The following is a 57,671-nucleotide window of genomic DNA, read 5'->3' on the forward strand; positions in this document are numbered from 1 at the left end:
TTTAAAAATTGGCCATCCCGCAAGTGAAGTATGTGCAGATAGTGTTACACCTGTTGAAGCACAAACTCGAGATAATTCTTCAATAGCAATTACGTACGCTAAGTAATCGCTTCCAATTCCACCGTACTCTTCAGGCCATGGAATACCGGTTAAACCAAGCTCTGCCATTTGATCAAATAACTCTCGATCAAATCGCTCTTCCTCATCACGCTCAGCTGCTGTTGGCGCCACTTCATTCTTAGCAAAATCTCGAACCATTTTTCTTATCATTTCATGTTCTTCTGATAGTTTAAAATGCATCTCCGTCTCCCCCTCGTCCTTTTATAAAGCACGGCTAATAACAAGTTTCTGTATTTCACTCGTTCCCTCATATATTTGCGTAATTTTCGCATCACGGAAAAATCTTTCTACTGGATAGTCTTTCGTATAACCGTAACCACCAAATACTTGCACCGCCTCAATCGCGACTTCAACCGCTGTCTTAGAAGCAAATAATTTTGCAATAGATGCTTCTTTACCGCATGGTAATCCTTGTGCCCTAAGAGATGCCGCTCTATATACGAGTAACCTTGCTGCTTCGACACTCGTTGCCATATCTGCAAGTTTGAAGCCAATCCCTTGCTGCGCCGCAATCGGTTTCCCAAATTGCTCTCGTTCTTTTGCATAATCAATCGCACATGCAAGCGCCGCTTCAGCAATTCCTAACGCCTGTGCACCGATTCCAATTCGCCCAACATCTAAATTCGCCATCGCCACTTTGAATCCTTGTCCTTCTTCCCCAAGTAAATTCTCCGTTGGCACTTTCATATCTTCAAAAGTAAGTTGTACTGTACGAGAACCGAGAAGCCCCATCTTATGTTCATCTTTTCCGATGATTAAACCAGGTGTATCTTTCTCTACTATAAATGCTGAAATCCCGCTTTTCCCTGCCTCTGGATTTGTAGAAGCGAATACAATGTATGTACTTGCTTCACCACCATTTGTAATAAACACTTTCGATCCATTAATAATATAATGATCGCCTTTTTTCACAGCTCTTGATTTCAAACTCCCTGCATCTGATCCTGCATTTGGCTCTGTTAAAGCAAATGCACCTAAATATTCCCCGGTTGCAAGTTTAGAAACATATTTTTTCTTCTGTTCTTCTGTTCCGAAATATAAAATCGGATTCATTCCAACTGACGTATGTACAGCTAAAATTACACCAACTGTGGCACTTACCTTTGAGATCTCCTCAATTGCTAGAATGTAAGAAATAAAATCCATTTCTGCCCCGCCGTATTTCGCAGGCGCTGGAATACCCATTAATCCAAGCTCACCCATCTTTTGCAAAATCTCTTTTGGGAACACCCCTTGTTCCATGCTAGGAACAAAGGGAGCTATTTCCTTCTGTGCAAAATCCCGAACCATTTTCCTCATCATTTGCTGCTCTTCATTAAAACGAAAGTTCATATACTCCGCCTCCATTTGCTATATATCCTCTTAACAATTTGGTAAGACCACTATTTTGTAACAAAGGGGGAATTTATTCGTAAACGTAGAATCCACGACCTGTTTTACGACCTAACCATCCTGCATTCACATACTTACGTAATAACGGACATGGGCGATATTTACTATCTCCTAATCCTTCATGCAACACTTCCATAATGTATAAACACGTATCTAAACCGATAAAATCAGCGAGCGTCAAAGGCCCCATCGGATGGTTCATACCAAGCTTCATTACTTCATCAATTGCTTCTTTCGTCGCTACACCTTCATATAACGTATAAATTGCTTCGTTAATCATCGGTAGCAAAATGCGGTTTGATACGAAACCTGGGAAATCATTTACTTCAACTGGTACTTTCCCAATTTTTTTCGTAATATCTTCAATTGCTTCATATACCGCATCATCTGTAGCCAAACCACGAATAATCTCAACAAGCTTCATAACTGGAACTGGATTCATAAAGTGCATACCGATTACCTTTTCCGGACGCTTCGTTACTGCTGCAATTTCTGTAATTGGTAGAGATGACGTATTCGTTGCTAAAATAGCGTGTTCTGGTGCGATTTCATCTAGATTCGCAAATATTTTCTTTTTAATATCCATTTTCTCAACAGCTGCTTCAATAATAAGATCCGCTTCTTTCACACAATCTAAATCAAGCGTTACTGTAAGACGATTTAATGTTTCTTCCTTCTCTTCTTCCTTCATGCGTCCTTTTTCTACTTGGCGCGCTAAGTTTTTCGTAATGATAGCCAATCCTCTATCTAATTGCTCTTGTTTTAGATCTTGTACCTTCACGTCATACCCTGCCATTGCACATACTTGCGCAATCCCTGATCCCATTTGCCCTGCACCAATTACAACAATCTTTTGTACACCCATTTTTTCTTCCCCCTTAATTGTTAATAAATTTTATACCCTCGAACTTTGATTAGTGAACTTCAATCATCACTGCGTCCCCTTGACCGCCACCGCTACAAATCGAAGCAATTCCAATTCCGCCGCCGCGCTGCTTAAGTGCATGGATTAATGTTACGATAATGCGCGCTCCGCTTGCTCCAATCGGATGTCCCATCGCCACTGCGCCGCCATTTACATTCAATTTTTCTGGATCAATTCCTGAGATTTCTGTACTTGCAATTGCTACCGCTGCAAATGCTTCATTAATCTCGAATAAATCGATGTCTTCAATTGTCTTGCCTGTTTTTTCAAGCAATGCGTTAATTGCATAACCTGGCGTTCTTGGGAAATCTTTAGATTCCACTGCAATTGCTGTATGCGCCAAAATTGTCGCTAATGGCTTTCTTCCTTCTTGCTTCGCTCTGTCTTCGCTCATTAATACAAGTGCAGCACCACCATCGTTTAGTCCTGGCGCATTACCAGCTGTCACCGCTGCTGTCTTATCAAATACTGGTTTTAACTTTGCTAACTTTTCAATCGTTGTATCTTCACGCGGCGCCTCATCCTTTGCAACGACAATAGGATCGCCTTTTCTTTGCGGGATCGTTACTGGCACAATCTCCTCTTCAAAACGTCCTTCTTTATGCGCTGAAACCGCACGCTGATGGCTACGATATGCCCATTCATCTTGCGCTTCGCGAGAAATTCCATCTTCCTTCGCAACTTCTCCGCCATAAACACCCATGTGTGTACCTGAAAATGCGCATGTTAAACCGTCAGCAACGTTTAAATCAATAACTTCGTTGTTTCCCATTCTGTATCCCCATCTTGCTCCGCGTAAAATGTAAGGACTGTTACTCATCGACTCCATACCGCCAGCTACAATCAGTGATTGATCGCCAGTACGAATAATCTGATCCGCTAACGTAACCGCACGAAGCCCTGATGCACAAACTTTATTCACTGTTTCCGTCTGTACTTCCCAAGGGATTCCAGCAGCCCTTGCAGCTTGGCGCGATGGAATTTGTCCCTGTCCACCTTGAATAACCGTTCCAAATATAACTTCTTCAACATCACTAGCCGCAACATTCGCTCTTTCAAGCGCTGCTTTAATTGCAATTCCTCCAAGTTCCGTCGCTTTTACATCTTTTAAAGATCCTCCAAATTTTCCAACTGGTGTTCTTGCAGCACTTAAAATAACTGTTTTACTCATGTTTCTTTCCCCCATTTCATTTTTTAACACTGAGCGCTCGCTCGGTATCCCTACGTTGAGAAGAGGTGCAATCATTGCACCTCTTTCTAAAGTTGTATACATTCTTACAAACTACATCGCTTCTTTTTTCTGTCCGATAACAGATCGTTCTAAAATCTCTGTCACATCAAGAGTTTGGACTTTCTCTTCTACCTCTTTCGCTTTCGTTCCATCACTGATCATCGTTAAGCAATATGGACAACCTGTACCGATAATGGATGGCTGTACAGCTAATGCTTGTTCTGTACGAGCAACGTTAATACGAGAACCTGTTGTTTCTTCCATCCACATTAAGCCACCACCTGCGCCACAGCACATTCCAGTTTCACGGTTACGTGCCATTTCTACAAGATTCACTCCAGGAATCGCTTTCAAAATGTCACGTGGCGCTTCGTACACTTCGTTGTATCTTCCTAAATAACAGGAATCATGGTACGTAACTGTTTCTTCAATAGCGTGAACAGGCTTTAAGAGCCCTTCTTTCACCCACTGAGCTAACAATTCTGTATGATGATAGACTTCTGCTTGCAAGCCAAAGTCCGGATACTCATTTTTAAATGTGTTATAAGCATGAGGATCAATCGTAACGATTTTCTTCACTCCTGCCTTTTCAAATTCTTCGATATTCTTTGTCGCCATCTCTTGGAATACAAATTCATTCCCAAGGCGGCGTGGTGTATCCCCAGAATTCTTTTCTTTATTACCGAGAATTGCGAATGAAATGCCTGCTTCGTTCATTAACTTCGCAAATGATATTGCAATCTTCTGACTACGGTTGTCGTATGATCCCATTGAACCAACCCAGAATAAATACTCGAATTCCTCACCAGCTTTTGATTTTTCTTTTACAGTCGGAACTGTTACTTCGTCATCACCTTGGCGCCATGTTTCACGCTCTTTACGGTTCAGACCCCACGGATTCCCTTGACGCTCGATATTTGTCATCGCGCGTTGTGCTTCCGCGTCCATTTTTCCTTCTGTTAAAACGAGATATCGACGTAAATCAATAATTTTGTCAACATGCTCATTCATAACTGGACATTGATCTTCACAGTTACGACACGTTGTACATGCCCAAATCTCTTCCTCTGTAATAACATCTCCGATTAAACTCGGATCGTAAGCGAACGTTGTAGCCGCTGATTCTTGTTGTCCTTTTCCAGCTGCCATCATCGCTAACTGATTTCCTTGTGTATTATTGAAGGCAACTACTGGAACCCACGGTGCTTTTGATGTTACCGCAGCTCCTTTATCAGTTAAATGATCTCGAAGTTTTAAAATTAAGTCCATCGGCGATAACATTTTTCCTGTACCTGTTGCCGGACACATATTTGTACAACGGCCACACTCTACACAAGCGTATAAGTCAATAAGTTGATTTTGTCTAAAGTCTTCAATTTTACCAACACCAAATGTTTCTTGCGTTTCATCTTCAAAATCAATCTTTTCAAGCTTCCCTGGGTTTGAAAGACGACCGAAGAATACATTAGCTGGTCCCGCAATTAAATGCGCATGTTTTGATTGTGGAACATACACTAAAAACGTTAACAAAATTAGTAAATGCACCCACCAAGAAAAATAGAACACTGAAATGGCTACGGTTTCATTTATCCCGCTAAAAACGTAAGCGGTTGCAGAAGCGATTGGTTCACTCCATGAAAGCTCCTCGCCATGCCATATAAGTCCCATACCGTTACCAAGTAGCACAGAAATCATTAAACCACCGATAAAGATAAGAACAAGACCTGATTTGAAGTTACGTTTTAAACGAACAAGCTTTTCTACATAACGTCTATGAAAAGCCCAAAATACTGCAATTAAAATAACAAGTGTGACAATTTCCTGGAAGAATGTAAATGCAGGGTATAGTGGTCCAAGTGGAAGATGTGATCCTGGTGCGAGTCCTTTCCAAACGAAGTCAATTGCTCCAAATTGGACAAGAATAAATCCGTAAAAGAACATAACGTGAATGATGCCGCTTTTCTTATCTTTCAGCAGCTTTTTCTGACCGAAAACATTGACCTTAAGGAGATCCCAACGCTCTTTAAAACGACGGTCAAATTCAATTTTTTTTCCTAATTGTATGTAGGCCATTCTCGTCCGTATAAGATATACAAACAAATACCCTGCATAAGCAATAACAGCAATGGCAGCCAGCCAATTAATGATCAGTAAGCTATTCATTTTTATGCTACCCCTCTCTTTGTAAGCCCTCTTTCTTTTTTGAATCTTCAAAAATATATAATTTTCTGAATTATATCCCCTATCCCCATTATATAATGAGTGAGCATTCAGTCAACAGTTTTTTGTTATAGAACAACACATTTTTTCATAAAGCTGTTTATTTCGGTGAAACTATAAAGTGAAACTTTAATCAGTAGGGGTGGTTCATCCCCCACTGATTATTAGTTGAACCAATCGGGCTTTTACGGGCAGTTGATTTCCAAACTAACTTCTGCTTATTCATCAATTTCTGAAGTAGGAAGCTTACTGCCCGTTAAAGCGGGGTAAAGTGAAACTTTAATCAGCGGGGGTGGTTCATCCCCCACTGATTATTAGTTGAACCAATCGGGCTTTTACGGGCAGTTGATTTCCAAACTAACTTCTGCTTATTCATCAATTTCTGAAGTAGGAAGCTTACTGCCCGTTAAAGCGGGGTAAAGTGAAACTTTAATCAGCGGGGGTGGTTCATCCCCCACTGATTATTAGTTGAACCAATCGGGCTTTTACGGGCAGTTGATTTCCAAACTAACTTCTGCTTATTCATCAATTTTTGAAGTAGGAGGCTTACTGCCCGTTTAAGCGGGGGAAAGTGAAACTTTAATCAGCGGGGAGGGTTCATCCCCCACTGATTATTAGTTGAACCAATCGGGCTTTTACGGGCAGTTGATTTCCAAACTAACTTCTGCTTATTCATCAATTTTTGAAGTAGGAAGCTTACTGCCCGTTTAAGCGGGGGAAAGTGAAACTTTAATCAGCGGGGGTGGTTCATCCCCCACTGATTATTAGTTGAACCAATCGGGCTTTTACGGGCAGCTGATTTCCAAACTAACTTCTGCTTATTCATCAATTTTTGAAGTAGGAAGCTTACTGCCCGTTTAAGCGGGGGAAAGTGAAACTTTAATCAGTGCAACATACTATCATCTGATGAAATTTATAATAACAGCCGTGCTACCCGTATCATTTGTAACAAACTGAAGGTGAAAAGAATGCGAAGGAGGGAATTCACTGATGCTCTACTTATCTCTTTTGTTAATATCCATTGCTCTTTGGATTACAATTGACCTTTCATACGGGAGATTTCTTCATTTAAAACGGGTAAGCTCTCGCACTTTCCCTTTACGTCAAAGTGATTTTCACCTTTATACATACGGGAAAGATTTGTACGATGCCTTATTTACTGATATAAAACAAGCACAGCACCACATTCATATTTTATTCTTCATTGTAAAAAACGATAAAATCAGTCGTGAATTTTTAAAGTTGCTGATTGATAAGGCTCAGGAAGGAATTGAAGTACGACTTTTACTTGATCGATTTGGCAGCCATTATTTATCAAACGAATCTATTCGCTCCCTGCAAAAACATGGTGTATCTTTTTCATTTTGTCATAAGGTAAAGTTTCCTCTTCCTTTCTTTTCTGCCAATCAAAGAAATCATAGAAAAATTACAGTGATTGATGGGAAAACCGGTTATATCGGGGGATTTAATATCGGCGAAGAATATCTAGGGCATAATGAAAATTTAGGATTATGGCGAGACTATCATTTACGTCTTACAGGAGAAGGGGTTCAAGATTTACAAAAGCAATTTTTGCATGACTGGTTTGATGATACGAAACAGAATTTATTGAATGCTTCTCTCTATTTTCCAAAACAACACAAAGGTACCATCCTACATCAATTTATTCCGACTGATGGTGCTTATTTACAGCATACTTTTTTACATTTAATTAGAGAGGCGAAAAAAGAAATCTTTATCGGTACACCATATTTCATTCCAGGGAAAAAAATTATGGATGCCTTATTAAAAGCAAGAGAAAGAGGGGTTCAAATCACAATTCTCGTTCCAGAAAAAGCTGATCACCCTCTCGTTCGAGAAGCAAAATTCCCGTACTGCCGAAAATTAATACAGGCTGGTTGCAATATTTACGCATTTCAACAAGGTTTTTTTCACGCCAAAATTATTATAGTGGATGATGATATTTGTGATATCGGAACAGCAAACTTTGATATGAGAAGTTTATATATTAACCATGAAATAAACTGCCTGTTATATAATAAACATTTCATTCAAACAGTAAAAAATAAATTCCATGAAGATCTAGAGAATGCATCCGTACTTTCCTATAGCGATGTAAACCCACCTTCTCTTATCGATAGAGGAAAGGAATGGATTGGAACAATGTTTGCTTTCTTTTTATAGGAAAGACAATGAATAAAAGAGGTGTATCTCATATGATTATGCGATTTGGATATGTCTCACATGCAATGGCACTCTGGGACTGTTCTCCTGCCAAAACAATGACGTTTACAAGCTTTAAAAAACTCAGTAAACAAGAGCGAGAAGACAAACTGTACCATGTTATAAGGCAAAATTTAGAGCACACAATACGTATCCTTCATTACAATATAGCGCATGAAATCCCGCTATATCGCCTATCGTCTTCCATCGTTCCACTTGCAACACATCCCGAAGTCGAATTTGACTATATTGGGGTATTCACACCACTTTGGCGTAAAATAGGCGCTTTAATTAAAGAACACAATTTACGAATAAGTTTTCATCCAAATCAATTTACGTTATTTACAAGCGACAAGCCACATATTACTACTAACGCTATTACGGATATGACTTATCATTATAAAATATTGGATGCTATAGGCATTGCAGATTCTTCTTACATTAATATTCATGTAGGTGGAGCCTATGGAAATAAAGAAAAGGCAATTGAGCGCTTCCATGAAAACATAAAAAAACTTCCTGCACATATAAAAAAACAAATGACTCTTGAAAACGATGATAAAACATATACAACTTCTGAAACTTTATCAATTTGCCAAAAAGAAAATATCCCATTTGTATTTGATTATCATCATCATATGGCCAATCTTTGCGAGGAACCACTAGAAGGGTTGCTTCCTGCAATTTTTGAAACTTGGTCACATACAAATATCTCTCCTAAAGTTCACATTTCCTCCCCGAGATCGGAAAAAGAATTTAGGGCTCATGCTGAATATATCGATTTAGAGTTTATTAAGCCCTTCTTACACGTTGCAAAAAAAAACAATCATAATTTCGATATTATGATTGAAAGTAAACAAAAAGACTTAGCACTATTCCAATTAATAGATGAACTTTCTGCTATAAGAGGAATTAAAAGAATAGGTGGTGCAAAGTTACAGTGGTAAATTGTAACTTTGCACCATTATTTCAAAAAAGTAATTTTTATAGTAAAAAATATTCTATTTTATATGCTATTATTTAAATTAGCATTTTCTCCCCGAGATTCAACTTTATTGAAACGGAGTCATAATATGATTAATCAAAAAAAGTATATACAATCTGTCATAATATACATATTTATATTTGCTCTTTGGATATTCCTTATACCAAATGAGTTGAATATAAAAGAAATCGGGATTCTTTTCTTATTCTGTTTCGCTGCACTTTTTTCTTGCTATTGCTTATGTAAAGCGATTAGAAAAATGACGCATGGTGATAAATTATTTTGGATTTTATTATTATGTACTTGTCTATGCGGGTTAGCTATGGAGATAACTTTATTCCTTCATTCACTTTCTATTCATGAGCAAGTTATATTCTCATATAAAGCATTACCTTTTTTTATCATACAATATGTTTTACTCTTTGTTGGATTTGCTATAAAGTTTATAAAAATTTACTCTATTAAGGGTCTTGCTCAATTTTCATTCGATAGCATCTTTATTGTTATTATGAACATTTATTTCACTTTAACTTTTATCTTGGACCTTTCAAGCTTCCGTATGCTAACAAAGGAAACTTGGATTTTAATTGGCTATTTTATTGCACAATCATTAGTAATTTACGCAGTTATTAGTCTATATAGAAGAGAACAATATTCTTCTAGTAGAATCGCATTAATTATCGGTTTCACTATTATACTCGTATATGGTTACATTCATCTGTTTCAATTAAATTTTGGGATGAAAACTTCTCCTGAATTTAATTATTTAATACACACTGCTTCTATTTTATTAATTGGACTTTCTTCCATACTATATATCTTGGATAAACCAATGCAACATGAAACGAAAGCAAAATATTATCGATTCGATTATGTACGTTTCATACTACCTTATTTTAGTATAATTATTACTTTTTCCTTTATTATCATTCAACCTTGGGATGATAAATTTATGTTAATTGGTCTCGTATTATCACTTATTTTGTTATTCTTGAGACAACTTTACATATGGAAAGATAATCAAGCACTAATCCTTACATACGAACAGTTGACTACACAACTAGAGGACGAAGTTGAAGAAGGTGCATTTGCATTATCAAAAAGTGAACAACGCTATAAATCTTTATTCGAAGATCATCCCGATGCCGTTTTCTCTTTAAATATGAATGGTATTTTTCAACAATCTAATAAGGCGTGCGAAAGCTTATTTACTGCCTATTATTGCGAAGTAGCAAGCTATACTCTGGTACACTTCATTGATTCAAAAGACCACGAACTACTAAAGAAGGCTTTACAAATTACAAAGGAAGGCAGGCCACAAACGTTAGAAGTTCGTACAAAAGAACAAGAAGGCTATTATTATTATCTCCATATTACACTTATCCCTATTTTTATAAACAAAGAAGTGGTCGGAATGTTTGGGATAGCGCGTGATATTACCACTTTATATGAAAAACAAAAACAAGTAGAGCATTTAGCCTTTCACGATGCACTTACTGGATTACCAAATCGCCGAAAATTCGAAAAGGATTTAAAAGCCATGTTAAATACAGCACAAACTAACGCAAATGATGTTGCTGTCATATTCCTTGATTTAGATCGATTTAAAAAAATTAACGATAGACTTGGTCATGACGTCGGAGATTTATTATTAATTGAAGTAGCAAAAAGACTACGCGGTTGCTTGCGTTCAAAAGATGTCGTCGCTCGCCAAGGTGGAGATGAGTTTACAATTCTATTACCAGAAATGTATTCAGAAAAAAGTGCAATTTTTATAGCTGAACAGATTTTAACTATTTTAAACAAACCATTCTTCATTCAAGGCGAAGAACTCTCTATTACACCAAGTATCGGAATTGCGATGTATCCTGATTATGGAACTGATGTAAATGAGTTAATGAAAAATGCTGATATGGCTATGTACCGTGCGAAGGCAAATGGAAAAAACAGATTTGTTTTCTTCTCAAAAGAAATGAGTATTGCTCAAAATGAAATTCAATTCTTAGAAGGTGAACTTTCAAAAGCATTACAACAAAATGAATTTTTCCTTGAATATCAGCCACAAGTAAGCACAAAAACAAAACAAATTATCGGTTTTGAAGCATTAATACGTTGGAAGCATCCAAAACTCGGTATCGTATCTCCTGCCCAATTTATCCCTCTAGCAGAGGAAACCGGTTTTATTATTGAACTTGGCAATTGGATTTTACGTACTGCCTGTTTAGAGGCAAAAAGATGGCATAATCAAGGGTTTTCTCACTTAAAAGTTGGTGTGAATTTATCTGTTGTTCAATTTAACCATGCAGATTTAATCCCAACTATTTCAAAGGTGTTGGAAGAAACAGAACTGAAACCAGAAGCACTAGATATTGAAATTACGGAAAGCATCGCAATTAATCAAAATCAATCTGTAGTTGCAAAACTAGAACAACTTCAAAATCTCGGTATTCAAATTTCAATCGATGACTTTGGAACTGGTTATAGTTCTTTAGCTTATTTAACAAAATATCCAATTAACATATTAAAAATTGCTCGAGAGTTTATTTGTGGAATTACAACTAGCCCTTTAGAAGAAGCAATTGTCTCTTCCATTATTACACTATCAAAAGAACTAAATTTAGAAGTGATTGCAGAAGGTGTAGAAACAGAAGAAGAATGGGACTTTTTACATAGACAAAATTGTGATCACATTCAAGGGTTCTTTATTAGCAAACCTGTTTCTAGTAAAGACGTTTGGATGTTACTCCATAAAAAAACAACCGTCTAAATAAGGCGGTTGTTTTTTAAAACTCAAAAGGTAAATCTGCAGCTACTTGTACCTCTTGATCATTATGAGAAATTATTTGACTTTTCTCTAATGCTGTATCACCTAATGAAATACCCCATGCCATTGCTAACGTTAATAAACTACCAATAAGTAATTTCTTCATATTCCATCACCCACATTTTTTACTTTTAATATATCATGAAAATTTATTCACATTGTATGCAATTATGCATATCCACTTTTTAGGTTGTTTATCTGCTGATTTTATTTACAAGCGCTTCTTTATATGCATGCATTTCTAATATATCAAAAAAGAAACTTGCCTTCTTATATGCATCTTCAATCTCTGCCTCTTCATACTCCAACTTCCTTAGGCATTCACCTCTTTGATAATATAGCTGTCCAATTAATGCCATACTATTAATTCGGCATGATATTTCAATCGCTTTATTTACTTGATAAAGTGATTCTTCATATCGACTATCTAAGTATAATGCTTTTGCATGATTATACCTTACCTTCACGTCAAATTCTTCATTATCATGCAATGCCTCTAATTGTTTTAATATTTGTTCAAATAAATCAATACCCTTCTTCAAATAGCCATTTTCAGCATAAATGTTTGCAATTGCGTTTTCAATATAAAGATTCTGATATACATCTATTCCTGTCAATTGTTGATTGAGCAATTTCTTTAATTCTAAAATACAATATTCGTAATCGACTTTTTTCAATACGTAAGCAGCTACATAATATTGCCATTGAAGAAATTGCTGGAATTCAGGATGATATTCTTCCTTTTTCAGCTCATTCCATACTTTATTATAAATTTCTTTATATCTTTTTTGCTTACAAAGCATAATGACTTGATCTTTAAACTGTTTTTTTCTTTCAATATCCGAATAAATGAGTACCTCATAAAAATGAATAATGGGAATTTGTAATTTTGCTGCAATACCTTGCAATATATCCATACTTGGGTATACTGCACCCGATTCAATTCTGCTTACTTCCGATTGATGACATATGTTCTCGGATAACTGTTTTTGTGTTAATCCTCTCAACACTCTAATTTTCTTAATTTCACTTCCTAATTTCTCTGCGTGCATACTTACTCACCATCCCATTATAACAATCTAATTTTTTAAGTTGTCATACCACTACAATAATGTGAATTCGACAATTTTTGATATGAAATAATGCATAATATATATAAAATTCGGCAAATTTTTCATACAATTCATCTCACATACAATAATAGATTAGGAGTGTTATAGATGAATTATAGAAAACTTGCCAGTGCTTTCGTTACATTCGGTCTTCTTTATCCTTTATCAACAGAAGCTATTCATGCTCAAGAATTGGACAAAAGTGAAGTAAAAGTTGAAATTGCTCAGCCTGGTTTAACCATCGGGAAATTAACACAACCTCAAAATGATACGAAAGAAAATATTGCTAAAAAATATTTAAAAGGTGAGGTAAATGGGGCTAAAGCTCAACAAGAACAAGTCACTACTGAAAAAAATGTAGATTTCCAACCTACAAATAAAGAAAACAAAGAAAATCAAACCGAAGTTCGCCTTGCACAAACATATAAAAACTATAAAGTATATGGCCAAGATCTCATTGTAAAAGTAGATAAAAATGGAGTGATCACAACTGTTAGTGGTAAAGTTGTTCAAAATTTAAATCAACAACCTAATCTTACTATAACAAATTTTTTGTCGAAAAATGAAGTAAAATCTAAATTACGCGATATAGTTCAAATTCCAAGTGATGCAGTTGAGACAGAATTCTCTAGCGAAACCGTTGTTTATAAGAAGAAAGACGGCTATTATACATTCGCAACTGTTATTACATTTACTTATGAAAACAATGAACAAATTATAAACGGCAATGCTATCGTTGATCTAAAAACTGGCGAAGTACTTTTCCAAGAAAAATTCATTAAAAACAAAGAGAATAAGACTATAAATCAAGTAACATCACCTAGATTATCCTCTGCAAGTGAGCAAGGAACTGGGAAAAATGCACTTCAAGAAAACATCTCTTTCAATATTGCCAAAGGAACTGATGGAAAATTTTATTTAGCCGATTTATCACGCGGAAATGGTATTTATATTTATAATGCAAACTACGCCGATTCCCTCGGGGGATATAGTCAAGCTGGTTATCCAGGGACACTAATTTCAAGTAGCACTCCTAATTTTGTAGATAAAGAAGCCGCGGGCGCTATGAAGAACATGAGTGATATTTATGATTACTTTAAGAAAGAACATAATCTAAAAAGTTACGACAATAAAGATTCAAAAGTTGTTGCTAGTGTACACGGTTTTGATTCTACTGAAGTTAGTGATGGTGTAAAAGAAGACTATGTAAATGCATTTTGGCATCCTGCTTGGAACCAAATGGTATTTGGTGATGGTTTAGACGGAAAACTAACATCAGCTCTTGATGTAACAGCTCATGAATTTGGACATGCTGTATTCAGTGGCACGACGAAAAATAAAGTCGTGAGATATCCAAGCACTGAAACATCCGCACTAAACGAAGGGTTAGCGGATTTCTGGGGTACACAAATCGAATATTACGTAAAGAAAGATAAAGGAAACTGGATTATGGGCGATACATTAGGTGGCCTAACAATTCGTGATATCCCAAGGGAAATTGGTGACGGCGGTCATAAACTATATACAAATTTACAAGATTTCTATAACGATGGTAATAATCAAGAATCACACGTGAATTCTGGTATTATTAGTCACGTATTATATCAATTAGCTGAAGGTAAAACATATAACGGTGTTGCTGTTCAAAAACAGGGCAATGAAAAAGTAAGCAAAGTTGTTATGCGTGCATTGCAAAATTACGCAACTTCCGCTGAAGACTTTGAATCACTTCAATCTCACATCGTACAAGCTGCAAAAGATTTATATGGCACTGACGTATCAAATGAATTTGCAAAGGCATTTGAAGCGCATGGTTACAAGTCGTTACAAAAAGTAAATCAAGTAATAGAAGTACAATAATTATAAAAAGAAGGTTACCTCTCATAGGTAACCTTCTTTTTATATCCAACCCTTTTCTTCCGCAATTGTAATTGCCTCAATTCTATTTTTCGCATCGAGCTTCGTTAATACTTCAGAAATATAATTACGTACTGTACCCGGTGAAAGATAAAGTGCCTTCGCAATTTCGTTTGCGGTCTTTCCTTCTTTCGCAAGCAACAATACTTCCTTTTCTCGATCTGATAACGGATTTTGCTCCTGCCATAAGCCAAACATTAAATCTTGGGAGACCTCTCGTTTCCCCTTCATTACATTACGAATTGCTGCCGCTAAATCTTCACTTGGGCTATCCTTTAATAAATAGCCGTGCACACCAGCTTTCATTGCTCTTTCAAAATATCCCGGCCGTGCAAATGTGGTTAAAATCATTACTTTGCATGATGATTTTTCTTTCTTTAACGTTTCAGCAACATCTAATCCACTTTGAATCGGCATTTCAATATCCATAATACTTATATCTGGTTTTAACGACTCAATTAATTTTAGGGCCTCTTCCCCATTTGCCGCTTGTCCAATTACTTCGATATCATCTTCTAGATCAAGTAGAGCTCCTAATGCACCACGAAGCATCCGTTGATCTTCTGCAATAATAATTCGAATCATGCCCTCACCTCATCTTTTCCTGTTCTAATAACAACTGGAACTTTTACTGTTAATAGCGTCCCTGGATTGATTGCACCTAGTTCAACAAATCCATCAATAAGAGCAATTCGTTCTTTCATGCCGCGGATACCATTTCCATCATGATTTTGATCCATTAAACCGATTCCGTTATCTTCTACTTTCAAAATCAGCTCACCTTGCGATTCTAATATAGAAACCGTGCACCTCGTTGCCTTGCTATGTTTTACAACATTTGTAACGGCCTCACGTAAACACATCCCGACAATATTTTGTTCAATTGGTGATAACGAGCTTGAGCTGGCTTCTTGCCTCACTTCTAATTCAATATTAGCTGCTTGTAAGATCGCTTTTATTTGCTCCAACTCTTCTTCTACCGTAATCATGCGCATATCAGAAATTAATTCTCTCAGCTGTTTTAAGGCTGTACGAGATGTCTGTGTAATTTCCTTCGCTTCCGCACTTGCACGCTCTGGATTTTTCACAATTAACTTCTCAACGAGCTGACTTTTCAAAGTAATAAGAGATAACGTATGCCCTAATGTATCATGAAGATCTCTTGCAATCCGCTGCCGTTCTTCACGTTTTACTAAGTCTTTAATTTGCTCGTTTGCTTCATTCAGCTGGTTCTTTAACATCTTTTTCTGATTAAAATTGCGCATACCAAATGGCGTAAGAAGCATTAAAATAAACATCGGAACGATATTTACTAAACTTGTAGTTGTTAGTTGACTCATATTTACAAATAAAAATGCTCCAAGCATTATAACTAACGAACATAACAGCACTCGAAATACTTTCTTATTTGGCGCAAATCCCATCGCACTTGCTGTGAAAAAGCCAAAAAATATCATAAAAGGATTATAAAATAAAGCAAATAAAAAGATGAGTACCATTTGAATACACGCCCAAAAAACAAACGTCCTCTGAACAAAATAAAGCTGACGGTATGTGACGATAAAAATTATCAACATACCGCTTCCTATTACAAGCTTCCATCCTGATGCCTGCGCTAAGTGATAAATTGGAAATAATAGATAAACAAACCACATATACGGGAAGAATCCCATATGTTTCGGAAAAATCTCAATCCTCTTCTTCTCTATCATTTATACCGCTTCCTGTCTTTTTCTTATATATATTGATACTACAACAAATATAAGGAAATAACCTCCTAATACCGCGATATTTTCCCATCCAATTGATTTTCCAGCTACAATATCCCACGCACCACTTCCGAAATGGTATGTCGGTGTCCATTCACCTATCGTTCTTAATATTTTTGGGAATACTTCAATCGGCATCCATAACCCACCAACTATAGCTAAACTCATATTTAAGATATTTGCTAAGCCAGCAGCTGCGTCCGCTTTCTTAATGGAACCTATTACTGTTCCTAACGCTAAAAATGGTGTTACCCCTAACAATAACCATAACCCCGCACCAATCCATTGCCCTACTGTTAACTCAACATGATTAATCAATATCCCTGCTATAAAAATAACTAAGATTGAAAAAGCATTCACCACTGTTTGGGCAATAATTTTAGCAGTTATATACGCACCCTCTGGAAGTGGTGTGATTTTCAAAAGATGTGTCCATCCTTGCCCTCTTTCCTGAGAAAGTCTCACACCAAAACTAAAGAGTGCAGTCCCTACAATACTGAAAGTTGCCATCGAAATTAAATAGTGTGCTTTCCACGCATCTCCGTTTTGTGGTACTTGAACAACATTTGTGAAAATGTAGTAAAACATAACAGGCATTAATAATGAGAAAAAGATAAATAATTTATTGCGAAATGTACGTAAAATTTCTATTTTACACTGCATCCATAACGCTCTCATGCGATTTCCCCCTTCTGATTTGCGACGAACTGTTCAAATGCTTCATCAAGGCTTCCACGTTCAACTGAAACATCTGTTACAGGTAAACTCCTTTGATAAATGGCTTTTAAAGTTGCATCCGTATCCTCTGTTGTTAAAATGAAGCGTCCTTCGTTTGACTTTACTTCTGTTACATTTGGTAATTCCTTTAGTAACTTTGTAGGAATGCTTTCCTTCGAGTAAAATGTGATTGTTTTTCGCGAAATCGTTGCTTTCATTTCGTCTGGTGTACCATCTGCGATAATCTTTCCATTCGCAAATAATAAGATACGATTCGCTAAAGCATCTGCTTCTTCTAAATAATGCGTCGTTAAAATAATCGTTTTCCCTTCACTTGCTAACTTTCGAATCGTTTCCCAAAACGTTCTTCGAGACGTAATATCCATTCCAACTGTCGGTTCATCTAAAAATAGCAAATCTGGATTTCCTGCAAGTGCGAGTGCAAAGTTTAACCTTCTTTTTTGCCCACCTGATAATTTCTCACATCTTTGCTTTCGCTCCGATTCTAAATTTGATAGCTGTAATAACGTTGCTTTCTCTACCGGACTCGTATAATAACTACGGAACAACTCAATTGCCTCTTCGACTGTAATACTATCAATGACACTTACTTCTTGTAACATCGCACCGAGGCTATTACGAACATCTCTATGCTTTGGACTCTTTCCAAATATAGAAACAGTTCCTTCCGTTGGATCCTTTAATCCAAGCATCATTGACATCGTCGTTGTTTTACCCGCACCATTCGGTCCAAGCAATGCTACGATTTCTCCTTTATTTACATGAAATGAAACGTTATTTACTGCGTTTTTATGTTTAAATGTTTTAGAAACACCATTTACTTCAATAATCTTTTCCATCTCTCCACCCCCGCTGTTTCTTATATTTACATTGTATTACTTGGAAAACTTAGGAAACAGTATGATGCGTCATGACATCGATATGACAATTGTCATGTATTCTTTATGAGAGGAATCAATCCGCATACTGCAAGCGAGTAGCAGGACGAAAATAAACATGATACAATCGGGTAAGATATATATTCGAGGAAGGACAGTGGTTTTCATGATTATTCGTAATGAACAAGATTTAGAAGGCTTACGAAAAATCGGCCGCATCGTTGCGCTTGCACGTGAAGAAATGAAAAAAGAAGCGAAGCCAGGTATGACAACGAAAGAGCTTGATTTGATCGGTAAAAAAGTATTAGATGAGCATGGTGCTATTTCTGCACCTGAAAAAGAATATGATTTTCCAGGTGTAACTTGCATTAGTGTAAATGAAGAAGTTGCTCATGGTATTCCAGGAGATCGTGTATTAAAAGAAGGCGACTTAGTAAACGTCGACGTATCTGCTGCACTTGATGGCTATTATGCAGATACAGGTATTTCCTTTGTACTTGGAGAAGACGAAGCAAAAGAGAAGCTTTGCCAAGCAGCAGTTGATGCATTTTGGGCAGCAATGAAAAAGGTTAAAGCTGGCTCAAAACAAAATCAAATTGGTCGTGCTGTTTCAAACTTCGCACATAAAAGTGGATACAATGTTATTCAAAACTTAACTGGTCACGGCATTGGTCTTAGCTTACATGAAGCACCAAATCATATTTTAAGCTACTATGATCCAATGGATAATGCGCTTCTAAAAGACGGTCTTGTTATCGCTGTTGAACCGTTCATCTCTATGAAAGCTGATCATATTATTGAGCGCGGTGACGACGGTTGGACATTCGTTACACCTGATAAAAGCCTTGTTGCACAATGTGAACATACCGTTGTCGTAACACGTGGTGAACCAATAATCTTAACAGAAATCTAATATAAAAAACGGCTGTTTTGTAGATTTATTCCACATAGAACAGCCGTTTTTTAATTTTGGGAAAATATGTGAACTATTGTTGAACTCTTTATCATTTAAGTATATAATCTTTAGCGGAGGTTACTTAAGCTTATCTTTACTAAAAAGATATTGTAACTAAGGAGGAAAACACCTTCTTTTTTACTGCTTAAACAGTCTCAAAAATGACCGTAGTAACGGGTTAGTCGAATATTCTGTAATCCTTATATTCCTCTAACAATGTAAGAAACTATCATCTTTCAACTTCGGTCCACTAATCGCACAACTCTCTTTAGACAAAATAAACAACTATTTTCAAAGTACATATTGTCTTCATTCTGACCAAAACCAACCCTATCTAGATTTTTATTTCCACATAACTTTAAGGCAAAATAAGCCTTCACAAAGGGATACACTACCTTGGTTAGTATGTATCGTAAAACTTACCTTTATAACCATTCTTTTTTACTAGATATACATGAAAACTATCTCACATATAAAGGTCTGATATCATTCTTTATATCAGTATTTTTTTCGACATTTTTTGTCGAATTGTGTATATTTCCACAGAACTGTGTAAATATACATTTTGTTTTACGTTAAACAATACTACTTTGAACATAATCCTGTTTGTCTGAGAACGCGTATCGAAACGGAGGGATAGCAAAAAATAAATAGCTTATAACAAATACTTTTAATATTCCATTTGTTCATATGGAATAAGTCCCCAATGGACAAATGAATGTTCAGAGGAGGAAACATGAAAAAACTTTTCAATGTATGTTTAATTGTATTCGTACTATTTTCGCAACTTGCTAGTTTTCCATACAATCAAGTAAAAGCGGAAACCTTAACAGGAGATTCCTTATTTGACACTGTTGAAATGAAAGATGCAACGAATCATATTATTGACGAAGCATTAAATCCTAACAACTTAGTAAAGATAGGATCAACCATTCAAGTAGAATACGCTTGGTCAATAAAGGATCAACAAGTTGCACACGCAAATGATACAGCAGTAGTTCAAATACCACTTGCATTAAAAGTATCTAAAGATTTGCAAGGGAATTTAGTAACAGATCAAAAAAATATTGGTCAATATTTTATAACAGCTAAAGATAATAAATTAAAATTAATATTTAATGATCAAGTAGAAAATTTGAAAGACGCTAAAGGAAAAATTAAAGTTGATACCGTGTTTAACTCAACTTTAAAAACTGGGGAAAAATCAGTTCAAATCGCTTTTCCTTTAGGAACAATGGTTCAGCCTATATCAGTTCCTGTTCAGGTAGAAGACTCTAAAGAAGCTGGCACCAAACAGGATACTAATAAACCAGTGCAAGATCCAGTGGCTAAACCTGTTACTGATAATCCGGAGCAAGATCCAGCAACTAAACCTGTTACTGATAATCCGGAACAAAACCCAGCAACTAAACCTGTTACTGATAATCTGGAACAAAACCCAGCAACTAAACCTGTTACTGATAATCCGGAACAAAACCCAGCAACTAAACCTGTTACTGATAATCCGGAACAAAACCCAGCAACTAAACCTGTTACTGATAATCCGGAACAAAACCCAGCAACTAAACCTGTTACTGATAATCCGGAACAAAACCCAGCAGCTAAAATTGCTACTGACAATCCAGAACGAAAGCTAGCAAGCGACCCTGCTGAGAATACAAATTCAGGTCCAAAGCAAATAACAACAAACATTTTAACCGGTGTAAAGCTGACGGATAAAGACGGAAAACCATTTACAGAGGATAACCGTCCAAGTACAGATTCTCCTGCCAATATTGAGTTTACATGGGAACTTTTAAAATCAATGAATGTGAAAAGTGGAGATTACTATATTTTTGATCTTCCTAAACATTTTAAAATTTACAATACAATTAACAGTCCTTTATATGATAGTGAAAACAATCAAATTGGTAATTTTACTGTTACAAAAGATGGAAAAGTCACGATGACATTCAACGATTATGTTGAAGAGCATCCAGATGTCGCTGGTAACCTACAATTAAAGACAGAATTTAATAAAGCTGAAATTAAAGGTACAACAACACAAGAAATTCCTTTCCCGATTAAAGATAAGGATGTTTCTATTACAGTTGACTTTAAGCCTAATGTACAAACAGCTACGAATAAAAAAGGGTTACCTGATAGACCAATTAATACAAATGAAATTAATTGGAAAGTAGAAATGAACAAAACGAAAGACACCCTTAAAAACGCTGTTTTTAAAGATAACATTCCACAAGGTACAAGCTTAAATAAAGATTCTATTAAAGTTTATTATTTAGAAGTTGATGTTAATGGGAATGTAACGCGTGGTGCAGAAGCTGAGCCAACAGATTACAATATTATTTCATCAGATGGCTCAAAATTGGAGATTGCTTTCAAAGATTCTATCAATAAAGCATATCAAATCGAATATGCCACAAAAATTACCGATGAAAATATTAAAAGCTTCCGAAATAACGTTACGATAACGAGTGATAATCAAAAGCAACAAAACGCAAGCTCTACTGTAACGGTTTCTCGTGGTACACACTTAAATAAAACAAGTAAATATGATCCAAAGACGCAAACAATTGAGTGGACAATTACTTACAATGGTGATCAAAGAGAGATCAAAAAAGCTGATGCGATTTTAAAAGATATTTTTGACGATACACACGAACTAGATGCAAATTCTATTGTTGTGAAAAACGCTTCATATAATGAAAAAGGAACGCTTGTAACAGGAGACGCTGTTAATAATTACACTGTAAGTAACAAGAAGAATGGATTCGATTTACAGTTTAACGATGATATTAATAGTGCTTATGTGATTACCTATAAAACCAAGCCAACTAATAAAGTTATAGAAGATGGAAAAGTAAAAAATACAGTTACAGCTGATAATGATTCAAGTAAAGAAAATGAAGCTAGCTTCAAGCAGCAAAATATTATGAAATCTAATAATAAAGCTGAAACAAATTATAAAGACAAAACAACAACTTGGACAATTATAGTAAATAATAACAACTATCCATTAAACAACGCGATCATTACGGACACCTTTGATCATGGTGGATTACAATTAAAAGATAAGAAACTAGAAATTAAAGACGGAAATTATACCCTTCAAGCTGGGACTGACTATGTTTTAGATGCAACAGATAAAGGCTTCAAAATTACTCTTATAGGTGCGTATCAGTCTAATATGACAAAGACATTAGTCGTAAAATATACGACAGACTTTGATTATACAAAGCTAGAAAGTGGTAAAACTTCATTTAAAAACACAGGTAACCTATCTTGGATAGATACGGATTCTAATCCACAATCAAATAAAGTTGAAGCTAATTTCGATCCTGATACTTTCACAAAAGCAAATGGTTATAAATACGGTTCTTATAACGCCCAAACGAAGGAAATTACTTGGATAATAGGCTTTAACTATAATAATGTTGAGATTAAAGATCCTTATGTTATAGACGTAATACAAGATAAACAAAAGTTAGTGCCTGGATCCATTGAAGTGCGCGATATGATTTTAAATGGAAATCCTGATAATGCACAACCTGGTAATGCTGTACCAACTGAGAAATATGAACTTGAAGAACCTACAGAGAAAAATAAAAACACCCTAAAGGTTCATTTCAAACAATCAATTAATTCACCTTACTATATTATCTTTAAAACAAGCCTTGATGGTGAACTTATCCAAGGCACCTACAAAAACGAGGCAGATTTAAAAGATGGCTCTAAAATTGTAAACACCCTTACAGGTGACACTCAAGTAAATAAAGGTGGCAGCTTCGTTACTAAAAAAGCTGTGCAAGACGACAACTATATTAATTGGAGTATCGCAATTAACGAAAGCCAATCAACCATTGCAGATGCGGTTGTAACAGATGACCCCACCGAAAATCAGGTAATTGTGGAAGATTCATTCCACTTATATCCTACAACTGTTGATCCATATGGAAATTTAACAAAAGATACAGTAAACGAATTAAAAGAAGGAACAGACTATAAACTCAAAATAACAACAGACAATAATACCGGAAAGCAACATTTCGAAATTGCCTTCTTGAAAAAAATTGATCGAGCTTATATTTTAGAATATCGCTCACTTATTAATGCAGACGATAAAGAAAAAGTAAGTAATAAAGCGAAAATCACAGGCAATAAGTTGACAGTTAAAAACACAGAAACTACTGAAACGATTGAAGTGAGAATGTCTTCTGGTTCAGGCGGAGGATCTGCTACCAAAGGTCGTGGAAACCTTGAAATTATAAAGGTAGATAACGACAATAAGAACGTACTATTAGCTGGGGCAGAATTTACTTTATACGATCGTACAGGTAAAACTGTTATCCGTAAAATTGCAACAGACAAAGACGGTATCGCTAAATTTAATAATTTAAAACGCGATAAATATTTATTGAAAGAAACAAAGGCTCCTGAAGGCTATGTAATTAGCTGGGATTTAAAACAAGGGAAAATTGTTGAACTTGGTACACAAGAGACTACAACATATAAACTTGCAAATAAGAAGTTTATCGGGAAAGTAGTTTTAACAAAATCTGATGACCTGAACAAAAACGCAACACTACAAGGCGCCGTTTTCACACTACTAGATAAAGACAAAAAAATAATTCCAGAACATGAAAAATTAACAACAAATAATAACGGACAAATTATTATAGATAAACTAAAACCAGGAACTTACTACTTACAAGAAACGAAGGCTCCTGAGCATTATCAATTAGATAGCAAACTTATTCCGTTTACTATCTCTGAAGATCAAACAACAGTAGTAAACCGAACTGCGACAAATAGTTTAACTAAAGGATCTGCTCTTTTAACAAAAGTGGATAATTATAATAAAACTTTAGCAGGGGCAGAGTTTACTGTTCAGGATCGCAACGGAAAAAATATTCCTGGATATGAGAAATTAACAACAAATGAGCATGGACAAATAGAAGCAAAAGATTTACGCCCTGGTAAATACCAATTTGTCGAAACAAAAGCTCCTGAGCACTATGAATTAGACAAAACGCCTATTCTATTTGAAATAGAAAAAAGCCAAACTACAGCCGCTTCTATTACAGCAAAAAATGCTTTAATTAAAGGTGGCGTTACGTTAACAAAAGTGGATGATATTGATGGCACTACCCTTGAAGGTGCGATATTCAAAATTGTTAACGACAAAAATGAAGATGTCCGTACAAACTTAAAAACAGAAAAAGATGGAACTTTGAACGTTAAAGATTTAGATCCTGGTGATTATCAATTTATTGAAACAACACCACCTAAATACTATGACTTAAATAAAGAACCAATTCCGTTTACAATCGAGAAAAGTCAAACAAGCATTATCTCAATTACTGCAAAAAACAGTTTAACAACAGGTGCTGTTGAGCTATTAAAAGTCGACGAATTTGATAAAAAGACTCCCCTTGCTGGAGCTATGTTCAAAATCGTGAATGATAAGAACGAAGACGTTCGTACAGAATTAACTACCGATACAAACGGAACTGTTAAAGCTTCTGACTTACGTCCAGGCAAATACAAATTTATTGAAACAAAAGCTCCTGAACATTATGAACTGCGATCAACACCAATTGAATTTACAATTGAGAAAGGTCAAAAAACACCGATTGTTATTACAGCTGAAAATGGTCTACTACCAGGCGATGTTGAACTAACAAAAATCGATGATACTGATGGCACTGTACTTACAGGTGCCGTATTCAAAATTGTTAATAACAAAAATGAAGATGTCCGTACAGAATTAGTTACGAATCAGGAAGGTAAAATTATTGCTACTGGTTTACGTCCAGGTAACTATAAATTTATCGAAATGAAAGCTCCTGAGCATTATACCTTAAATAAAACACCGATTGAATTTACAATTAAGGAGAGCCAAGCGACTGCTATTAACGTTACAGCTACTAATAGCTTAATAAAAGGCGGTATTGAATTAACAAAAGTTGATTCTGTAAATGCTAAGGAAACCCTTGAAGGTGCAGTATTTAAAATTGTTAATGACAAAGGTGAGGATGTTCGTACGGAACTTACTACTGATAAAGATGGTAAATTAGTAGCACAAGACTTACGCCCGGGTAATTATAAGCTAATCGAGACGAAGGCTCCAACTTATTACGATGTAAATGTAGAACCTATTGAATTTACAATCGAAAAAGGACAACAAAAACTCCTTCCACTTACATTTAAAAATAGTTTAACGAAAGGAAAAGTTAAACTTATTAAAGAAGATGATGTGGAAAGTAGTAAAGCTCTTGCCGGCGCTGTATTCACATTGCAAGACGCAACTGGAAAAGAAATTATGAAAGATTTAACAACAGATGATTACGGAGTATTAGTTATTCCTGATTTAGCACCAGGGGATTATCAATTTATCGAGACAAAAGCCCCTGAACATTATAAATTAGACAAAACACCTATTAAGTTCACAATTAAAAAAGGTAGTAAGGAAGATCTTCCTATCCCTGTTACTGTAAAAAATAGTTTACTTACAGGTGGCGTCACTTTAACAAAAGTTGATGATGTTGATGGCACTACTCTTGAAGGTGCAGAATTTATAATTGTTGACGCTCATGATACTAAAAAAGTAATTCGAAAAGGTTTAACGACTGATAAAAACGGTAAAATTACTGCTTCTGATTTACGTCCTGGAGACTATCAATTTGTTGAAGTAAAAGCTCCAAAAGACTATACCTTAAGCAAAGACCCTATTCCGTTCACTATCGAAAAAAGTCAAAAAGAGAATATTACTGTTACCGCTACTAATAGTTTAAAGAAAGGTGCAGTAACATTAACAAAAATCGATGACATCGATCGTACGATGCTCGAAGGTGCAATCTTTAAAATTGTTGATATGAACGGTAAGGAAGTTCATACGAATCTTGTTACAGATAAAAACGGAAAAGTTTCTGTTTCTGATTTACGCCCTGGGGACTATCAGTTCATTGAAACAAAAGCTCCTGAGCACTATGTATTAGATGAAACAACGATTCCATTTACAATTGAAAGAAGTCAAACGAAAGAGATCAATGTTACAGGCAAAAATGCTTTGAAAAACGGTAGCGTTGAACTAACAAAGATTGACGATATTGATATAACTACAAAACTTGCTAACGCCGTATTTAATTTATTAGATGCAGACGGAGAGCTAGTTAAAGAAGGCTTAAAAACAAATGATGAAGGTAAAATTGTTGTTGAAAACCTACGTCCTGGTACGTATCAATTCGTTGAAACAATTGCTCCTGAACATTACGTTTTAGATAAAAAACCTATCCTATTTACAATTAAAAAGAGCCAAACTGAAACTCTTCATATCACTGCTACAAATGCTTTAACAAAGGGTGCAGTTAAACTTTCTAAAGTAGACGATGTTGATGGCACTGTTCTTAAAGATGCAGTATTTAAAATTGTTAATATGAACGGTGATGTAGTTCATAAAGACCTTGTTACAAATGAACAAGGAATAATCGAAATTAACGACCTACGTCCTGGTGATTACCAATTTATCGAAACGAAAGCTCCTAAGCATTACGTTTTAGATGAAACACCAATCAAATTCACTATTGAAAAAGGACAGAAGAAAGCTATTTCTTTAACTGCTACAAATAGCTTAAAACAAGGTAGTATCGAATTACTTAAAGTTGATGATTTAAACACTCAAACAAAACTTGCTGATGCGGTATTTAATTTACTGGATCAAGATGGCAAAGTACTTAAAACAGATTTAAAAACAAACAGTGAAGGTAAAATCGTTATCGAAAACTTACGTCCTGGTACGTATCAATTCGTTGAAATAACGGCTCCTGAACACTATGATTTAGACAAAAAACCAATTATATTTACAATTGAAAAAAGCCAAAAAGATATTGCTACCGTTACTATGAAAAATAGTTTAACAAAAGGCGGCGTGGAACTTTCTAAAGTGGATAGCGTCGATGGCACTACTCTTGAAGGCGCAGTATTTAAAATTGTTGATATGAATGGTACTGTAATTCGCAAAGATCTTGTTACGAATCAACAAGGTAAAATTAGCGTTTCTGACCTACGTCCTGGTGATTATCAATTCATCGAGACAACGGCTCCGAAACACTACGATTTAAACAAAGAGCCAATTCCATTCACAATCACAAAGAGCCAAGCTGATCCTATCTCCGTTACAGCTACAAATAGCTTAACGAAAGGCGCTGTGGAACTTTCTAAAGTGGATGATGTAGATGGTACTGCTCTTAAAGATGCGGTATTTAAAATTACCGATATGAATGGTAACGACATTCGTACTGAGCTTACAACAGATGTACATGGAAAAATTTCTGTTTCTGATTTACGTCCTGGGGACTATCAGTTTGTTGAAACGAAAGCTCCTGAACACTATAAATTAAATAGTACACCTATTAAGTTTACAATTAAGAAAAGCCAAAAAGAAAAGCTCCAAGTTACTGCTACAAATAGCTTAACTGAGGGTGCTGTAGAATTAATAAAAGTGGATGATATAAATCCAGATACAAAACTTTCTGATGCAGTGTTTAACATCATCGATGCGAAAGGTAAAATTGTTCGCACTGATTTAACTACTGATAAAGATGGTAAGATTACTGCTACGAACTTACGCCCAGGAGACTATCAATTCATTGAAACGAAAGCTCCTAAGCATTACGATTTAAATAAAAAACCTATTAGCTTCACTATCGAGAGAAGTCAACCAACTCACGTTTCTGTTACTGCTAAGAATGGCCTAACAAAAGGTGGCGTAGAATTAACGAAAGTTGACTCTATAGATAAGAAAGAAATGCTAGAAGGTGCGGTATTTAAAATTACTGATCTGAACGGTAACGACATTCGTACGAATTTAGTTACCAATAAAGACGGAAAAATCATCGCTAAAGACTTACAACCAGGAGACTATCAATTTATTGAAACAAAAGCTCCTAAACATTACGACTTAAATGAAGAACCAATTAAGTTCACAATCGAAAGAAGTCAAACAAAGCATGTCTTTGTTACAGCTATTAATAGCTTAACGAAAGGTAGTGTTGAATTAATTAAAGTTGATGATGCCAAGCAAAACACAACACTTGAAGGTGCAGTATTTAAAATTGTTAATAAGGATGGACACGATGTTCGTACCGATTTAACTACTGATAAAAACGGCCGTTTAGTTGTGGATGAATTACCGCCAGGAGACTATGAGTTTATCGAAACAAAGGCTCCTGAACACTATGACTTAAACGAAACACCTATTAAGTTCACAGTTAAAAAAGGCCAAGAAAAAATCGCCTCTGTTACTGCTACGAATAGCTTAACTAAAGGCGCAGTTGAATTAACTAAAGTTGATGACATCGACGGTACTACTCTTGAAGGGGCTATCTTTAAAATTGTAGATATGGGCGGTAAGGATGTTCGTTCTGATTTAACTACTGATAAAGATGGTAAGATTTCTGTTTCTGATTTACGTCCAGGAGATTATCAGTTCATTGAAACGAAAGCTCCTAAGCATTATGACTTAAATCAAAATCCTATCAAGTTTACTGTTGAAAAGAGTCAAACTGCTAAAGCTTCTGTTACTGCTACTAACAGCTTAACTAAAGGCGCAGTTGAATTAACTAAAGTTGATGACATCGATGGTACTACTCTTGAAGGGGCTATCTTTAAAATTGTAGATATGAACGGTAAGGATGTTCGTTCTGATTTAACTACTGATAAAGATGGTAAGATTTCTGTTTCTGATTTACGTCCGGGAGATTATCAGTTCATTGAAACGAAAGCTCCAACTGGCTATGATTTAAACATTAAACCAATTCCTTTCACAATTACGAAAGGACAATCTCAGGTTACCTCTGTTACAGCTTTAAATAGTTTAACAACAGGTTCAATTGAGTTAACTAAAGTTGATATTGATCACCATGGAACACTTGAAGGTGCCATTTTCAATATTTTAGACCAAGATGGAAAAATCATCCGAGAAGGTTTAAAAACAGACCAACACGGAAAAGTAATCGTAAATGATTTGAAACCTGGTAATTATCAATTAGTAGAAACACAGGCTCCTAAAGGCTATCAATTAGATGCATCACCAATAAACTTTACAATTGATAAAGCCCAAGCTACGCCACTACAAATTACAGTTTCAAATAAAAAGATTGAATCTTCGTCAGGTGGAGATGACAAGCCGGTTACTCCTCCAAATAAAGAAGAAAACAAAGGCAATGAAACATCTGAGAAACACAAAAACGGAATTTCCGAAGAAACATCAAATGAAACAGATAACAAACAGCAAGATGATCGAAATACGGATAAACACCTTCCGAATACAGGTCATAAAGAAGATCCTACACAAACAGTAGGTATCATTCTTCTACTAGCTGGATTATTAAGTATTTTAGCTACAAAACGCAAAAAACATTATTAATAATGTTTTCACATCCAATCAATCTCTCAATTGATTGGATGTTTTTTTATACAAAAAGGACGATACATAAAGTATCGTCCTTTTAACGGGGTGAGGCTGCCCAAAAGTACGGAAAACCTTTGAACAGCCTCTTATTTTCATATGGATGCCTTACATATATCACTGATAATAATTATGAAATGCGGAAACATAATTACCATCAACTGATTCAAACATGAGAAATGAAACCCTACAGTGGTTCCATTCCTCTACATAATCTAAAGTTTGGGTACACTAGATTCATGCAATGTAGGAGCTTTCAGAGTAGAAAGCGAACCTTCGTTTAAAATGATAGCATACATATCTCCCTCAAAAATATGCAAATATGCATATATCGTTTTTATTTCTCAATGTCAGAATATTGAAAAATAAAAGATACGAAGGTAAAATAAGGTCATTATCCGTCTTCTTTTGTCAGTCAGAGAGAATAGAAGAATAGGAGAGGAAAAAATGAGAAAATCATTGAAACAAAAAATAGTAAGCTCTTTGCTTGCTGTATCACTCGCTGTTAGCTTAGCTCCAATTGGGCAAGCAAAAGCGGATTCCACGTCAGAGGTTACACAAACTCCATCTATTACAAAACAGATTGATCCAAACCGCGCAATTGAACATGTTCGTTTCTTATCTGAAACAATTGGTCCTCGCCCTGGTGGAACAAAATCCGAAGAATGGGCTTCTCGTTACATTGGTATGCAGCTTAAATCAATGGGCTATGAAGTAGAATATCAGCCATTTCAGGTACCCGATCAGTACGTTGGATTCATTGAATCACCACTATCAATAAAACGTAATTGGCAAGCTGGTGCTGCTCCTAATTCACTAATTTCTACAGAAGCTGTTACAGCTCCCCTTATCTTTGTTCAAGGTGGGACAAAATTAGAAGATATTCCAAATGAAGTAAACGGTAAAATTGTTTTATTTGAAAGAGGAACAACTGTCGCTGATTATAATAAACAAGTTGAAAATGCCGTTAGCAAAGGTGCAAAAGGCGTTCTTTTATACAGTTTAATTGGAGGACGCGGAAACTATGGGCAAACTTTCAATCCTCGTTTAACGAAAAAACAATCTGTACCTGTATTTGGCCTTGCTTATGCGCAAGGAAATGCATTTAAAGAAGAAATTGCGAAAAAAGGAACTACAATCCTTTCTCTAAAGGCAAGACATGAATCTAAATTAACATCTCTAAATGTTATCGCAAAAAAGAAACCAAAAAAGAGTACAGGTAATGAAAAAGCAGTTGTTGTAAGCTCGCACTATGATAGTGTTGTCGGAGCACCTGGCGCAAATGATAATGCTTCTGGAACTGGATTAGTATTAGAACTAGCTCGTGCTTTTCAAAATGTAGAAACTGATAAAGAAATTCGTTTTATTACCTTTGGTTCTGAAGAGACTGGCTTACTTGGTTCGGATTATTATGTGAATAGTTTATCTCAAAAAGAACGTGACCGTATTTTAGGCGTCTTTAATGCTGATATGGTTGCAACAAATTATGATAAAGCAAAGAATTTATATGCTATGACACCTGATGGCTCTACAAACTTTGTAACAGACGCTGCCTTGCAAGCAGGTAAACAACTAAATAATGACCTCGTCCTACAAGGTAAATTCGGTTCTAGTGATCATGTTCCATTTACTGAAGCTGGTATTCCTGCTGCTCTATTTATTTGGATGGGTGTCGATAATTGGAATCCATTAATCTATCATATCGAGAAGGTATACCATACACCTCAAGATAACGTATTAGAAAACATTTCACCTGAACGAATGAAAATGGCATTAGACGTTATCGGAACATGGGTTTATAACTCGCTTCAAAAACCTGTTACTCAAACTGAACAGAAAGCTGCCTAATCATTTAAAGACCACTGATTTTTATCAGTGGTCTTTTATTGAGAAAAAATATATATGCATAAAAGCATATTTTATCCTACTCATTATCGTATACAATATTAACTGTAACAATACCGATTACAACTTATAAGGAGGCTTTTTCTATTATGAAAAAAATGATTTTAGTAGGTGCGTTAACTTTAGCAGGAATTACCGGCGCTACCGCGTTTATTCCTGAAACAAAAGTCGCTGCTGCCGCTCAAGAACAAAGCTTTACAAAATTTTATTCTTTGCAAACTGGAGGTAGTTCTGAACAAGAACCTATTTTCCTTCAAAAGGGACAAGAGTTAACAATTCAACCTAACAGCAAAACTCCTAGTTACAGTGTTTATGACTCAAATCATAACCTTATTGGACGTTATTCTGATGGTTACGGCCGAATTTTCACTGCAAAAACAGATGGAAATATGTACGTTCAATTTCATGCACCTTACGTTTACTATAGTCCTGTTAGCTTTTCTGTCACTTATACAATCCAATAAAATAAAGGGCCTTTCTCAGGGGCCCTTTATTTTGCTTCCCAATTCACTTTTACAAAACCATCTTTCACCATTAAACCACTTATACTAAATACATACTTTTCATTTGCTTTTAATGTAGCTTTAAAAGTACCTTTTTTCGATTCACAGATTTCTTTTAACTCTCTTATACCTTCTCCTTTTCCTTTCCTTTCATACAAGCTAAAGCATAAATTCCCACGTTTTGCATCTGTTTCATAAGAAAATGTTACTTCTGTATCTTTTGCATACTCAAGTTCAATATCTTTCCCAGCAATATCCCATGATGAAAATTTTGCCTCATAACTTGTCTCCCCTTGCTTCTCCTTTTCTAAATATATATCACCAGCTCTCCACATATCATCTAACGTTTGAACAAAAGCAAAGCCGCTAAGTAATACAAACATCGCACTTGCAAATATAACAACTAATGTTACCTTTTGCTTTTTCATACTCTTCATCGTATATTCTCCTTCTATTTTCTTGTTACTTCTTCGTATCATATATAACAAAACTCCAATAAAAAATGGCAATACAATCGCTATAATACTCCACCACTTACTTATTCCACGCGTTTTCGCATCTGTATACACCCATGATGCTACACATACTAAAAGTGCTATAAAAGCCAAAAACATTGTAATCCCAGCTATCTCAAATACTACAAATGGATTAGCGAACTCTATCATGTAATTTATACTCCTTCTTTAAAAATGACTGTATGACAACATATATAGGAATGTATAGGTGCATCATAATAACTATCGTTATAATGACAGATATTTTATGATCCAAATGACTAACAAACTGCTCTAGGGTGACTGTTAATACAATCATCCAAATAGCATGAATGAAAATAACCCATTTCTTCTCTAATTTCCGAGCATTTCGCACGCTCTGTTTCGTATGATTTATCAGCTCTTCACTAGGAATCATCTCTCCCGCTAAACTACTTTTTATCTTTTGATTAAATTTATCTTCCTTCATAAACGAACCCCTCCAAATGTTCTCGCATTTGCTTCTTCGCATAATTAAGGCGGTATTTTACTGTACCAATTGGTATATTTAATATTTCACTCATTTCTTTATAAGAATATTGTTCATAATAGTAGAGTACGAGCACAGTTTTATACTTTTCATTCAATAACTGTATAACTTCCCGTATCATTTCCGCTTCCACTTTTTGAATAATTTCTTCTGATATATTCACTTCATCTGCGAAATCTATTTCTCCACCATCTTCTTTATGAAACAAATCCAATATTCGATCTTTCCATCTTTTTTTCTTACGATAAAAATCATAAAACGTACGAACACAAATTGTAGTAATCCACTTTTTATAATTATCCACGCAAGAAAGTTGGTGCCTAGAGGAAAAAACTTTTATCCAAGTCTCTTGAAAAATATCTTCCGCATCTTCTTTCGTTTTCGCTAACTTATAGCATAAGGAATATATTTGCTGCTTATATATATCAATTAATTCTTCTACCTTTTCTTCCATCATAAGCCTCCTGTCATTTATATAAGACGACGCAAATTCTCCTTTTGTTTGATAAAATTTTATTTTATTATTCTTTCCATACAAAAAGGCAATCACAACATCGTGTGATTGCCTTTTATTTAAAAACGAAAGTCCGCTTCCGCTTTTCTTTATTGTCCAGCTCCAGCGGCTAGAATACTCGGTGGCTTCGCGCCTTCCTCCGAGGCAAAGTACGCCTCTCTGTCAGGAGCTCCATCCCCCCTCCTATTTTGAGCGAGCCGCTTCCACTTTTCTTTATTACATTTTTTCCGGTGCAGATACTCCTACGATTGCTAATGCATTTTGAAGTGTAGTGCGTACTGCTTTCATTAACTCGTAACGAGCTTTACTTAATTCTAAGTTATCTTGGTTCAATACTTTTTCTGCATTGTAGAAGCTGTGTAATGCTGCTGCTAATTCAAATGCATAGCTTGTAATGCGGTGTGGCAGACGTTTTTGTGCTGCATCCGCAACTACAGCTGGGAATTCACCAAGTTTTTTCAGTAACTCTACTTCTTTCTCAGAAGTAACAAGTTTGTAATTCACGTCTCCATCTCCAGCTAGTCCTAACTCTTCACCTTGACGAAGGATACTGCATACACGAGCATGAGCATATTGTGCATAGTATACTGGGTTTTCATTAGATTTTGATACAGCTAAGTCCATATCGAAGTCTAAATGAGAATCACCGCTACGCATCGCGAAGAAGTATCTCATTGCGTCCACGCCTACTTCTTCCATAAGCTCACGAAGTGTAACTGCTTTACCTGTACGCTTACTCATTTTCATTTTTTCACCATTTTGGTACAGTTGTACCATTTGGATGATTTCTACTTCAAGTGTTTCTTTATCGTAACCTAGCGCTTGAATAGCAGCTTTCATACGAGGAATGTAACCGTGGTGGTCAGCACCCCAAATGTTGATTAGCTTATCGAAACCACGCTCTAATTTATCGCGATGGTAAGCAATATCTGGCGTTAAGTATGTGTAAGAACCGTCATTTTTAATTAATACACGGTTTTTGTCGTCACCGTAAGTCATTGAACGGAACCAAGTTGCTCCGCCTTCTTCGAAGATTTCGTCACGCTCTTTTAATACAGCAAGTGCAGCATCAATTTTTCCGTTTTTGTATAATGATGTTTCTGAGAACCATACATCAAATTTAACACGGAAGCTCTCTAAATCTTTTTGAAGTTTTGCTAACTCATATTTCAAACCATATTCACGGTAGAATTCATAGCTTTCTTTTTCATCAGCTTTTGCGTAACGATCGCCAAACTCTTCAGCTAAACGTTTACCGATTCCAATGATATCCGCACCATGGTAACCGTCTTCTGGCATTTCTTTCTCTAAACCTAAAGCTTGCATGTAACGAGCTTCAACAGAAAGAGCTAAGTTATGAATTTGGTTACCAGCATCATTAATATAGTACTCACGAGATACATCGTATCCTGCTTTTGCTAATACGTTACATAAAGTGTCACCTACTGCCGCACCACGTGCATGTCCTAAGTGAAGGTCACCTGTTGGATTCGCAGATACGAACTCAACTTGTACTTTTTCACCTTTACCAGTATTCGTTTCACCGTAAGCTTCACCAGCGTTTACGATTGTTGGAATTAAATCTGTTAAGTAGCTATTATCCATATAGAAGTTAATAAAACCAGGACCAGCGATTTCGATTTTTTCAATAGAAGCTTTTGCTTTATCGAAGTTTGCAACTAGTTCTTCTGCAATCATACGAGGTGCTTTTTTCGCAACGCGTGCAAGTTGCATTGCCATGTTTGTAGAGAAGTCACCATTTGTTTTATCTTTTGGAGATTCTAATACAACGTTTGGAATCTGTTCTTCTGTCGCTAATTCTGCCTTTAATACAGCAGCTTGAATTTCTTCTTTAATCAATCCTTTTACCTGTTCTAAGGAATTCATTATTTTGCCTCCTTCAAATTAATTGTAATTGTATATCTGCCAGCTTCTTGTTCACTTAGAAGCAATGCGTACGTTAAGAAGAGTTGTCCTTTTTTCTTTTCATCCGACCATTTAAAAAGAACGTTATCAGTTTTCGTTTGCAGTGCAAACGTACCAAGTTCACTCGTATACGTACCCGTTGTCCATTCACCTTTCACATGCGTCTGACGCATAGAAATAGCACCTGAACGCATAATGAGAACTTGTTCATCTTGAATTTTAATAATTGTTTTCACTTCGCCTTGTTCGTTCGGCTCCTGGAATGTTACATATGTACCTTGACCTTTTACATAGTATTGACCATTTGCTTCAAAAGCAACGGTTTCCTTCCTCGCCCCTTCACGGATTTCTGTTACGAAATGAACGTGTACCGGCAAGCCTGCAAGTTGTTTCTTCACGTCTTGCACACCTTTCAAATGTTATAGATATTAAATATTACTTATAATAAATCACTTTTCCTATCATATCAAAAAAAGACGCTGTCTGTCTGCTGAAAAATCAGGAAAACTCCATTTCAAAAAATAATTCACTTCTACTTTATTTCATGTGATAAAATATTTTTTAAATCTAAATATTCTTTTAATTCGAGAGGTGAATTCAGTGATACCAACAAAGTTAAAAAAGGGTGATGAAATACGCGTGATTTCACCATCCTGTAGTTTAAGTATTGTTTCAAATGAAAATAGAAAACTTGCTATAAAAAGATTAACTGACATGGGCTTTCAAGTGACATTCTCAAAATATGCCGATGAGATAGATCGATTTGCTTCCTCTTCTATTTCTTCCCGCGTCCAAGACCTCCATGAAGCATTTAGAGACCCTAATGTAAAAGCTATTTTAACTACACTTGGCGGATACAACTCGAATGGTTTATTGAAACATCTCAATTATGATTTAATTCGTGAAAACCCAAAATTTTTCTGTGGTTATTCTGATATTACTGCCTTAAATAATGCAATTTACGCAAAAACGGGTCTCGTTACATATTCAGGTCCCCACTTCTCTTCATTTGGAATGGAAAAAGGACTCCATTACACGGCTGATTACTTTTTACAATGCTTAACCACTAATGAGCCTATTGAAATCATTCCGGCGGAAACGTGGAGCGATGATTCTTGGTATATGGATCAGGAAAATCGAGAATTTATTAAAAATGAAGGGTATGTTCCAATTCAAGATGGGGAAGTGACAGGAGAAATTATCGGTGGCAATATGAGCACACTTAATTTACTACAAGGCACACCATATATGCCAAACTTAAAGGGCAAAATTTTATTCCTTGAAGAAGACAGTTTAACAGGAAAATCGACGCTTAAAACTTTTGATCGCTATCTACATTCCCTTATGCAGCAACCTAATTTTGAACATATAACAGGTATTGTAATAGGAAGAATGCAAAAAGAAGCAGAATGTACGATAGCGGATATTCAAGAAATGATTTCTTCAAAACCTGAACTTGCACATATTCCTATCATTGCAAATGCAAATTTTGGACATACAACTCCAATTTTTACTTTTCCAATTGGTGGACATGCCAAAATCATTTCTAACAAAGAAAATACATCTATCACTATTTTAACGCACTAAAAAAGGAGCGAACGATTCGCTCCTTTTATGGTTTTTCTATTTTTTGCAATGCTTTTTGCGGGATTGACTCTTTCGGTATTTCAGCCCATCCTTTTCCTTGCATACCTTTTGCATAAATTTTTATAAAAGCACCTGCATGCAATTCACGATTTACCATTCTTTTAATAATTTGTTGATTTCCGTCCTCTGTATACCCTTTAAATGTATACAAATACTCACCGTCTTTTTTCTCACCTTTATCTACAACCGCATAATAATCTTGTATTTCTTTATTTGAAAAGAAGTTGTCTACAAAAGCATGTACACCTTCTGTTTTTGTGTTTAAATAATACGCTGTTCCCCCTAAAATGATGGCGAATACAGCTAAAACTTTAATTACCAATTTCATACATGCGCCTCCTGTTTGCACTTCTTTCTCACTAGTATTATATCTATACTTTTATTATACGGAAAAGAGCATACTATACTCTATCTAAAAGTCTTACACTTTCCTTACATTATTGTAAGGGATTTTTTCTTACAGCAAGTTCCCAAGAAAAAATTTTTCCGTTTCATACACTTTTATATTATTATTGAATGATACGAATTTTTATCCCGCATTAACGGGCAGTAAGACTCCCACCCCCAAATGCGGTGAATACGGGAAAAGTCGGTGGGAAACAACTGCCCGTAAATGCCCGATTGGTTCAACTAATAATCAGTGGGAAGGGACAAAACACCCACTGATTAAAGTTTCACTTTATTACAAAAATCAAAGGAGACAATTTTCAAATGGCTATCTTGCAAGGTTTAGCACTATTACTTGTTGTACTTTGTCTATTTACACTTTTCAGTTACCGTGCACCTTACGGAATGAAGGCGATGGGCGCTTTAGCTAATGCAGCAATCGCAAGTTTTCTTATTGAAGCATTTCACCGTTATATAGGTGGAGAAATGTTTCATAATGACTTTTTACAATCAGTAGGAGAAGCTTCTGGTAGTATGAGCGGTGTCGCAGCAGCGATTTTAGTCGCATTAGCAATCGGCGTTTCCCCCGTATACGCTGTTTTAATTGGTATCGCTACTAGTGGATTCGGTATTTTACCAGGATTTTTCGCTGGATACGTTTGTGCCTTCGTCGTGAAATTTCTCGAAAAGAAATTACCAGCTGGTGTAGAGTTTTTGGCAATCCTATTTATCGCTGCACCAATCTCACGTGGAATGGCAATGCTTATGGATCCGCTCGTTAACGCAACACTTGGTAAAATCGGTTCTATGATATCAGTTGCAACTACAGAAAGTCCTATCATTATGGGTATTATGCTTGGTGGATTAATAACAGTTATTTCTACCTCTCCACTGAGTTCTATGGCACTAACTGCAATGCTTGGATTAACAGGTTTACCAATGGCAATTGGTAGTCTTGCCGTAGCAGCCTCAGCCCCGATGAACTTTATTTTCTTTAAGCGACTAAAAATTTGCTCAAAGAAAGACACAATCGCTGTAGCGATCGAGCCTTTAACACAAGCCGATGTTGTTTCAGCAAATCCAATTCCAATTTATGCAACAAACTTCGTTGGCGGTGCACTTGCCGGTATTATTACATCGCTATTCCAGCTTGTTAATAATGCACCAGGAACAGCATCACCAATTCCAGGTCTTCTTGTCCTATTCGGATTTAATGACGTTATAAAAGTAACGATTGCTGCTGTACTATGTGGAATCGTTACCACTATTGTCGGATACATCGGATCTATTGTGTTCCGCAAATATCCGATCCGCTCTGCTGATGAAATTCGCGGCATTAATTCGGAAGAGAAAGTTGCATAAGAAAAAGAGTTGTTCTCAAATGATGAGAATAACTCTTTTTTTGTCCAGCTGCAGCGGCTAGAATGATCGGTGGCTTCGCTTCTTCCTTTGAGGCAAAAAGCGCCTCTACGTCTGAAGCTCCATCCCCCTCACATTCTGAGCGAGCCGCTTCCGCTTTTACTTCTATCCAGTTACACCTCCTAGACCCTTGCGTCTAAGAACCTTCCCTGCCAAAAGGTAAAAAGCACCTTTTACAGGAAAGAACCTTAGTCACCGGGTCTAAACAGTCGGCTTCACTTTTATTTCACCCAACCGAGCAGCATTTCCCGCACGAATTTGCTTGCTGCGACTGGTGTTTGATCACTATGGTCGTAGACTGGAGCTACTTCTACTAAGTCTGCTCCAACTACATTTATATTTGAATTTGCAATTGCTACGATGGAATCTAATAATTCTTTAGATGTGATACCGCCAGCTTCTAACGTTCCTGTTCCTGGAGCGTGAGCTGGGTCTAATACATCAATGTCGATTGTGACATAGACTGGGCGTCCTGCAAGTTTCGGTAATACTTCTTTTAACGGTTCTAATACGTCAAATTTGTATAAGTTCATACCTACTTCTTTCGCCCATTCAAATTCTTCCTTCATTCCAGAACGAATTCCGAAAGAATATACGTTTTCCGGACCAATTAAATCACACACTTTACGAATTGGTGTAGAGTGGGATAAAGGCTCCCCTTCATACGATTCACGTAAATCAGTATGAGCATCCATGTGGATAATTGCTAAATCCGGATATTTTTTTGCCATTGCCTTAAAAATTGGCCAAGACACTAGGTGCTCACCGCCGAGACCTAGTGGAAACTTATCGGCATCTAAAAGTTTTGATACATACTCTTCAATCATGTCTAAGCTGCGTTGTGCGTTTCCGAATGGTAATGGGATATCACCCGCATCAAAATATTTTACCTCTTCTAGTTCACGATCTAAATACGGACTATATTCTTCAAGACCGATTGATACTTCACGAATACGTGCAGGGCCAAAACGAGATCCTGGACGGTAACTTACTGTCCAATCCATAGGCATCCCATAAATAACTACCTTTGACTCTTCAAAACTTGGATGACTTTTAATAAATACTTTACCTGAATAAGCTTCATCAAAACGCATATTCTTTTCCTCCTTATGTGGAACTTAAGGTATCCCAACCTTTCACTATTTCTCAAATTTGGAGCGAATTGCTCCTCTTTCTCGATTTACCGGGGTCTTCTTTTTAACAACAAGAAGACAATTTTCTTTACAGAAGTGTAAGTAGCTAGCATGTTCAAGTCTTCTGGACAAACACCTTAAATGAGCTACTCACACTTTATTTGTTCAAGCTCGATTTTCTTACTTAATTAAATCGCCAACAAATTTCGGTAATGCGAATGCTGCGTTGTGTAATTCTTTTGTGTAGTATTTCGTTTCGATTTCGTGGAAACGCTCTTCACTTACTTCTAGTGGATCATGTTTTTTAGATCCGATTGTGAACGTCCAAAGACCACTTGGGTATGTTGGAATATTAGCTGTGTATAAACGAGTAATTGGGAAAATCTCTTTTACATCTTTAAACACAGTCGTAATTAACTCTGGTGTGAACCAAGGGTTGTCCGTTTGCGCAACGAAAATACCGTCTTCTTTTAATGCTTTAGAGATTCCAGCGTAGAAACCTTTCGTAAATAAGTTTACTGCTGGTCCTACTGGCTCAGTAGAATCTACCATAATTACGTCGTATTCATTTTCGCTTTCTGCGATGTGTAGGAAACCGTCTCCTACTTTTACTTCTACACGCTCATTATCTAATGCGCCTGCGATTGATGGTAAGTATTGTTTAGAGTACTCAATTACTTTTCCATCAATTTCAACAAGAGTTGCTTTCTTTACACTTGGGTGTTTTAACACTTCGCGAATAACACCGCCATCGCCGCCACCAACAACTAATACGTTCTCAGGGTTTGGATGTGTAAATAAAGGTACGTGTGCTACCATTTCGTGATAAACGAACTCGTCCTTTTCTGTTGTCATAACCATGCCGTCTAAAATAAGCATGTTTCCGAACTCTTCCGTTTCAACCATATCAAGTTTTTGGAATTCTGTTTGCTCCGTATGTAATGTGCGGTTAATACGCGCCGTAATCCCAAAATGTTTTGTTTGTTTCTCAGTGAACCATAGTTCCATCGTACAATCACGCCTTTCAATGCAAATTTATAATGAGGACATCATTAATGTCCCCTAACAAAAATAAAACAAAACATCCAAAAAGTATAGTTAAAAGTACAAAAATACCGAAAATATATTTTAGTCAGAGGGTTCTAACATATATGTATAAAGAAAACCCTTTCTTAAGAAAGGGTTTTTGTCTCTAGTTCTACTGGTTTACGAATTGGAATTAGGATCATAATACAACCAACTAACACGACAATTCCCCCAACTAAAAATGGGCTTTGTGGTGAAACTGTGTGCCCGATAACTCCTGATAAAATTGGAGCAATCGCACCACCTAACCAACGAACAAAGTTATAAACACCTGACGTAACAGATCTTTCATAAGGTGAAATATCCATTACATAACTTGTATATAATGCATTGTTTAAACCAGATGCCAATCCTGATAAAACGATAAGAGTAATTTGTAACCACATAATTTTCACAAAGAATAGTGCAATTAAGAAAATCGCAAATACGAGTAAACTACCCTTCAATAATGTTTTTGGTTCATATTTCCCTTCTAGCTTATGTGCTAAAATTGCAGAACCGTAAGCTAACGCTAATCCCCATCCGCAAAATACAAAGCCTAATTGAATAGCTGATAAATGCATAATAAGTGGTGAATATGCTAACACGACAAAAAATCCGTAGTAGTATAGCATCCCTGAAATGGCACCTTGCATAAATGGCTTATACTTCACCAGGTTAAGTAATTCCCCCACGCCAGCAGCCTTACGCTTCACTTTTCGCTCTGGTTCTTTTACAAAAAAGAATACTAAAATAAATGCTAAGAAAATTAAAATACTCGTCGCGAAAAACGGATAACGCCAAGAATGTCCACCTAGTATTCCACCCAATAACGGCCCCCCAGCCATACCTAAACCGATCGCTGCTTCGTATAATCCTACTGCTTCATGAACTTCTTTACTTAATGCTATTAACAGCGTCATTGCTGTCGCAAAAAACATCGCATTTCCTAATCCCCATCCAGCGCGGAAAAGAGATAATTGAGCAATCGTTTGCGATATACCGCATATAAACGCAAATACAGTCACAATCGCAAGACCGATTGTCATCATTCGTTTATCACCAAATCTCGATGCAAATATACCGGCTGGTAACATCATGATTGCCATCGTTAAAATATAAGCGGTAAATAACATTTCAACTTGCCAATGCGTTGCACCAATTTTCTCAGCAATAATCGGCAAGATTGGGTCAACTACCCCTATACCCGAAAAGGCAAGAAAGGTAGCTACCACTGTAATCAATCTCCCTAGTTTTTGTTTGCTCTCCATTTTGATTACTCTCCTTTTGTACTCTCTAAAAATGTTACTGCACGATGTAAACTATCTTCAAGTTCTGCCTTTACACGTTGCATTTGCTCCATTTTTTCGTCTAACGTTTGCACTTGTTTTTCAAGCATATCTTTAATTTCTTGAATCACTTCGCGGTCGCGAGGGTTCTCGCTATTTCTTCTTTGTTCCATTCTTTCTTTTAATGATAAGAAATGTTGCATTTCTTGAAGTGTGATTCCTAGCACTTCTTTCGCTTCTACAATTCTTTTAATTCTTGCAATATCCTCATCCGTATACAGACGAATATTCCCCTCACTACGTTCCGGGGGATGAATTAAACCAATTTCCTCATAATAACGAAGTGTACGTTTTGTTAAACCAACTTGTTTTGTTACTTCATCAATTTTATACATGTTTATTCCTCCCTTCACTCAATTATTACATTTTACGTTAACGTTAACTTTTGTGCAACTGTTAGACTTTTGTAAATGTTTGTCATATTCAATTGTATTTTTCCTAAAGCAGTTTCATAATGAAAGAAAAGAGATAATAAGGAGATTTTCACATGAGTAAACCACTTATTTTCGCTCATCGCGGAGTAAAAGGAACACATCCCGAAAATACGATGATTGCCTTCCAAGAAGCTGAACGCATTGGCGCTCACGGAATTGAACTCGATGTCCATCTATCAAAAGATGGTGAACTTGTCGTAATTCACGATGAAACCGTCGATCGTACAACAACTGGCGTTGGACTTGTTTCGGAAAAAACGGTAGAGGAACTACAATCATTAGACGCCGGTAGCTATAAAGACCCTTCTTTCCATGAAGCAAAAATCCCAACGTTGCGCGAGGTTTTCATTTGGCTTTCCACAACGAACTTACAACTAAATATTGAATTAAAGACAGATGTTATTCATTACCCAAATATTGAGGAAAAAGCTGTTGCACTTGTGCGTGAATATCATCTTTCTAATCAAATTGTATTTTCATCATTTAACCATGACTCTGTTTCATTATTAGCAGAAATTGCTCCTGAAATCCCAAGAGCAATTTTATATGATACACCGATTACTGATCCAATTGCCGAAGCAAAACAGAGAAAAGCAAGTGGGTTACATCCAAACTTCCAGCTATTAACGAAAGAATTTGTGCATTTAGCACAAGAGCAAGGATATGTTTTCCGTCCATATACAATTAACGAATACAAAGATTTACAAACTATGATTGATTATGGTGTAGATGTCATCATTACCGATTGGCCAGCACGTGCCTTTGAGCTCCTTTCTTAATGGAAGGGGCTTTTTATTTTCGAAATTTCATTGTTTAAAATAAACGAAAACCCTCAATACTAATACAATAACGCTTGTATTAATGAGGGGCTGAAAAAAGATGGATCAAACTATGAATCCAAAACTTAAAAAATATAAACGTCTTTTCTTCACCGCAATGTTTTCTTGCGTCCTTTTCTTCGTTTTTTCTTTTTTTGTTATTATTATAGTTGCAAAAATTATGGGACCTCCTCCTGTTGCGGTCCCGCAAACAAGCGTCTTTTACGCAAACGATGATACTGTTATTGGACAAAGTAACGAAATTCAAAAACGTTACAATGTCTCTCTTAATGAAATTTCACCTTATGTAAAAGAAGCGACTCTTTCTATTGAAGATCAAAGATTTTATAAGCATCACGGCTTCGATGTGAAACGGATTGCAGGTGCAATTGTTGCTGATTTAAAAGCGATGGCAAAGGTACAAGGAGCTAGTACAATTACACAACAATACGCGCGTAATCTGTATTTAGATCATGATAAAACGTGGAAACGGAAATTATTAGAGGCAATGTACACTGTCCGCCTTGAAGTAAACTATAATAAAAATCATATTTTAGAAGGATATTTAAATACAATTTATTACGGACATGGCGCTTATGGAATCGAAGCTGCGTCCCGTCTATATTTCGATAAAACAGCAAAAGATTTAACATTAGCAGAAGCTAGTATGCTCGCAGGTATCCCGAAAGGGCCAAGTGTCTATTCTCCCTTTTTGAAAGAAGATCGTGCTAAAGGGCGACAAGCTCTCATATTAGATGAAATGGTAGAACAAGGATATATTACGAAGCAACAAGCAGCCTTAGCGAAGAAAGAGCCACTAACTTTTGCCTCATTAGATACGAAAAAAGTAGCAGAAGTCGCACCATATTTCCAAGATGCTGTACAAGCTTCGCTTCTTCGTGATGTTGGATTAGACGAACAAGCTTTACAACGAGGTGGCTTGCGAATTTATACAACGCTAGACCCTAAACTACAAGCTGTAGCAGAGCAAGCTGTAAAAGATCATATACCTGACACAACAAACATACAAACGGCTCTCGTCTCTATGAATCCAACGACAGGTGAAGTGGCTGCTCTTGTTGGCGGAACTGATTATACTACGAGTCAATTTAACAGGGCTACACAAGCCATTCGTCAGCCTGGTTCTACATTTAAGCCATTTCTATATTATGCGGCATTAGAACGAGGATTCACGCCTGCTACGCGCTTAAAAAGCGAATATACTGTATTTACTTTAGGTGACGGCGTTTCAAAGTATAAACCGAAGAACTATAAAGATTATTATGCAGATGATTTCGTAACGATGGCACAAGCTCTCGCAGTCTCTGATAACATATATGCTGTAAAAACGAATTTGTTTTTAGGAGATGACGCACTCGCAAAAACAGCGAAACAATTTGGAATTACAAGTGCATTAAAAGATGTGCCTTCTCTAGCTCTCGGTACATCACCAGTAAAACCAATTGAAATGGTTAACGCTTATAGCATGTTCGCAAACGGTGGAAAAGAAGTAAAACCTACTTTCATTCGCCGCATTATGGATCATGAAGGAAATATATTATATGATGCTCATTTAGAGAGTAAACAAGTTCTCGACAAGAGCAAAGCGTTTGTAATGCAAGAAATGATGACTGGTATGTTTAATAAGAAACTAAGCAGTTATGCCGCTGTAACTGGCCAATCGATGTTATCAAAATTATCAAGAACATATGCCGGAAAATCTGGTTCTACTGAAACGGATAGTTGGATGATCGGATTTACTCCGCAAATCGTAACAGGCGTATGGGTCGGATATGACCAACCTAAATCTATTTCAAACGTAGCAGAACAAGGGTATGCGAAGAAAATATGGACTGATACGATGGAGAAAGGCTTAGATGGACAGCCCAAAAAAGAATTTAAACAACCAGGTGACGTCGTAGCGATTAATATCAACCCAGAGAACGGTAAAATTGCTACAAAAAATTGTCCTATTTCTGTAAAAATGTACTTCGCTAAAGGTACCGAACCGACTGAATATTGTATGGATCACGTCGATGATAAAGAAGAATTTGAAAAAACGACTGAAGAAAAGAAAAAAACAAGTTGGTGGAAAAAATATCTTCCTTGGTAATAAAAATAGCTGACGGGCATCCGTCAGCTATTTTTTATTCGCTTAATAATGCACGGCGCAATTCTTCACTAGATTCGTTCCAAATCGCTTCATTATGTTCTTTCAAGAACGTACCAAGTACTTTTTTAGATGATTCATCCATATGTTCAACCATAATGTGACGCTTCATTGATTTATCCATTTTGTTTACGTGTTCTGGAAGTGATTTATATCCGCGGCGAATTTCACGGTCTACTGTCATTTCACAAGCTGTTACACCTGCGTAATAAGCACCAGTTGCAGTTCTTTCAATCGTTACCCAAACAAGCCAAAATGGTTTTCCGTTTGGAACTTCATCTTTATTTGTTAAAAACTTAATACCTTTTTCTACTGTACTACGCGCATGCATCGCACCGATATCAACGAATGCAGTTTTCTCTAGTACATCAACAAATACAGGTGAAATGTTTTCTAGGCTTAATGCCCCAACACCAAATCCACCATGTCCATCTGTTGAATCATTTTTCACGATATTAAAACCGATTTTTTTCTTTTTCTCTGTCATATGTAAAATCCTCCTCACTTAAAAATTATAAAAGGCCAAAAATAGGCGCAATGATACTTTGTAAAAACATTAATACATGCGGAATAACTACCTGGAAAATAGGTTGAATTGTGTAATTACTAAGCGGTGTAATAACGAGAATTAATAACGCAATCGCTCCATATTTTTCATACTGTGTCATTTTCGCGCGAATATTTGCTGGCGCTAAATCTTCCACTACACGATACCCATCAAGTGGCGGGATCGGTAATAAATTAAATACAAGTAAAACAATATTTAACATAATAAAGAGCTCAAAAAACTTTCCTAATGTTTCAGCTACTGCAACTGGAACTGCATCTAACACTCCAAATACTGCTAAGCTATACAAAATAATTAAACCAATTGCACTTAAAATTAAGTTACTAATCGGCCCTGCAATTGAAACTAATATGCCTGCAAGACGCGGTCTTTTAAAGTTATATGGGTTAACAGGAACCGGTCTTGCCCAACCGAATCCAAGAATTAATACTGCAATCAAACCAATAGGGTCTAAATGAGCCATCGGCGATAACGTTAAACGCCCTTGTCTCTTTGCTGTATCGTCCCCAAATTTATATGCAACATATGCATGTGCAAATTCATGAACGGATAATGCAATAATAATCGCCATTGCTACCAACGGAATTTCGTGCAATGGATATCTAAATAACTGATCCATACTTCATCTCCTCTTCCATATGTCAAAAAAAGAAATTATTTGTTTTTTCGATTGTTCTTCCCCATAATCCGCTATAATAAGAGTGTAACTTACATAAAAGGAGCGATTGTACATGCCATACGTAACAGTGAAAATGCTAGAAGGACGCACAGAGGAACAAAAGAAAGCTCTTGCTGAGAAAGTAACAGCAGCAGTAAGCGAAACAACTGGTGCTCCTGAAGAAAACATCGTTGTCTTCATCGAAGAAATGTCTAAAAACCATTATGCAGTTGGCGGAAAACGCTTAAGCGACAAATAATTTCAAGTTTTTTCATAAGAAGCAGCCATTAGCTGCTTCTTATTTTTTTCCTTCTAACAACTCGATAATTCTCTCTTTATATTTTCCTTTTCTTCCATCTTCATAGATTAAATCATGCGGATAGAATAATTTTTGATCCGTTCTCTTCTTACCTGTAATCGCCTCAACAATATCTGATTCACGTGAAAGCTCTCTAAGCTCTCCATTTGGCATAAGCAGTAAGATTGGCAGACGTTCTTCTTCTTCTCCTGCACGATAAAAGTCGTACGGTAAGTCTGATGTTGAATCAACTATTAAATAGTACTCCGGATCAAGTCCAATTTTTTTAAATAAGCTACTTAATTCCATCCAATTATCTAAGCCATGCTTATCTGTAAACTCTACATATTTAAATAGATTTCGATTCATAAAACGTCGGCATAAATCGCTTAAAATTAGATCTTCTTCGTCTTGCCATACTTGGAAGTAATAATACATAACGTTCTCGTCTAACTTTAAATAATCCTCTACTGTTACTTCTTCTTCAAATAAAGAATAGAAATGAACCGGATGATTTTTAAATGTATAATACTTCTCATGCAATGCTTTAGCACGGTGTAAAATCTTCGTTAAAATAACTTCAGCACTTCGCGTTACCGGATGGAAATATACTTGCCAGTACATTTGATAACGACTCATAATATAATGCTCAACAGCATGCATACCACTATTTTTAATAACTACTTGATTCCCGTACGGACGCATTACACGTAATATACGTTCCATATCGAAGTTTCCGTACTTTACGCCTGTGAAATAAGCATCTCTTAATAAATAATCCATACGATCCGCATCAATTTGGCTTGAAATCATACTAATCGCTAATTTATTAGTAGACGTTTTTGCAATTACATCTGCTACCTTTTGTGGAAACTCCTTATCAACACGACTTAATACATCATTAATCTCCGTATCGCCCACAATAATCTTTTGCGTAAATTTCTCATGATCTAATGAAAATACTTTTTCAAACGAGTGAGAAAATGGGCCGTGGCCGACATCATGAAGTAATGCCGCACATAAACATAACAATCTATCTTCAGCATTCCAATTTGGTCTGCCATCAAACACATCATCAATCATACGACGAATAATTTCGTATACACCTAACGAATGAGTAAAGCGACTATGCTCTGCACCGTGAAATGTAAAAAATGTCGTTCCAAGCTGCTTAATACGGCGCAAACGTTGAAATTCTTTCGTTCCGATTAAATCCCAAATAACACGATCACGCACGTGCACATATTTATGTACTGGGTCTTTAAACACTTTTGTTTCGCTGAGTTTGTCGTTTAAATATACCACTTTCCGACATCCCCCTTTCTTTACTACATTCTTACTTTATATTATAAACGAAATGAGAAACAGAAAGAAATGAAAGACTGTATTAATTCCCTTTATAAAAAGAAAAAATCACCTTTACCGAAGTAAAAGTGATTTCTTTTATACATTATTTCCCTAAAACGAACTCAGCAACTTCGTCTAAGATCATATCTTTCCCTAATGGGAAGTAACCTTTGTTTAAGTCTTCATTTTTAATTGTAAATACATGGTTGTTTTTAACAGCGTTCATGTTTTTCCAAATTGATTCTTCTTGGAATTCTTTTAAGCGCTGAGAACCGTCACCAGTTGTAAATACGAATAAGTAATCTGGGTTGTAATCGATTAAAGCTTCTTTTTGTACTTGCACTAACGGTTTATCAGTTGGTGTACCTTTAACTGCTGGTAGTTTTAAATCATTAAAGATTACGCTACCGTAACCGTAGTCACCGTATACGCGGAAAGCATTTGGATATGCAGCCATTTTCATAAATGTGGCTTCACCAGTTTTAGCGACGATTTTGTCATGTAATTTGCTTGCTTTTTCATCATACTTTTTGAACCATTCTTTTGTTTCTTTTTCTTTACCGAAGATTTGACCTACTTCTTCGAATTTTGGACGCCATTGATCTAACGGAGTGTTTAACATAACTGTTGGTGCAATTTTAGATAATTGATCATAAATCTTTTCTTGACGATTATTTACAAGAATTAAATCTGGTTTTGCAGCAGCTACTGCTTCGATGTTAATTTTATCGCCCCAAGCAGAACCAACTGGTTTAACGTCTTTTAGTTTCTTTTCAATATGTGCATCAATTTTTTCTTGAGATGTATTAGCAGTAATAACCGGTTTCATACCGAAAATTAATAATTCTTCTGTTGAACCACTAAGGTCAGCAATTTTTTTGGGGTTTGCAGGAATTTTAATTTCCCCTTTTGCATGTTTTACAGTGCGCTCTTCAGTCTTTGCATCTGCTTTCTTTTCTTCTTCTTTGTTAGAACAAGCTGCAAATAGTACAGAAGTTACAACTAATACCATTGCTAATAGTGCCATTTTAAAATTCTTCATGTTCCCACTCCTTCTAGCTGTATTTATCTTATAAGTTGCAATGAACTATAAGAAACGAAGATAACAATTAATCAATATATTTTTATTAATTGTTGTTAATAACCCATTCTAAAGGGCGTTCAACTTCCCATTCTTATACAAGAAGCTCAACGTCCATTAGAAGTCCCCCCTCTTCAGGAGGGGGTTCTACTTATGCTTTTTTACGCAATTGATTACTAATCATCGCTAAATCATATGTTAAACAAATTGGCTTACAGTTTACTGGACATGGAACGATTTGAGCTTCAATCTCAAATACGTTACGAAGTGTTTCACTTGTCATAACTTCATCTGGTGTTCCTTGTTTCATTAACTTACCTGCTTTTAATGCAATCATATGATCTGAGAAACGAGAAGCGTGGTTTAAGTCATGGATAACCATAACGATCGTTCTACCTTCTTCTTCATTTAATTTTTTCAATAAGTTTAATACTTCTAATTGATGAGCCATATCTAAGTACGTTGTTGGTTCATCTAATACAAGTAATTCTGTTCCTTGCGCAAGAGCCATTGCGATCCACACACGTTGACGTTGACCACCTGATAGTGCTTCTGCTGGACGATTCGCAAATTCTTTCATTCCTGTCACTTCAAGTGCCCAGTTAATGTAGCGATAATCCTCTTCTTTCAACGTGCCAAACCCTTTTTGATGAGGGAATCTTCCGTATGACACAAGCTCAAATACAGTAAGACCCGTTGGTACTTCTGCAGTTTGTGGTAAAATCGCCATTTTCTTTGCAATTTCTTTCGTTGGCTGTTTCTCAATTGCTTTTCCGTCAAGATAAACAGTACCTTGCTTTGCCTTCAAAATACGAGACGCCGTTTTTAATAATGTGGACTTCCCACAACCATTTGGTCCAATAATTGTTGTAATTTTCCCTTCCGGAATTTCAACTGTTAATCCATCAATAATTAAACCTTCATTATAGCCAACAGATACCGCATCTACCGCTAAAGTTGCCATACGAAAAGCCTCCCTTTATTTTGTCCTCATAAGTAAATAAATGAAATACGGTGCACCAATTACAGAAATAACAAGACCGACTGGTATTTCTGAAGTTGTTAGTACACTTCTTGAAATTACGTCTGCGAATAAAAGTAAAAACGTTCCTATTAGCGCAGCTGTGGGCAACATAATTTGATGCTTACCACCAACAAGGCGCCTTGCTAAATGCGGGGCCATTAAACCGATAAAGCCAATTCCGCCGGCAACAGCAACAGATGCACCTGCTAAACAAACTGCGATAAATAATAATTTACGTCTTTCTTTTTCTACGTTTACACCAAGGCCAACTGCTGTAGAATCGCCTAGGTTCATTACATTTAATATGTGTGCTTTACTTATAGCAAGAGGTAAGAAAATAACCATCCATGGAAGTACACTTAATACAAATTTCCAATCTGTACCCCACAGACTTCCCGCCAGCCAAATCGTAGCAAAACGAAAATCGTTAGATGTCATCTTCATAGAGAAAATTAAACTAACAGCTCCAAATCCAGCTGCAACGGCAATACCGACAAGTATTAATCGAGTCGATGAAACGCCGTCTTTCCATGCTAGTAAATAAATAATTACCGCTGCTAATATCGCTCCAACTAGTGCGAAAAATGGAAGAATGAATACAGATAAAAATGTACCAGTCCCTACTTTCCCGAAGAAGAAGTAGACGAATATAACAACTGTTAATCCCGCTCCAGCATTAATCCCTATAATACCTGGATCAGCAAGCGGATTTCTTGATAAACCTTGCAAAATCGCACCTGACATAGCTAAAGCAGATCCGACTAGTATAGCAATTACCATACGCGGCATACGGAATTCAAATAAAATAACAGACTGATCTTCAGCCCCTAGTCCAACCAATGACTTTAATACGTCCATTGGGGGTATTTTAAAAGTTCCTGTATTTAAACTAATAAGAAATATAGAAACGATTAGTCCTACTAAAATCGTTAATATAGAAATGTTCTTTTTTGTTAAGACACTCGTCCTCACATCTTTCCTCTCCCTTCATTACGTGCTAAGTAGAGGAAGAATGGAACCCCAATTAGCGCTGTAATTGCTCCAATTGGCGTTTCAAATGGCGGGTTAATAACGCGAGATAACATATCTGCACATTCAATTAACAGCCCGCCTAAGACCGCAGAACATGGAATAACCCATCTATAGTCCGAGCCTACAAGGAAACGAGTCATATGCGGGATTACAAGACCAACAAACCCTACTGATCCTGCCATGGAAACTGCGGAACCCGTTAAAACAAGAACAAGTACTGTTCCGATAAATTTAATTAATGTCGTATTTTGACCAAGTCCAATTGCAATTTCTTCACCGAAGCTCAAAATTGTAATATATCTCGACATCATAATTGCGATAAAAAGACAAACAAGGCCAATTGGCACTAACATATTAATGCTTTGCCATTTCACTCCAGCAACTCCGCCTGCATTCCACATGCTCACCTCTTGGGCAAGATTGAAATACAATGCGATTCCAGATGAAATTGCCCCTAATAAAGCACTAATAGCTGCACCTGCTAAAGCTAATTTCACAGGTGTTAATCCACCTGGTGAAGAAGACCCAATTCCATATACAATGCTTGCACCAAACGCAGCTCCAATAAAAGATGCGATAACAAACAGTAAATAAGGTGAATTAGGGAAAAATGCATACATAATTGCAATTCCAAATACAGCCCCATCTGTAATCCCCATTAACGATGGTGAAGCAAGTGGATTTCTCGTCATACCTTGCATAATTGCTCCTGATACCGCTAAAAAGGCACCTGCAACTACGCCCCCTATTGCTCTAGGCATGCGAAGCTCTTGAATTACATTATGATGTGTAATAGATCCATCAAACTGAAATACAGCTTGCCATACAGTCTTTAAACTAATATCTGCAGCCCCAAAAGAAATAGAAACTGCCATGCTTAAAGCTAACAAAATTGTACCCGCTACTAAAATAATAGAAGCGATGAGCGGTCTGCTCTTAATCTCTTTAACATTCTCTTCTTGCTGTTCTATACTGCTTGCGCTCGCTTCCATCCCTCAACCATCCTAACCAACAACATATATTTATTAAAATGAAATTTATTCTCAAATAGTAATAAAAAAATTAGGTGAATTGTTATTTTCCTGATAATGATTCTCAGAATCAGACACTTCTATTCTACCTATCGCTTTAAAAGACTGTCAACCATTATTTTGAAATATAAATTTATATAAATTGGAACTTTAATACAAAAGTTATGTCCATCCTTTAGAAAACGTTCGGCCACACAATAGTACTTTCGCAGAATAAATCGTTCCTCTTATGGGCATAAAAAAAGAAGAGTAATCTTTTCACTCTTCTTTTTCTTACTTATTTAACTTTGCTTCAATTTTTACGATTAACTCATCTTCCGTTGGAGCCGCAACTGGACGGTTATTTACAAATGCGAATGATTTTTTACGACCAGGACCACAGTAAGACTGACATCCAACTTCAATCGTTGCACATGAATCTACTTTTTTTAACTTCGGAACTAACGTTTTAACGTTCGTTGCCTGACAGTCATCGCACACGCGAAATTCGTTTCCCATTATATAACACTTCCTCTATTTTAAACTTTTCTCAAGTACGTTTAAAAATAAACACTAAATGGTATTTTACCGCTCTTTGAAGCTCGTTGCAAGTTTCCCTACAAAGCCTATTCTCTACATAATGCTACATATTTATATGCTCTCCTACAGAAGCGCTCACCATTCATGGGAAAATTTTTACCTTTCATCGAAATCTACCATATTTTTAAAAGCTTTGTATAAAAGTTTATTTTTTTGCCCATTATAAAAATAGGAAGTTCATAAAAAGAAAGGGAGTTGAATCTATGAAAGTTAGACAAGATGCTTGGACAGATGAGGATGATTTATTACTTGCTGAAACAGTACTTCGTCATGTTCGAGAAGGAAGTACGCAATTAAATGCATTTGAGGAAGTAGGAGATCAGTTAAATCGTACATCTGCTGCTTGTGGTTTCCGCTGGAATGCTGTCGTTCGCTATAGCTATGAACAAGCTCTTCAACTAGCAAAAAAACATCGTAAAGATAAAATGCGTGCTGCCAGCGGTGAACAAGCAAAAAAACGTTTACTTTATACACCACCAGCTTCAGATTCGGTAACTGATTATGAAGAATTAATACAAGAAGAATCAATCGTACAATATAAAGAAGCTATTCCATATCAAGAATCTACTGCTCCTGCTGCAAGAAGCTCTATGACAATGCAAGATGTTATTTATTTTTTACAAACAGTCGGATCTTCAAATATAAAGGTGACAGCTCTTGAAAACGAGAATACGAGATTGAAACAAGAAGTTAAAGCACAAATCCTTCGGAATGAGGAACTAGAAAAGAAACTAGAAAAGTTAGAAAAGCAATCTCATACTGTACAAGAAGATTACGAAACACTTATGAACATTATGAACCGAGCTCGTAAATTGGCAGTCATGGATGACGAAGAACGTTCTCAAACATCTTTCCGAATGGACCGAAACGGTAATTTAGAAAAAATTGCAGAATAAAAAGGATGCATGTAATGCATCCTTTTTATTATTTCACCTCTAAGCTCCCCCTTTATATGTGAGAAAACTCCATTCTTCATTTTTTGCTATAATAGAGATTGTCATTTTAAAGATAAGGGGTTAGTTATATGAGCAATTCCCGTTCCATTTTATCTCAGCCAGAGTGGCGCATTGTAGATCAGTCTAGTTTGGGACCAACATTCCATGCACTTCAGTCATTCGCAATGGATGACACATTATGCACAAGCATTGGAAATGGCAAGTCAGCCGCAACAATGCGTTCTTGGGTTCATCACAATACAATTGTCCTTGGCATTCAAGATTCACGCCTTCCGCATTTAGAAGAAGGTATTTCTTTTTTAAAACAACACAATTTCAATGTTATTGTTCGTAATTCTGGCGGGCTTGCAGTCGTGCTTGATGAAGGTGTTTTAAACGTATCACTTTTATTCCAAGAAACAGAAAAAGGTATCGATATTGATCTTGGATACGATACGATGTGGCATTTAATTAAGGAAATGTTAAAGGATTACAACGTTACTATCGAGGCAAAAGAAATTGTTGGCTCTTACTGTCCTGGTAGTTATGACTTAAGTATTCGCGATCAAAAATTCGCTGGTATTTCACAACGTCGTATTCGCGGCGGTGTCGCTGTCCAAATTTATCTCTGTGCTACCGGAAGTGGCTCTGAGCGTGCCGCACTCGTTCGTGATTTCTACAACCTAGCAATTCAAGGAGAAGAAACACGCTTTACGTACCCTGAAATTGTACCAAGTACGATGGCCTCACTCTCAGAATTACTTGGCGAAACCATTACAGTACAAGATTTAATGATGCGTCTTTTAAAAACATTACAGCAATTCGCTCCGAAGTTAACACCATCTCAATTAACAATAGATGAGATTCCTTTATATGAGACGAATTTACAACGTATTATTGATCGTAATAATAAAGCACTTGGCTTAGAAAAATAAAAATGACCACCCTAAGGGTGGTCATTTTCCATACTAATTCATTTTAGAATTAAAGTGCTTGAGCTGCTGTAATTAAAGCTAACTTGTACACTTCTTCTTCGTTACATCCACGAGACAGATCATTTACAGGCATGTTTAAGCCTTGTAAGATTGGTCCTACTGCTTCGAAGTTACCTAAACGTTGAGCGATTTTGTAGCCGATATTACCAGCTTCTAAGCTTGGGAATACGAATACGTTAGCATCACCTTTAATTGTAGAACCTGGAGCTTTTTTCTCAGCTACAGATGGTACGAATGCAGCATCGAATTGGAATTCTCCATCTAAAGTTAACTCAGGAGCCATTTCTTTTGCAATGCGAGTTGCTTCTACAACTTTTTCTGTTTCTGGAGATTTCGCAGAACCTTTTGTAGAGAAGCTTAACATAGCAACGCGTGGATCAATGCCGAATAACTCAGCAGTTTTCGCACTTTCGATACCGATTTCAGCTAAATCTTGGCTGTTTGGTGCAATGTTAATTGCGCAATCAGCAAATACATATTTCTCTTCTTCACGTACCATGATGAATACGCCAGAAGTTTTTGTAACGCCTGGTTTTGTTTTAATAATTTGAAGTGCTGGACGAACTGTATCAGCTGTAGAGTGAGCTGCACCACTTACTAAACCGTGTGCTTTGCCCATGTATACAAGCATTGTACCAAAATAGTTTTCGTCTTTAAGAATTTTGCGAGCGTCTTCTTCTGTTGCTTTACCTTTACGGCGTTCAACGAAAGATGCTACCATTGCATCCATTTCTTCGTATGTAGCTGGGTCGTAAATATCAACGCCTGCTAATGTTAAATTCATGCTAGCAGCTTTTGCGCTAATTTCTTCCTTATTACCAACTAAGATTGGTTTTACTAACTCTTCTTTCGCTAAACGCTCTGCAGCGCCTAAAATTCTTTCATCAGTTCCTTCAGGAAGTACGATAGAAATGCCTTTTCCTTGAACTTTTTCTTTTACTGTTGTAAATAAGTTGCTCACGAATAAACCCTCCTACATATGTTAAAAAAACTCTATCTTTAAGAATACTGCTTTTCTTCTATATTTTAAACTTATAGCTCCCAAAAAATAGATAAAATAAAAATGATTATATTTTCATAAAATTCAGCCGTTAAATTCACCTTACTTAAACCCTTAAATGTGACAATTTTATGCGCCAAGGTTTTATATAGATGATTTTAAAACTATATATGCTATAGTTAACGTGTAAAACTATCATTAACTGAGGTGAATAGAATGAGTGAAGCAACAACAACGTTAGATGGCTGGTATTGTTTACATGATTTACGTTCTATTGATTGGGCTGCATGGAAAACATTATCTAGCGACGAACGCGGACAAGCAGTGTCTGAATTTTTAAATGTCGTTGAAAAATGGAACGAAGTAGCTACTGCGAAAAAAGGTAGTCACGCAATGTATACAGTTGTTGGTCAAAAAGCTGATATTATGCTTATGATTTTACGTCCAACAATGGAAGAGTTAAATGAAATTGAGACAGAATTGAATAAAACAACTTTAGCTGAATATATGGTTCCTGCATATTCTTACGTATCTGTTGTTGAATTAAGCAACTATCTTCCAGCTGATGAGGATCCATACCAAAACCCACAAATTTTAGCTCGCTTATATCCTGAATTGCCGAAAGCAAATCATATTTGCTTCTATCCAATGGATAAGCGTCGCCAAGGTAATGACAACTGGTACATGCTTCCTATGGAAGAGCGTAAAAAAATGATGTACAGTCATAGTAAAATTGGTCGTCAATACGCAGGTAAAGTACGCCAAGTGATTTCAGGATCTGTTGGATTCGACGATTTCGAATGGGGCGTAACATTATTTGCTGACGATGTTCTTCAATTTAAAAAACTTATATATGAAATGCGCTTCGATGAAGTAAGTGCTCGTTATGGTGAATTTGGAACATTCTTCGTTGGAAACATTTTACCGGACGAAAAAGTAGAGAAATTTTTACACATATAAATGGTGAAAAGGGACGAAATTCGTTCCTTTTTTTATTTCCCTCTATATTTCTCCTCAAAAAACTCCTTTTTCCCGCAAATTCGAACAAAAATCGACAAATTCCTTACAAAATT

46 protein-coding genes (1 of these 46 only partly in view) are annotated in these 57,671 nt (G+C 36.3%); 16 read left to right on the forward strand and 30 right to left on the reverse strand.

The window, feature by feature from the left end; genetic code table 11:
• The 5 genes from acdA to AC241_RS26540 form a co-directional block, all read right to left on the reverse strand.
• A protein-coding gene (acdA, locus tag AC241_RS26520) for an acyl-CoA dehydrogenase AcdA (protein WP_050844752.1) crosses the window boundary here: on the reverse strand, nt 1–300 show its start. 840 nt of this gene lie to the left of the window's left edge; 300 of the gene's 1,140 nt are visible here — the first part of the coding sequence; its start codon is at nt 298–300; the stop codon falls past the left edge of the window.
• Nucleotides 301–321: 21 nt separating this feature from the next.
• A complete protein-coding gene (locus tag AC241_RS26525) occupies nt 322–1,452 on the reverse strand; it encodes an acyl-CoA dehydrogenase (protein WP_029443666.1) in 1,131 nt (376 codons plus the stop codon).
• Between the two features lie 73 nt (nt 1,453–1,525).
• Nucleotides 1,526–2,377: a 3-hydroxybutyryl-CoA dehydrogenase gene (locus tag AC241_RS26530; RefSeq protein ID WP_029443667.1), complete on the reverse strand. Its 852-nt coding sequence runs from the start codon at nt 2,375–2,377 to the stop codon at nt 1,526–1,528.
• 49 nt (nt 2,378–2,426) lie between these two features.
• Nucleotides 2,427–3,710, reverse strand: a complete 1,284-nt coding sequence (locus AC241_RS26535) for an acetyl-CoA C-acetyltransferase (protein WP_140163834.1) — start codon at nt 3,708–3,710, stop codon at nt 2,427–2,429.
• A 9-nt stretch (nt 3,711–3,719) separates the two neighbouring features.
• A complete protein-coding gene (locus AC241_RS26540; RefSeq protein WP_050844753.1) occupies nt 3,720–5,831 on the reverse strand; it encodes a (Fe-S)-binding protein in 2,112 nt (703 codons plus the stop codon).
• A gap of 1,047 nt (nt 5,832–6,878) precedes the next feature.
• Here AC241_RS26540 and cls point away from each other — a divergent pair.
• From cls to AC241_RS26555, 3 genes are all read left to right on the forward strand, one after another.
• The gene (gene cls, locus AC241_RS26545; protein WP_016079634.1) at nt 6,879–8,072 is read left to right on the forward strand and encodes a cardiolipin synthase; all 1,194 of its coding nucleotides are present in this window, start codon (nt 6,879–6,881) and stop codon (nt 8,070–8,072) included.
• Nucleotides 8,073–8,104: 32 nt separating this feature from the next.
• Nucleotides 8,105–9,058 carry a UV DNA damage repair endonuclease UvsE gene (gene uvsE / locus AC241_RS26550; protein ID WP_016079633.1) on the forward strand — a complete coding sequence of 318 codons (954 nt, stop codon included), beginning with the start codon at nt 8,105–8,107 and terminating at the stop codon, nt 9,056–9,058.
• 126 nt (nt 9,059–9,184) lie between these two features.
• A complete protein-coding gene (locus AC241_RS26555; RefSeq protein WP_050844754.1) occupies nt 9,185–11,863 on the forward strand; it encodes a DUF4084 domain-containing protein in 2,679 nt (892 codons plus the stop codon).
• Between the two features lie 16 nt (nt 11,864–11,879).
• Here AC241_RS26555 and AC241_RS26560 read toward each other — a convergent pair whose 3' ends face one another.
• Both AC241_RS26560 and AC241_RS26565 read right to left on the reverse strand, forming a co-directional pair.
• On the reverse strand, nt 11,880–12,026 hold the full coding sequence (locus AC241_RS26560; RefSeq protein ID WP_016079631.1) for a quorum-sensing peptide PapR: 147 nt from the start codon (nt 12,024–12,026) through the stop codon (nt 11,880–11,882).
• A gap of 88 nt (nt 12,027–12,114) precedes the next feature.
• Complete coding sequence (locus AC241_RS26565; protein ID WP_016079630.1) at nt 12,115–12,972, reverse strand: helix-turn-helix domain-containing protein; 858 nt, start codon at nt 12,970–12,972, stop codon at nt 12,115–12,117.
• A gap of 168 nt (nt 12,973–13,140) precedes the next feature.
• Between AC241_RS26565 and AC241_RS26570 the strand changes: the two genes are divergently transcribed.
• Nucleotides 13,141–14,892, forward strand: a complete 1,752-nt coding sequence (locus AC241_RS26570; protein WP_050844755.1) for a M4 family metallopeptidase — start codon at nt 13,141–13,143, stop codon at nt 14,890–14,892.
• Between the two features lie 39 nt (nt 14,893–14,931).
• Here AC241_RS26570 and AC241_RS26575 read toward each other — a convergent pair whose 3' ends face one another.
• Genes AC241_RS26575 through AC241_RS26590 form a run of 4 tightly spaced genes read right to left on the reverse strand, consistent with a single transcriptional unit; the run spans nt 14,932 to nt 18,295 of the window.
• Entirely contained in the window at nt 14,932–15,534 is a 603-nt protein-coding gene (locus tag AC241_RS26575; protein ID WP_016079628.1) for a response regulator transcription factor, read from the reverse strand.
• The gene (locus AC241_RS26580; RefSeq protein ID WP_016079627.1) at nt 15,531–16,661 is read right to left on the reverse strand and encodes a sensor histidine kinase; all 1,131 of its coding nucleotides are present in this window, start codon (nt 16,659–16,661) and stop codon (nt 15,531–15,533) included. The genes AC241_RS26575 and AC241_RS26580 overlap by 4 nt, the downstream gene beginning before the upstream one ends.
• Nucleotides 16,662–17,396, reverse strand: a complete 735-nt coding sequence (locus AC241_RS26585; RefSeq protein ID WP_001202428.1) for an ABC transporter permease — start codon at nt 17,394–17,396, stop codon at nt 16,662–16,664.
• The gene (locus AC241_RS26590) at nt 17,393–18,295 is read right to left on the reverse strand and encodes an ABC transporter ATP-binding protein (protein ID WP_016079626.1); all 903 of its coding nucleotides are present in this window, start codon (nt 18,293–18,295) and stop codon (nt 17,393–17,395) included. Before AC241_RS26590 ends, AC241_RS26585 begins: the two co-directional genes overlap by 4 nt.
• 157 nt (nt 18,296–18,452) lie before the next feature.
• On the opposite strand from AC241_RS26590, the gene map reads away from it, so the two are divergent.
• From map to AC241_RS26610, 4 genes are all read left to right on the forward strand, one after another.
• A complete protein-coding gene (map, locus tag AC241_RS26595) occupies nt 18,453–19,247 on the forward strand; it encodes a type I methionyl aminopeptidase (protein WP_016079625.1) in 795 nt (264 codons plus the stop codon).
• Between the two features lie 778 nt (nt 19,248–20,025).
• Entirely contained in the window at nt 20,026–29,715 is a 9,690-nt protein-coding gene (locus AC241_RS26600; RefSeq protein ID WP_050844756.1) for a SpaA isopeptide-forming pilin-related protein, read from the forward strand.
• A gap of 489 nt (nt 29,716–30,204) precedes the next feature.
• Complete coding sequence (locus tag AC241_RS26605) at nt 30,205–31,605, forward strand: M28 family metallopeptidase (protein ID WP_050844757.1); 1,401 nt, start codon at nt 30,205–30,207, stop codon at nt 31,603–31,605.
• A gap of 146 nt (nt 31,606–31,751) precedes the next feature.
• Complete coding sequence (locus AC241_RS26610) at nt 31,752–32,126, forward strand: hypothetical protein (RefSeq protein WP_029443678.1); 375 nt, start codon at nt 31,752–31,754, stop codon at nt 32,124–32,126.
• A 26-nt stretch (nt 32,127–32,152) separates the two neighbouring features.
• Here AC241_RS26610 and AC241_RS26615 read toward each other — a convergent pair whose 3' ends face one another.
• The 5 genes from AC241_RS26615 to AC241_RS26635 all read right to left on the reverse strand — a co-directional run bounded on the left by AC241_RS26615 (nt 32,153) and on the right by AC241_RS26635 (nt 36,026).
• Nucleotides 32,153–32,830 (reverse strand): ABA4-like family protein, encoded by a 678-nt coding sequence (locus tag AC241_RS26615; RefSeq protein WP_050844758.1) that lies wholly within the window; start codon nt 32,828–32,830, stop codon nt 32,153–32,155.
• Entirely contained in the window at nt 32,814–33,128 is a 315-nt protein-coding gene (locus tag AC241_RS26620) for a hypothetical protein (protein ID WP_029443680.1), read from the reverse strand. Before AC241_RS26620 ends, AC241_RS26615 begins: the two co-directional genes overlap by 17 nt.
• Complete coding sequence (locus AC241_RS26625) at nt 33,115–33,642, reverse strand: RNA polymerase sigma factor (protein WP_029443681.1); 528 nt, start codon at nt 33,640–33,642, stop codon at nt 33,115–33,117. Before AC241_RS26625 ends, AC241_RS26620 begins: the two co-directional genes overlap by 14 nt.
• Before the next feature lie 276 nt (nt 33,643–33,918).
• Complete coding sequence (gene argS, locus AC241_RS26630) at nt 33,919–35,589, reverse strand: arginine--tRNA ligase (RefSeq protein WP_050844759.1); 1,671 nt, start codon at nt 35,587–35,589, stop codon at nt 33,919–33,921.
• On the reverse strand, nt 35,589–36,026 hold the full coding sequence (locus AC241_RS26635) for a YwiB family protein (protein WP_000744343.1): 438 nt from the start codon (nt 36,024–36,026) through the stop codon (nt 35,589–35,591). Before AC241_RS26635 ends, argS begins: the two co-directional genes overlap by 1 nt.
• A gap of 202 nt (nt 36,027–36,228) precedes the next feature.
• Between AC241_RS26635 and AC241_RS26640 the strand changes: the two genes are divergently transcribed.
• Nucleotides 36,229–37,215 carry a S66 family peptidase gene (locus tag AC241_RS26640; protein ID WP_050844760.1) on the forward strand — a complete coding sequence of 329 codons (987 nt, stop codon included), beginning with the start codon at nt 36,229–36,231 and terminating at the stop codon, nt 37,213–37,215.
• Between the two features lie 25 nt (nt 37,216–37,240).
• Here the strand turns inward: AC241_RS26640 and AC241_RS26645 are convergent, their stop codons facing one another.
• Nucleotides 37,241–37,603 (reverse strand): YxeA family protein, encoded by a 363-nt coding sequence (locus tag AC241_RS26645; RefSeq protein ID WP_016079615.1) that lies wholly within the window; start codon nt 37,601–37,603, stop codon nt 37,241–37,243.
• A 383-nt stretch (nt 37,604–37,986) separates the two neighbouring features.
• On the opposite strand from AC241_RS26645, the gene AC241_RS26650 reads away from it, so the two are divergent.
• Nucleotides 37,987–39,024 (forward strand): PTS sugar transporter subunit IIC, encoded by a 1,038-nt coding sequence (locus tag AC241_RS26650; protein WP_048564302.1) that lies wholly within the window; start codon nt 37,987–37,989, stop codon nt 39,022–39,024.
• Between the two features lie 278 nt (nt 39,025–39,302).
• Here the strand turns inward: AC241_RS26650 and speB are convergent, their stop codons facing one another.
• The 4 genes from speB to AC241_RS26675 all read right to left on the reverse strand — a co-directional run bounded on the left by speB (nt 39,303) and on the right by AC241_RS26675 (nt 42,963).
• A complete protein-coding gene (gene speB / locus AC241_RS26660) occupies nt 39,303–40,175 on the reverse strand; it encodes an agmatinase (protein WP_001209831.1) in 873 nt (290 codons plus the stop codon).
• Between the two features lie 219 nt (nt 40,176–40,394).
• Nucleotides 40,395–41,222, reverse strand: a complete 828-nt coding sequence (gene speE, locus AC241_RS26665; protein WP_000424696.1) for a polyamine aminopropyltransferase — start codon at nt 41,220–41,222, stop codon at nt 40,395–40,397.
• 164 nt (nt 41,223–41,386) lie between these two features.
• Nucleotides 41,387–42,550, reverse strand: coding sequence for an MFS transporter (locus tag AC241_RS26670; RefSeq protein ID WP_000444236.1), 1,164 nt, complete (start codon nt 42,548–42,550; stop codon nt 41,387–41,389).
• A gap of 5 nt (nt 42,551–42,555) precedes the next feature.
• On the reverse strand, nt 42,556–42,963 hold the full coding sequence (locus tag AC241_RS26675; protein ID WP_000276560.1) for a MerR family transcriptional regulator: 408 nt from the start codon (nt 42,961–42,963) through the stop codon (nt 42,556–42,558).
• A gap of 152 nt (nt 42,964–43,115) precedes the next feature.
• Here AC241_RS26675 and AC241_RS26680 point away from each other — a divergent pair, with 152 nt between their 5' ends.
• Nucleotides 43,116–43,841 carry a glycerophosphodiester phosphodiesterase gene (locus tag AC241_RS26680; RefSeq protein ID WP_050844762.1) on the forward strand — a complete coding sequence of 242 codons (726 nt, stop codon included), beginning with the start codon at nt 43,116–43,118 and terminating at the stop codon, nt 43,839–43,841.
• A 100-nt stretch (nt 43,842–43,941) separates the two neighbouring features.
• Entirely contained in the window at nt 43,942–45,993 is a 2,052-nt protein-coding gene (locus tag AC241_RS26685; protein ID WP_029443686.1) for a transglycosylase domain-containing protein, read from the forward strand.
• A gap of 34 nt (nt 45,994–46,027) precedes the next feature.
• On the opposite strand, the gene AC241_RS26690 is transcribed toward AC241_RS26685, so the two are convergent.
• Together AC241_RS26690 and AC241_RS26695 are read right to left on the reverse strand one after the other, a co-directional pair.
• Entirely contained in the window at nt 46,028–46,537 is a 510-nt protein-coding gene (locus tag AC241_RS26690; RefSeq protein ID WP_016079611.1) for a YwhD family protein, read from the reverse strand.
• A gap of 25 nt (nt 46,538–46,562) precedes the next feature.
• Entirely contained in the window at nt 46,563–47,237 is a 675-nt protein-coding gene (locus AC241_RS26695; RefSeq protein WP_000372443.1) for a site-2 protease family protein, read from the reverse strand.
• A gap of 112 nt (nt 47,238–47,349) precedes the next feature.
• Here AC241_RS26695 and AC241_RS26700 point away from each other — a divergent pair, with 112 nt between their 5' ends.
• A complete protein-coding gene (locus AC241_RS26700; protein WP_001147171.1) occupies nt 47,350–47,535 on the forward strand; it encodes a 2-hydroxymuconate tautomerase in 186 nt (61 codons plus the stop codon).
• 39 nt (nt 47,536–47,574) lie between these two features.
• Here AC241_RS26700 and AC241_RS26705 read toward each other — a convergent pair whose 3' ends face one another.
• The 6 genes from AC241_RS26705 to AC241_RS26730 all read right to left on the reverse strand — a co-directional run bounded on the left by AC241_RS26705 (nt 47,575) and on the right by AC241_RS26730 (nt 53,587).
• Nucleotides 47,575–48,879 (reverse strand): HD domain-containing protein, encoded by a 1,305-nt coding sequence (locus tag AC241_RS26705; protein ID WP_050844763.1) that lies wholly within the window; start codon nt 48,877–48,879, stop codon nt 47,575–47,577.
• A 145-nt stretch (nt 48,880–49,024) separates the two neighbouring features.
• Entirely contained in the window at nt 49,025–49,963 is a 939-nt protein-coding gene (locus AC241_RS26710; protein WP_000787724.1) for an ABC transporter substrate-binding protein, read from the reverse strand.
• A 190-nt stretch (nt 49,964–50,153) separates the two neighbouring features.
• Entirely contained in the window at nt 50,154–50,966 is an 813-nt protein-coding gene (locus AC241_RS26715) for an ABC transporter ATP-binding protein (RefSeq protein WP_000212068.1), read from the reverse strand.
• 15 nt (nt 50,967–50,981) lie between these two features.
• On the reverse strand, nt 50,982–51,998 hold the full coding sequence (locus tag AC241_RS26720; RefSeq protein ID WP_001260757.1) for a FecCD family ABC transporter permease: 1,017 nt from the start codon (nt 51,996–51,998) through the stop codon (nt 50,982–50,984).
• Nucleotides 51,995–53,050 carry a FecCD family ABC transporter permease gene (locus AC241_RS26725; RefSeq protein ID WP_029443687.1) on the reverse strand — a complete coding sequence of 352 codons (1,056 nt, stop codon included), beginning with the start codon at nt 53,048–53,050 and terminating at the stop codon, nt 51,995–51,997. The genes AC241_RS26720 and AC241_RS26725 overlap by 4 nt, the downstream gene beginning before the upstream one ends.
• Nucleotides 53,051–53,362: 312 nt before the next feature.
• On the reverse strand, nt 53,363–53,587 hold the full coding sequence (locus AC241_RS26730) for a YuzB family protein (protein ID WP_000526079.1): 225 nt from the start codon (nt 53,585–53,587) through the stop codon (nt 53,363–53,365).
• A gap of 284 nt (nt 53,588–53,871) precedes the next feature.
• Between AC241_RS26730 and AC241_RS26735 the strand changes: the two genes are divergently transcribed.
• Entirely contained in the window at nt 53,872–54,564 is a 693-nt protein-coding gene (locus tag AC241_RS26735) for an RsfA family transcriptional regulator (RefSeq protein ID WP_016079607.1), read from the forward strand.
• 128 nt (nt 54,565–54,692) lie between these two features.
• On the forward strand, nt 54,693–55,538 hold the full coding sequence (locus AC241_RS26740) for an octanoyl-[GcvH]:protein N-octanoyltransferase (RefSeq protein WP_000071944.1): 846 nt from the start codon (nt 54,693–54,695) through the stop codon (nt 55,536–55,538).
• Nucleotides 55,539–55,587: 49 nt separating this feature from the next.
• Here AC241_RS26740 and pta read toward each other — a convergent pair whose 3' ends face one another.
• Nucleotides 55,588–56,559: a phosphate acetyltransferase gene (gene pta, locus AC241_RS26745; protein ID WP_000067215.1), complete on the reverse strand. Its 972-nt coding sequence runs from the start codon at nt 56,557–56,559 to the stop codon at nt 55,588–55,590.
• Between the two features lie 255 nt (nt 56,560–56,814).
• Between pta and hemQ the strand changes: the two genes are divergently transcribed.
• Nucleotides 56,815–57,558, forward strand: coding sequence for a hydrogen peroxide-dependent heme synthase (gene hemQ / locus AC241_RS26750; protein WP_016079605.1), 744 nt, complete (start codon nt 56,815–56,817; stop codon nt 57,556–57,558).
• The last annotated feature ends 113 nt before the right edge of the window (nt 57,559–57,671 follow it).

The organism is Bacillus thuringiensis (assembly GCF_001182785.1).
Classification (GTDB): Bacteria; Bacillota; Bacilli; order Bacillales; family Bacillaceae_G; genus Bacillus_A; species Bacillus_A thuringiensis_S.

What these genes read in the sequence shown, in the direction of transcription:
- AC241_RS26525 (WP_029443666.1), bottom strand. Translation starts at nt 1,452, where the DNA reads ATGAACTTTCGTTTTAATGAAGAGCAGCAAATGATGAGGAAAATGGTT.
- AC241_RS26530 (WP_029443667.1), bottom strand. Translation starts at nt 2,377, where the DNA reads ATGGGTGTACAAAAGATTGTTGTAATTGGTGCAGGGCAAATGGGATCA.
- AC241_RS26535 (WP_140163834.1), bottom strand. Translation starts at nt 3,710, where the DNA reads ATGTATACAACTTTAGAAAGAGGTGCAATGATTGCACCTCTTCTCAAC.
- AC241_RS26540 (WP_050844753.1), bottom strand. Translation starts at nt 5,831, where the DNA reads ATGAATAGCTTACTGATCATTAATTGGCTGGCTGCCATTGCTGTTATT.
- cls (WP_016079634.1), top strand. Translation starts at nt 6,879, where the DNA reads ATGCTCTACTTATCTCTTTTGTTAATATCCATTGCTCTTTGGATTACA.
- uvsE (WP_016079633.1), top strand. Translation starts at nt 8,105, where the DNA reads ATGATTATGCGATTTGGATATGTCTCACATGCAATGGCACTCTGGGAC.
- AC241_RS26555 (WP_050844754.1), top strand. Translation starts at nt 9,185, where the DNA reads ATGATTAATCAAAAAAAGTATATACAATCTGTCATAATATACATATTT.
- AC241_RS26560 (WP_016079631.1), bottom strand. Translation starts at nt 12,026, where the DNA reads ATGAAGAAATTACTTATTGGTAGTTTATTAACGTTAGCAATGGCATGG.
- AC241_RS26565 (WP_016079630.1), bottom strand. Translation starts at nt 12,972, where the DNA reads ATGCACGCAGAGAAATTAGGAAGTGAAATTAAGAAAATTAGAGTGTTG.
- AC241_RS26570 (WP_050844755.1), top strand. Translation starts at nt 13,141, where the DNA reads ATGAATTATAGAAAACTTGCCAGTGCTTTCGTTACATTCGGTCTTCTT.
- AC241_RS26575 (WP_016079628.1), bottom strand. Translation starts at nt 15,534, where the DNA reads ATGATTCGAATTATTATTGCAGAAGATCAACGGATGCTTCGTGGTGCA.
- AC241_RS26580 (WP_016079627.1), bottom strand. Translation starts at nt 16,661, where the DNA reads ATGATAGAGAAGAAGAGGATTGAGATTTTTCCGAAACATATGGGATTC.
- AC241_RS26585 (WP_001202428.1), bottom strand. Translation starts at nt 17,396, where the DNA reads ATGAGAGCGTTATGGATGCAGTGTAAAATAGAAATTTTACGTACATTT.
- AC241_RS26590 (WP_016079626.1), bottom strand. Translation starts at nt 18,295, where the DNA reads ATGGAAAAGATTATTGAAGTAAATGGTGTTTCTAAAACATTTAAACAT.
- map (WP_016079625.1), top strand. Translation starts at nt 18,453, where the DNA reads ATGATACAATCGGGTAAGATATATATTCGAGGAAGGACAGTGGTTTTC.
- AC241_RS26600 (WP_050844756.1), top strand. Translation starts at nt 20,026, where the DNA reads ATGAAAAAACTTTTCAATGTATGTTTAATTGTATTCGTACTATTTTCG.
- AC241_RS26605 (WP_050844757.1), top strand. Translation starts at nt 30,205, where the DNA reads ATGAGAAAATCATTGAAACAAAAAATAGTAAGCTCTTTGCTTGCTGTA.
- AC241_RS26610 (WP_029443678.1), top strand. Translation starts at nt 31,752, where the DNA reads ATGAAAAAAATGATTTTAGTAGGTGCGTTAACTTTAGCAGGAATTACC.
- AC241_RS26615 (WP_050844758.1), bottom strand. Translation starts at nt 32,830, where the DNA reads ATGATAGAGTTCGCTAATCCATTTGTAGTATTTGAGATAGCTGGGATT.
- AC241_RS26620 (WP_029443680.1), bottom strand. Translation starts at nt 33,128, where the DNA reads ATGAAGGAAGATAAATTTAATCAAAAGATAAAAAGTAGTTTAGCGGGA.
- AC241_RS26625 (WP_029443681.1), bottom strand. Translation starts at nt 33,642, where the DNA reads ATGGAAGAAAAGGTAGAAGAATTAATTGATATATATAAGCAGCAAATA.
- argS (WP_050844759.1), bottom strand. Translation starts at nt 35,589, where the DNA reads ATGAATTCCTTAGAACAGGTAAAAGGATTGATTAAAGAAGAAATTCAA.
- AC241_RS26645 (WP_016079615.1), bottom strand. Translation starts at nt 37,603, where the DNA reads ATGAAATTGGTAATTAAAGTTTTAGCTGTATTCGCCATCATTTTAGGG.
- AC241_RS26650 (WP_048564302.1), top strand. Translation starts at nt 37,987, where the DNA reads ATGGCTATCTTGCAAGGTTTAGCACTATTACTTGTTGTACTTTGTCTA.
- speB (WP_001209831.1), bottom strand. Translation starts at nt 40,175, where the DNA reads ATGCGTTTTGATGAAGCTTATTCAGGTAAAGTATTTATTAAAAGTCAT.
- speE (WP_000424696.1), bottom strand. Translation starts at nt 41,222, where the DNA reads ATGGAACTATGGTTCACTGAGAAACAAACAAAACATTTTGGGATTACG.
- AC241_RS26670 (WP_000444236.1), bottom strand. Translation starts at nt 42,550, where the DNA reads ATGGAGAGCAAACAAAAACTAGGGAGATTGATTACAGTGGTAGCTACC.
- AC241_RS26675 (WP_000276560.1), bottom strand. Translation starts at nt 42,963, where the DNA reads ATGTATAAAATTGATGAAGTAACAAAACAAGTTGGTTTAACAAAACGT.
- AC241_RS26680 (WP_050844762.1), top strand. Translation starts at nt 43,116, where the DNA reads ATGAGTAAACCACTTATTTTCGCTCATCGCGGAGTAAAAGGAACACAT.
- AC241_RS26685 (WP_029443686.1), top strand. Translation starts at nt 43,942, where the DNA reads ATGGATCAAACTATGAATCCAAAACTTAAAAAATATAAACGTCTTTTC.
- AC241_RS26690 (WP_016079611.1), bottom strand. Translation starts at nt 46,537, where the DNA reads ATGACAGAGAAAAAGAAAAAAATCGGTTTTAATATCGTGAAAAATGAT.
- AC241_RS26695 (WP_000372443.1), bottom strand. Translation starts at nt 47,237, where the DNA reads ATGGATCAGTTATTTAGATATCCATTGCACGAAATTCCGTTGGTAGCA.
- AC241_RS26700 (WP_001147171.1), top strand. Translation starts at nt 47,350, where the DNA reads ATGCCATACGTAACAGTGAAAATGCTAGAAGGACGCACAGAGGAACAA.
- AC241_RS26710 (WP_000787724.1), bottom strand. Translation starts at nt 49,963, where the DNA reads ATGAAGAATTTTAAAATGGCACTATTAGCAATGGTATTAGTTGTAACT.
- AC241_RS26715 (WP_000212068.1), bottom strand. Translation starts at nt 50,966, where the DNA reads ATGGCAACTTTAGCGGTAGATGCGGTATCTGTTGGCTATAATGAAGGT.
- AC241_RS26725 (WP_029443687.1), bottom strand. Translation starts at nt 53,050, where the DNA reads ATGGAAGCGAGCGCAAGCAGTATAGAACAGCAAGAAGAGAATGTTAAA.
- AC241_RS26730 (WP_000526079.1), bottom strand. Translation starts at nt 53,587, where the DNA reads ATGGGAAACGAATTTCGCGTGTGCGATGACTGTCAGGCAACGAACGTT.
- AC241_RS26735 (WP_016079607.1), top strand. Translation starts at nt 53,872, where the DNA reads ATGAAAGTTAGACAAGATGCTTGGACAGATGAGGATGATTTATTACTT.
- AC241_RS26740 (WP_000071944.1), top strand. Translation starts at nt 54,693, where the DNA reads ATGAGCAATTCCCGTTCCATTTTATCTCAGCCAGAGTGGCGCATTGTA.
- hemQ (WP_016079605.1), top strand. Translation starts at nt 56,815, where the DNA reads ATGAGTGAAGCAACAACAACGTTAGATGGCTGGTATTGTTTACATGAT.